The following is a 49,849-nucleotide window of genomic DNA, read 5'->3' as shown; positions in this document are numbered from 1 at the left end:
TGACAGCACGTGCGGCGAAGGTTTGTTCCTGCCATTGCTCATGCAGCGTGGGATCGCCGCCCGACTGCCAGCCCCCGAGACTTTGCAAAGGTCGCTTTCTGCGCATCTCTAACCTTCGAGCGGGGTGCAGCATCGTCCTGGCCAGCTGAGCTAGCCTGACGGTCCGCTCTCGGGAAGTCTGGCGGGATCCTTCGCGTCTGACCCAAACGCCCAATTAGAGAAGCGGACATTTAGACAAGATAGATCCGCAACAGAGGACACTCGCTCCACACGAGGCGAACTGTCCTTTTTCCTTTCAGTATGAGCGGCAGCTTGGTCTGGCACATCACGACGAGGGCCGTGATCACACCGATGATTGGAACGTGCTCGTCGGAAAGATCAACGTATGCCGGGTTCCGGTTTCATCACTTGAAGTTGCGATCTTACCGTTGAGTTCAGTCGTGAATGCAGCGGTCAGTTTCTGCCCTAGGCCGGAATCAACACGCGCGGCCGGGTCAATCCCGCTCCCGTTGTCGGAGATCATAAGACGACTTTCGCTACCGTCGATCTTCATAGTGACACGAAGCCGACCGTCACCCTTCTCATCGAAAGCATACTTCAGGCTATTGGTGATCAACTCATTCACAATCAGACCTAGCGGCACAGCGATCCGCGTGGAAATAGGCGCCTGATCGATATCTATTTCCAGATTTGGATAATCAATTTGCCCCGAGGACGTCACAAGGTCCTCAGCGAGAGCGGTCAGATACTGTCGCGTATCAACATGGTCCACGGCGCCAGAGCGGGACAAGGTTTTATACAGTCGGCCCACGGCGTCCAGGCGCGCGCGCATCCGTGAAAATGCAGCTTTTGCATCCACATCACTCACATTGCGCGCCTCCATTGAGATGATACCGCCAATCATCGCCAAGCTGTTCATGACACGGTGGTTCAACTCTTCGAGTAGGCGATTTGCATTCTCAAGCGCCTGCTGCCGCTCTGCCTCTAGCTGTCGCCTCTCCGTGATATCCTGGATCGTCAGCAATAGCATGTATGTATGGTTCCCTGCGCGGTAGATTTTACGCGCATTAAGAAGGACCGTGCGGCGGCCAATGCTCGGAAAGTCCTGACACATTTCGTAGTCATTGATGACGGAGCTTTCAGGAATAACATGCGTTAAAAGTTCTAGGAGTTCAGGTATGGCCCACTGCCCATTGCCAAGATCATCCAGACGGCGCCCGAGCGTTGCCTGTTCAGTGACTTGAAACTTGGTGTAAAAAGCTCTGCTCGCAGTGATCACTCCAAGACGCTCGTCAAGCACAAGCAAAGGCTCACTTATGGTGTCGACGATGCCGGTCGACAGCAGCCTCTCGCGTTCGAGCTCTGCCGCAGTATCACTCTTGACAGTCACATCTTCGATCACAAGCAATATGCGCCGGGAGCCATTTCCCGGACGCACCGTCTTCCGTGCGTTTAGCAGCATAACCCGGCGACCGATATTCTCGAACACATGGTCAACCTCGATATCGTGGACGGTTTGGCCATGGTCTAGAATTCCACCAAGCGCGTGAATCAACGACGGGATATTCCACTGGCCGTTCCCAAGCTCGGCAATCGCTGTACCAAAGGTCTCCTCTCTTGCGACCTCAAAGGTCTCAAAGAAGTGATCGTTGGCATATTCCACAAACAAATCTTCAGTAAGGACCAAAAGACTGTCTCGCAAGGTCGCGACAATTTCGGATGGGGCGATCTGCTGTAGCACGTCAGATGAAATTGGCTTGGGTTCCTGTAGGTGAGATCAATTGTGCTATCGTACCACTGATAAGTCTACAATCGAATTGTTGGATTTGGAAAAACACTCTGGTCGAGCAGAATAGCCAACTTTGCGCCTAAGCCCTGCACTAACCTCTGCAAAGCCCGCTTCCTGCGCTCCCCTGCCCCCTGTGCAACCCCGCAGCATCTCGTGAGGCAGCTTGGCCCTGCCAAGGGTCCGCTTCCGGGAAATTGACCATGGAATTTCGCACCAGCAGCATCTTCGGTTCGGCACCACTTATCCACGGCCGCTTTGGGCTGCCTGGCAGAAGCGTCTTGGTGAAGTTTCGCTGCAACCCTGCTGCCGCATCGCCGCAAGTCGGAAGTGAGCCCATTGAAACGGATGCTGCGGAGTGTTCGTGCGTCCGCTATGGTTCATCCTGCGTGTGCAAAGATCACTAGATTTCGTTCCGGAGCGACTATGAGGTAGCCTACTTGACGTCTGGAAATGAACGCCCCTTTAGCCTGTAAAACTTCATCAACTAGCTTCGTCTTGGAGGAGCTTAGCTTATCAAGAAAGCCATAACCCCTGAGGTACGCAGCAATTCCGGGGCACGAATGACCCGTATGTGATGCGAGCCACCAGTCACTCATTCCTGAAGCGCAGTTCGCGGCATTCGCCCAAGCATAAACTTCCCCGGTCAACGGTGTCGAATTCCATTCACCTGCCTGTACAGATCGTCGTAATTCAACCGAAGACTCCGCGTCTTGTAGCCAGACTTTTCCTTCAACGGCCATCAATGAGGCGACCTCTTCGGAAAGGTGAAAAAAGGCCAAAACAGCGTCATGCCCCCCAGGGCCAAATCCGGCAACTAGTGTGGTTTTGTCCTCTAGCTCGACATGTCCGTAAGCAGGCGGCAGGAAACCCTTCAAATGTCTGACTTCGGTAGCTTTGAACACAATAAAGCCGATAACGGGAAGGGCTAGAACTACGCCTAGAACGATCTTGAACGCTTTTCGCATTACTCAAACCCTGCTGTTGGCGCGAACCATTTGGAATTCTTAGTTTGTGATAACCGGCCATTCAGCTGGAAGCAACGAACGGCAGCAAAGTCCGCACCCCTTCCATTCGATGATGGTTGGCGGCTGCACTCGCGGCGAAGGTCAGCTCTTCCTCGTGCGGCTGTGGCATTGATCGCTCGTCATGGCACCAAAACCGCCGACTTTGCAAAGGTCACTAACTGCGCTTCGCTGATCTTGAAGCAAGGCACGGCGTTCCCAGGGCCAGCTGAGCAGACTTGAAGGTCCGCTTTCGGGAGACCTTTCGCGCTCGCAGCAGTGCCTTCGCCGCGACCTGCATGAATGTCGTATTTGGGCTGCCTGGTGCCGTCTGGTAGAAGCGTCCTGGTGAAGTTTCGCTGCAACCCTGTCGCCGCAGGTCAGCTCGGAGCCCAACCTGTACCTTGGATTTTCTCGCTGCGCGTGCTCGCAGCAGAAAAATCGCCGCGTGAGCAAGAAATTTGATGCCGCCAAGCAGCAGGAAGAGCGGTCACTCATGCGCGCCGCAGCGAGATCACTCACCCGAATTCACAGGTCGCCGGACAAAACTGACATTGGAAATTTGACAATTGCTGACGCAGCATCTGTTCTCGCACATAGCGCGTCCATCGTTGCGATGCAGCGCGTGTCGTTGCAGCGGTCGTTCGGGTTTAGAAGCTTTCCGCTAGCCCTCGACCACCCACGCTTACAAACCCAAGCCCATGACAAAAGCGACCGCCAGGGCTAGAAGAAACAGCGTCTCGGCCAGAAGGATAATTCCGTAGCTGGGTTTCACCTTGAGGATCGTGGAGAGGCTGGTCTTCACGCCAAGTGCCGAGATGGCGATAACCAGGCACCAGCGCGACAGGGCGCCTGCCGCTTCGGTAATTGCCTGCGGCACTGAAACGGTGTTTGCAAGAACCGCCAGGACAATGAACAGAACAAGGAACCACGGCAGCGACAGTTTTTGCGCTTGTGCGCCGCGGAAGCTGGCCATGACAAGAAGCATCACCACGGGCAGCAAAGCCACCCTGACCATTTTCACAAAGGTGGCAATGACCCCGGCCTCTTCGCTGATGGAATAGCCAGCCCCGACCACCTGGGCGACATCGTGAATGGTGGCGCCAATCAGGAAACCGCTTTCCAGGTCGCTCATTCCGACGGCCGCAAAGAGGACCGGATAGACAATCATGGCGATGGTCGAAAGGGCGGTAACGCCGATCACGACAAAGAGGGTGTCCTGCTCGCGGCCGCTGCGCGGCGGCAGAACGGAGGCAATGGCCAGCGCGGCGGAGGCCCCGCATATCGCCACGGCTCCACCTGCGAGAAGGCCGAAGGCAAGGCGGCGGCCGAACAGGAAGGACAGGGCCGCCCCCCAGGCGAGGGTGGCAATGACGAAACCGGCCACCGCGGCGACAGCGCCCAGCCCCACGCTCTCCACGTCGCCGATGCTCAGTCTCAGCCCCAGCAGAGCAACACCAACGCGCAGCAGGGTCTTTGCGGAAAAGTCCAGACCGGGTGAAAACGCCGGGTCGCTGTTCAGGAAATGGAAGGCCATCCCGATCAGCAGCGCAAACAGCATGGCAGGCGCGCCATAGTGTTCTGACAGAAAGGTTGCGGCGGCGGCGATCACGCAGACGAGCAGTATGCCGCCAAAGTGGCTGTCCCAGCGCGGTTTGATCGCCGAAATCATTGGCCTCTCCTCAATCGGAAGTGCAAATGCACGCACTGGCCCCGGTCATGGGCCAGGCATGGCATTCTACAGAGAATGTGCGGCCCTAAGAGGGCAGGCCGCACAGAAGAACGCGGATCAGGATGTCCAGCGGGCCTTATGGTCAAAGGCGGCATCATATCCGAACAGCGCCGCCGCGCCGCCGGTATGCAGGAATACCACCCGCTCACCTTTCTTGAAATGCCCCTTGCGGATCAGATCGATGAAGCCGGCCGCCCCCTTGGCGGAATAGACCGGATCCAGCAGGATCGCCTCCAGCTCGGCAAACATCCGGATCGCCTCCAGACCGCCTTCGGTCGGGATGCCATAACCCTCGCCGACATAATCCGTGTTGGCCACCACATCTTCGCGCTGCACGATGCCGCCGCAGCCCAGCTTCTCCGCCGCGGCGCAGGCCAGGTTATAGACGTTTTCTTCCTGTTTCGGCTTCGGTGCCCGGACACCGATACCCAGCAGCGGGATCTGCGCGTTCATCGCCTTCAGGCCGGTGATCAGCCCCGCCTGGGTTCCGGCAGAGCCGGTGGCATGAACGATATGGTCGATCTTCAGCCCGCCGGCATTGGCCTGCTGCAGGATCTCAAAGGCGCAGTTCACATAGCCCAGTGCGCCCGTGGCGTTGGAGCCGCCGCCGGGGATCGTATAGACCTTTCTGCCATCGGCGCGGAATTTCTCGGCCATGGCCTCCATTTCCGCATTCATGTCCAGACCACCCGAACGTTTTTCGGTGGTGGCGCCATGCAGGTGGTCCAGCAGCACGTTGCCGTTGTTGTTGTAATTCGCGTTATTCGAGCCGGTGCGGTCCTCCAGCAGGATATGGCAATCGAGGCCCAGCTTGGCCGCAAAGGCCGCAGTCTGGCGGGCATGGTTCGATTGGGTGGCACCCTGGGTCATCACCATATCGGCTCCCTGCAGCTCCGCCTCTGCCATCAGGAACTCCAGCTTGCGGGTTTTATTGCCGCCGGTGGACAGCCCGGTGCAATCGTCCCGCTTGATCCAGATCTCGGGCCCGCCCAGCTCCTTGCTCAGGCGGTCGAGCCGCTCAAGCGGCGTGGGCAGATGCGCGATGAAACGGCGGGGGAAGCGGGCAAGGTGCATGGGACTCTCCTAATGTGGATTTTCTGCAAGTTACCCAGCCTCAACACAGTAAACTAATGCAAAATCCGCAGCTAAAATTGCCGATCTTGCATGTTATGGCATTTTCCACCTAATCTGCCGCCATGCAGCTGGACTGGATCGACGACATACTTGCGGTGATTGACACCGGCTCCTTGGCACGCGCGGCAGAGCAGCGCCTGCTGACCCAGCCCGCCTTCACCCGGCGGGTGCGCGGCATCGAAACCCGCCTTGGCGCCCAACTGTTCGACCGCTCCCGCAAGCCGGTGACAATCCTGCCCGGCGTCATGGCGATGGAGCCCGAACTGCGCGAGCTCAGCGCCCGCCTGCGCCGCCTGGAGCACGACCTGAAGGTCTCAGCCGAGAGCGGCGGCCGCGGCGTTGCCTTTGCCTGCCAGCACGCGATCACGGCAACCATATCCCCCTGGATCGTGAAACTGCTAACCGCCGCGCAGGACCAGCCGGTGCGGGTGCGCTCCGGCAACCGCGATGCCTGCCTGATGCAGCTGCTGTCTGGCGATGCCGACTTCGCCGTCGCCTATGACTGGACCGGCGGCGGAAACCTTGCGCTGCCCGAGGCCTTCGGCACCCGGGCATTGGGCACCGACCATCTGGTGCCGGTTGCCGCGCCCGCCCTTATGGCCGCGATGGAGCAAACCGAAATCCCCGCGATCACCTACCCGTCCGATGTATTTCTTGGCCGGGTGGCAAGCCAGGCAATTCACCCCCGGCTGCCGGACGGCACCGTGCTGCTGCCCAAGGCCGAAACCGCGCTGACGCTGGCGGCTTGCGAATATGCGCTGGACGGGATCGGCGTTGCCTGGCTGCCGCTGAGCCTGGTCAAGCCGCATCTTGACGCCGCCCGCCTGCAGCAGGTGCCCGGCCTGCCCGCGGAAGAGCTGAACGTGGTGATGATCCGCCTCGCCGGGCGCGGCAGCCGTCAGCAGGAAGCGGTCTGGCGCCTGCTGGGCGATTCGGCGGATTGCCCTGGCCTGTCATAACGCATCCCAAACCTGCAGCCCGGTCTTGTCCAGGCGTTCAAGCGAGCAGAACAGCGACAGGGTCAGCTGTGCCTGCCAGACAGGGCCGCCAACCTGAACCACACGGCCTGCAGCCAGTTCCGCCGCCACCACGCTTTCGGGCAGCCAGGCGATGCCGCTGCCGGACAGCATCCGGCGTTTGATGGCTTCGGTCAGCGCATCCATATAGCGCAGCGACAACGGAGGCGTGCGGCTGCCGATGGTCTGGTCAACCACCGATCCCAGGAAACTGCTTGGATCATAACCGAGATAGGGAAACGGCCCGCGCCCGCCCCGGTCCAGATCCCACCCTCCGGCCCTGGCCGCGGCGGCCTCTGCCACCGGCAGCATCAGCTCGGTGCCGATGTCCTTGCGCGCGAATTGCGCCTCATCGAAGACCGGCTGGACGTCCTTGTGCCGGTAATACAGCAGGAAATCGCAGGTGCCTTCCGAGAGCAGCTGGCAGCAGGTGCGCAGGTTGTCGGAATAGATCCGCACCCGCAGGTTCGGAATGCTGTCCTCCAGTTCGGCAATACGCAGCGACAGGTAGTTGACCGAGATCGTATGCAGCACCGCGACGCGCTGAAACGCGGTGCTGCCCTGCTCCTGCGCCCGAAGGGTCTGACGGATGTCGGTGAGGTTCGCAATCAGCTCCAGCGCTACCGGCAGGAACTGCTGGCCCGCCTCGGACAGCTGAACCGGGTAGCTGGAGCGTTTTATCAGCGGCACCCCCATCCAGATCTCCAGCGACTTGATCCGCCGGCTGAAGGCCGACTGGGTGATATTCCGCTCTTCCGCGGCGCGGGTGAAATTCAGCGTCCGCGCTAGGCAGGTAAAGTCCCGCAGCCAGTTGATATCCAATTGCCCCTCCAGCCCAGCAGCAAGATACTGGAAACAAACATCTATGCGCTTTTCGAATAGTTTAATGTTTTTTTTGAGTTGGCCAACCCCGCACGGCAGCACCTAGCCTCCCCTACAGGCATCCCGGGCCTCAGGCCAAAATCACCAAAAGGGGGAGCCACGGGTCCGGCGTCCTTGAGAGCCGCCATGAAGCCCGAGTTTCAAGGGAGGAACGAATGATCAGAACGACAACATCCGCAGTTGCCCTGGCGGCTGCCCTGGCCGCAGGCGCGGCCTCCGCCGAGACCACGCTGCGCCTCAGCACCTATGTGAACGAATCCGACATCCGCTATCAGGGCTTCACCCATTTCGCGGACCTCGTCGCGGAAAAAACCGGCGGCTCCGTCAAGGTTGAGGTGTTCCCTTCGGCCACGCTGCACGGCTGGTCCGAGGGCGTCGATTCCGTTCAGGGCGGCGTCTCCGACATCAGCTGGATCAACGCCGACAACCGCCTGCCCTGCTACGCGGTCACGTCGCTGTATCCGGCCGAGGTCAGCCTGGAAGACCAGACCGGCCTCGATGCCGCCTATGCTGAGCTGATCCGCGATGAGGCCGCAAACGCCGGTCTGGTGCCGCTGTTCAACTCGAACTATTCCTACGATCAGGAATGGTGGTTCGAAGAGCCGATCAGCGACATCGGCAACCTGGACGGCAAGCTGGTGCGCTCCATCGGGCCGCTGGTCAGCATGATGATCGAGACCTGGGGCGGCGAGCCGGTGTTCGTGGCGCCCAAGGAAGTGTTCCAGTCAGCCGAACGCGGTGTCGTGGACGGCATCAACATGGGGGTTGCTACCTACAGCTCCTGGAAGCTGTGGACCGTGATGCCCTATATGGTCAACGCCAACCTGTTCTATGGCAACATCCAGTACATGATGAACAAGAACAAGTTCGACGCGCTGACCGCGGATGAGCAGGCGGCGCTGACGGCCGCGGCGGCCGAGACCGAGGAATGGCTGCAGCCGCGCTATGAGGCCTGGGTCGACCAGCAGGTCGGCAATGCGGTGATGCAGGGCGGCGGTGCGGCAGTGTCCATTTCCGATGACCAGCGCGAAGCCCTGATCGCCAGCGTCAAACCCAAATGGGACGAAACGGTGAACGAAGCCTGCGGCGCGGAAATGGCCGACAGCATCCGTTCGCTGCTGGCCAGCCACGCGCCCTAAGGCTCCCCCCGGCCCGGCGGTGCGGCCGATGCCCGCCGCCGGGAACTGAACACCTCCAACAAGGAGCCCTGTCATGGATGACGGTCTAGACCGCCTGATCCGGGCCGTGGAACGCGCAGTCGTCTGGCTGGCCGGAGCGGGCGCCGCTGTGGTTCTGGTTCAGATGCTGTGGATCTCCTACGGTGTCTTTGTGCGCTACGGCCTGGGAAAACCCGACCGGATGGTGACCGAAGCCACAGCCCTGCTGCTGTTCCCGGTCGCCTTTGCCGGCCTCGCCTATGCCCTGCGCGAAGACGCCTTTCCCAAGGTCACGATGATCACGGAGCTGCTCCGCCCCGGCGCCCGGCGGCTGCTGGATATCATCAATCACATCCTGATGCTGGGGGTCGGCAGCTTCTTTGCCTATGCCGGGGTCAGCGCCACGATCCGCTCGTTCAACTCCGGCGTTGCCTCCGAAATCCTGCACTGGCCCCGCTATGCGTTCTGGGCCCCCGGCGCCACGGCGCTGGTGCTGTTCTCACTTTATGCCGCATTGCGCCTGATCCGCCTGATCCGCACGCCGGCCCCGTCGGGAGACCTCTAATGGAATGGTATACTGTCGGCCTCGGCCTTCTGGGCCTGCTGATGATGTTCATCACCATCGGCCTGCCCATCCCCTTTGCCCTGGCGGCGGCCTCGCTGCCGTTCCTCTGGCAGATCCAGGGCTGGGAAACCTCCATCGTCTCGTCTGAGCTGAAGCTCTGGGGCGTCTGGATCGACTACATCCTGCTGGCAGTGCCGCTGTTTGTCTTCCTGGGTGAACTGATCGGACGCTCCAGCATCGGACCTAACCTCTACCAGTTCCTGCATCAGGGTGTCCGGATCAAGGGCTCTGCCGCCTATGGCTCCATCGGGGCCAGCGCCGGTTTCGGGGCGGTCTGCGGCTCCTCGATGGTGGGGGCGCTCACAATCGGCGGCGTCGCGCTGCCGGAAATGCTGCGGCTGGGTTACGGCAAGCGCCTGTCCAGCGGGGTGCTGGCGGCAGGCGGCACACTGTCGGTGCTGATCCCGCCCAGCCTGATCCTGCTCTTTTATGGCATCGTGACAGACCAAAGCATCGGTGATTTGTTCATCGCAGGCGTCATCCCCGGACTGATCCTGGTCTCCAGCTTTGTGGTGGTGGTGCTGATCTGGGGCATGATGAAGCCCGAGGACATCCCCGGCAGCGAGGACGCCGCGAAGATGCCGCTGAAGATGATCCTCAGCACCATCGGCCCCGTCATTCTGATTGGATTGGTTATCACTGTCGCGATCTACGCAGGCATTGCCACCCCGACCGAGGCCGCGGCCGTTGCCGCGCTCCTGACCGTGGTGCTGGCCTTCTCGGTCGGCGACCTCAACTGGCAGGGCTTCAAGGGCGCCATCTTTGCCACCATGCGCACCATGGGCTACCTTGGGCTGCTGTTGTCGGCCGGGGTGCTGTTCGGCTTCGTGCTGACCTACTACCGGGTGCCGCAGCAGTTCACCGATCTGTTCCTGTCGTTTGAGCTGTCGCCCTACACGGTCCTGGCCATCGTGCTGGTGTTCTACATCGTGCTTGGCATGTTCCTGGAACCGGTATCGATGACCTTCATCACGCTGCCGACCATCTACCCGCTGATGGATGCAGCCGGGTTCGATCTGATCTGGTTCGGCGTTGTTTACACCATCACCATGGAAATCGCGGTGCTGACGCCGCCAGTGGGACTGAACCTTTATGTGATCCAGGCCATTGGCCGCGAACAGGTGAGCATTGGCGACGTGATCATGGGCTGCCTGCCCTTCATCGCCGCCATGATCCTGCTCATCTCCATTCTCATCCTGTCGCCCGAAGTGGCGCTGTGGCTGCCGGAGCAGATGCGCTGATGCCAAACCTTCCCTATCTGCGTTCCGGCTCCGGTCCGGTTTTGGTGCTGGTGCATGGCTACCTGGGCGGCGCCGCCCAATGGCAAAGCGAAATCGATGCCTTCGGCGGCGGCTACGATGTCATCGCGCCCAACCTTCCGGGCTTTGGCACCGCCGCAGGCCTGCCGGGATGCAGCACCATCGCAGCAATGGCAGAGGCAGTGCTTGACCTGCTCGACAGCCTGAACGTTCCGGAGTTCATCCTCATGGGCCATTCCATGGGCGGCATGATTGCCCAGGAGATGGCCGCCACCCGGCCCGCGGCGGTGCAGAAGCTGATCCTCTACGGAACCGGCCCGCTGGGCCTGATGCCGGACCGGTTCGAACCCATCACGGTATCGCGTGAAAGGCTGCTGTCTGACGGTGTGGCAAAGACCATCGCGCGCATCGGGGCAACCTGGTTCAAGGCCGGGGACACCGCGCGCGGCTACCCGCCGCTGACGCAAATCGGCGCTCAGGCCAGCCCGCAGGCCGCCTTGGCCGCTCTGCAAGCGATGGCCGAATGGGACGGACGGCAGGCGCTGCCGCGGCTGACCATGCCGACGCTGGTTGTCTGGGGCGATTCCGACCGCTCTTACCGTTGGCCCCAGGTTGAATCGCTGTGGACCAACCTGCCCAACGTGCGCCTGTCCGTGGTGCCCGGTGCCGCCCATGCGGTGCATCTGGAAAAACCGGCTCTGTTCCAGTCCCTGATCCGTGACTTCCTGCAGGAAGGCTGCGGTGCCAACGAGTAACTATCGGATTTGCAGCGGCACTTGCTGTTCAGGGAGCACCCCGTTCTGTCTCTCCGCTTTCCGCAAGAGCAAAAGCTGGCAAAGGTCTGTTTAGTCCCGCTCCTGGTGAATTGACCGTTCCTGCCTCGCTGAACGCCGCACAAATGGCCGGTTTCATCGCCGCGTCACAGCGCTAGATTTCAAGCGCATGCAGCATTTCTTCAACTGAGAGCGCGCGCAAACACAACCCACAATGACCGGGTAGGGCTCTCTGCTGCCCAATGCGTCTGCGGCGTTCCCCGAAGAAGCGGCAAGCTGACAACAGCCATTCAAACCACCTGTAAACTGGGGCGTCAGCGCTGTGCTGATGTCTGGGTTTGGCGGGAGGATTGGAGGGCGTACAATGCCAAGAGTCCAACTTCCCGCTGTCACCCCGAAACGAAGAGCCTGGAACAAGGGCCGGATCATCGGCCAGAAACGGCCGCTATTGCCGAAACAGGTCTAGGCGATCCGCGCGCGGCTCGAACTGGCGGGCAACCTGCGCGATCTTGCGCTGTTCAACGTGGCAATTGATAGCAAGCTTCGCGGATGCGATCTGGTGAAACTGGCTGTCGCCGACCTGGTGAGGGATGATCGCGTTCGCGAACGGGTGTCTGTGGTCCAGAGCAAAACCAAGCGGCCCGTTCAGTTTGAACTCTCTGAAAACACGCGGAATACCATTGCCGCATGGATCAAGTCGCCAGAGATGCTCGGTTGCCGGTTTATGTTTCCCAGCAGGTTTCATGACCGCCCGCATATCTCGACACGCCAATATGGCCGGCTTGTGAGGGATTGGGTGGCCGCGATTGGGCTGGAGCCCAGCGGATACGGCACCCATTCGCTGCGCTGGACCAAAGCAGCGGAAATCTACCGCAAAACCGGGAATCTCCGGGCGGTTCAACTCCTGCTAGGACACACAAAGGTGGACGGCACTGTCAGATACCTTGGCGTCGAACTTGAAGATGCGCTGAGCATTGCCGAGCAAATCGACATTTGAACCACGTAGGCGGACGGCACTTGCCGTTCGCCAACCCTGAGCGCACCTACGTTCGGGTCGCAGCGGTGGGTCGGATCGAGCCCTTTCCGGAAGCGCTGAAATTCTGCTGCGGGCGCGAAAAGTACGTGAAACCGCTCCGCCGACGATCAATTCATGCTGCGTTGCAACGGCAGATTTGGTCATTCCGAAAAGCCCGGGAAGGAATCGACGACCAACGGCCGTTCGTCGAAGATATTCCTCTTCCACTGGCAACCCGCGTTAACCAGCCGAGGAGGACGGTTTTACGGTCAATACACCCCCAAAAAGAAAAAGCGGCCGCCCCTTCCGGTGCGGCCGCAGTGATGTGCGTTTTTGACTACGCCCGCGAAACGTCAGGAGTTTTCAGCACATGGGGAGTGTCGTACGCCTCAAGGTCAATTTGATCTTCGGACTTCGCAATGAGCACGGTGCAGGCTGCGTCGCCGGTGACATTGAGCGACGTGCGTGCCATGTCGAGAATACGATCGATGCCTGCAATGATGGCAACACCTTCCAAAGGCAGGCCGACAGAGGTCAGAACCAGCGACAGCATGACCAGCCCAGCCCCAGGAACACCGGCGGTACCGATGGAGGCCAGCGTCGACGTCAGAATGATTGTGACATATTCCGACATGCCCAGTTCTATACCAAAGGCCTGTGCAACAAAGAGAGCGGCAACGCCCTGGTACATGGCGGTTCCGTCCATGTTGATAGTTGCGCCGAGCGGCAGGGTAAAGCTTGCAACCGACCGGTTAACGCCAAGGTTCTGCTGTACGGCGGTCATTGTGACGGGCAGAGTGCCTGAGGAGGACGTGCTGGTGAAAGCCACGATCTGCGGTTCAATGATGCCTTGGAAGAAGCGAACCGGACTTAGGCGGGCGAAGACCGAAACGAGCCCGCCATAGACAAACAGCGCATGCAGGATGCAGCCGATATAGAGTGCGGCAATCACCGTCCCCAACGGAAGCAGAAGATCAAGCCCGTAGGTTCCGGCGACCCAAGCCATCAGTGCAAACACGCCGTAGGGGGCGAAACTGATCACTATCTCTGTCAGCTTGAGCACAACTGAATTCAGCGCTTCAAAGAACTCCCGCACCGGCTTGCCTGCGTCGCCAACCAGGTTGATGGCCAGGCCGAACATGATTGCGAAAAAGATGATCTGAAGAACGTTTCCGTCTGCTGCGGCGGCAACCGGATTCTTCGGGACGATCCCGATGAGCTGCTGAATGAAGGGCGGTGAGGTTTTGGGTTCCATGGCGGCGGCGGCGCTCAGGTCAATGCCCGCGCCGGGTTGCATCAGTAACCCCAATGCCAGGCCGATCGTGATCGCAAATGCAGTCGTGCCGAGATAGAACACAATCGCCTTCAGGCCAATACGACCCATGCGCGCCATGTCGCTGACGGATGTCATGCCGCATACGAGCGACACGAAGATCAGCGGGACAATCAGCATTTTAATGAGCGACAGGAACAAGGTTCCGATGTTCTTGATCATGCCGGCAATTGCCTGGTTGCCGGTCGCGTTCAGCAGAACGCCTGTAATCACTCCAAGGACAAGTGCGATTACGATTTGCTTCCACAGAAGCATGTTTCTCCAAGGTGCCAAAAACCCTATTTTTTGACTGGTATTCGCCATGAGGACCTCCCTTTCCAAGGCAGCCAACCGGATCGGGCTGCCAACAGTCGCAGCATGGTACCAGTTCGATGACAGTCAGCGTCGCGCAAACATGGAAAGGGCGTTGCAAACTTTGCAACGCCCTTTCAGCTCCCAAGGAGAAACCGCTTTCAGCTATGGGCAGGACCTTAGGCCTTTGCCAGTTGCACGCATTTACGGGCCAGCACATCGGTTGGATCAACGGCCAGCGCCCCCAGTTCGCCGGCGCCTGCCGTCACAAGGATAGGGAGTTCCGTGCAGCCGAGAATGACAGCCTCGGCGCCGCGCCCAACCAAATGGGAAAAAGCCCGGGTAATCAGCTCCTTGCAGAGACCTTCGGTGTGCCCAGCCTTGACGCCGGCCGGGCCGTATATGCACTCCATGACCAAGTTTTGATGCTGCTCATCGGGGACGATGTGGCAAAGACCAGCCTCCTCAAGCGCCTGCTGATACAGTCCGCTTCGGATTGTTCCATCGGTGCCGAGAACCCCGACCGTGCGCGTCCCGGGAAAGCTTTCCCTGATGTGGTCAGTGGCCGCTGCCAGAATACTAATGATCGGAATGCCGAGATGGCGCTGGATACGATCGACATAGGCGTGGGCGGTGTTGCAGGGAATGACCAGAATGTCAGCCCCACCGCGTTCCAATTTCTTGCAAGTGGAATAGAGGGCTACTGTCGGATCGGCTCCTGTTCCCACCAGGTTTTCAGTCCTGTCAGGGATTTGCGGATTTTGTTCGACCAATATCTTGATGTGATCCTGATCACGTGCGGCCTCAGTGCCCCTAACAAGTTTGGAGAGGAAATCCACGGTTGCGGCAGGCCCGACACCGCCAACAACCCCGACTTTGAATCGGCGGCGGTGGTCTGTTTGCGTCTCCTGTAGCGCGTGCTCTGCATAAATCGCCGCCGTGTCTATGGCTGTCATCCCGTCTGGCAGGTCAAGCTGATCGAGCAGCAGCGGCAACTCAGAAAGCCCGGGCACAAAAACCGTCGCCCCCTGCTCCGACAGGCTGGCAAGGGCTGCGTTGATAGGTTTCAGCACTTCTTCGCTACGGTTTCCGGCTTTGAAACCGTTGTTGCCATAGACCGCTTCCAGAACAACGCATTCCAGCTCCGCAGCGGGATAGACAACCTGTGCATCCACCCCGAACAGGTGCTCGAACAGCCCGTGTTCCCTGACAAAAGGTGTCGCGATGACACCAATTTTCTCTGGCTGCGGATCCAGCCTTGCAACCGCAGCTGAAATCGCCTCCGTCATGCTGACAAGTTTCAGCTCCAGTTCATCCCCCAGTTCCTGCAGGAAACTATGCGTGACAAAACATGGCAGAAGCGCCGCATCACATCCTTCCCGTTCCATGCGGGACAGCGTATCAAATACATAAAGTTTACGGTGTGTGGGTTTGTAGTCAGGTTCCTTGGGGGAGACTGGTTCGCGCAATGGCTTTTGATGGAAAACCAGCTCCCTGTGATCCTCCTCCGACCTGACCGGAGTGTTCTGAACAATTCTGTTCAGCAAGTCGGCCCCGGCAAGGGCGCCTAAGCCGCCGACAATTCCCAGACGCAGAGACTTGTTACTGTTCATTGGGCTTCCTCCCGCATCTTAGCCTGAAGATGTCTCAGGGCCGTCTCGGCCAATTCTTCCGGTAAGGCCGGCATTGCAGCGGATTGCAGGCTCAGCCCGTTTGCCTGCGCATATTTAGCAAGTTTGGTTGCGGCCTCATAACCGATCAGGGGGGCGAGCGCGGTCACATGCACAAGACTATTGCTCAGCAGCATCTGGCATCTTTCTTCATCTGCTGCGATGCCGTCCACGCAACGGGTTCGCAGCACATTCATTGCACTGGTTAGAGAGCCCATCGTTTCCAGCACCTTATGGATGATAACAGGCTCCATTGCGTTGAGCTGGAACTGGCCTGCTTCGGCGGCCATCGTCACGGTCAGATCGTTTCCGATCGCCTGGTAGCAGACCTGGTTCACCACTTCCGGGATAACCGGGTTTACTTTCCCGGGCATGATGGAGGACCCGGCCTGCACTGCAGGCAGAATGATCTCGCCGATTCCTGCGCGCGGGCCAGAGGACATGAGGCGCAAATCATTGCAAATCTTGGACAGCTTGATGCCAACCCGCTTAAGCGTGCTGGAAAACATCACAAATGCGCCCAGATCAGATGAGGCTTCGATCAGGTCCGGGGCCAGTTGTAGTGGTTCGCCCGTGATGTCCCGCAGGTGCGCAACGGCTGTTTCCCCGAAATGTTCGGGCGCATTGATGCCGGTGCCTATCGCCGTGCCTCCAAGGTTCACTTCGGTAAGAAGGCGGGAAAGGTCGCACAACCGATCGGCGTCCTCATTGATCGTTGTTGCAAACCCCCGGAATTCGGCGCCGAGCGGCATGGGTACAGCGTCCTGAAGCTGCGTACGGCCGACCTTCATAATATGCTGAAACTCGGTTGCCTTTTGGCCGAACGAATTGGTCAGCCAGTGCATAGCCTCGATAAGAGGGGGAATCCGGGAGAGGACAGCCAGACGGATTGCTGTGGGATAAACGTCGTTTGTGGATTGTGAGCGGTTCACGTCGTCATTCGGGTGAAGTCGGCTGTAGACGCCAAATTCCGCGCCAAGCTTTCTAAGCCCGAGGTTAGCAATGACTTCGTTAGCGTTCATATTGGTCGATGTGCCGGCGCCGCCCTGCATCACATCGACAACAAACTGATCGTGATGCTCCCCGGTGATAATCTCATCGCAGACGGCGGCAATGGCGGCCGCTTTATCAGCAGGCAAAGCGCCCAGATCCCGGTTTGCTAGTGCGCAGGCTTTCTTGACCGAGGCCAGTCCGGCGATCAATTCCGGATAGTGGCTGATAGATACGCCAGTTATTGGGAAGTTTATCAGTGCCCGCTGGGTCTGGCTGCCCCAAGCGGCTGCCAGGGGAATTTCCACAGGGCCGTGGCTGTCGGATTCCATTCTATGTTTGCTCATGATCTGGGGCCTTTCTGCGATCCGGTTGCACCCGCCTGAAGCGTGGGGCACAGAAACGGGGCTATCGTTCGGGCTAAACCTACTGCCGGGCCGTGCCCGCAACTATGACAACCAACGCAAGGGCGTTGCATTTTTTGCAACCAACTCCTAGCATTACTCATTTCTTCAAGCGGAGAAGACAGATGGAGATCGACTGGCTGGAAGATTTTTTGGCACTGTCCGCTGCAGGGGTATTCGCCCGGGCCGCCGATGCGCGCAACATTAGCCAATCCGCTTTCACGCGGCGGATTAAGAATCTGGAGAACTGGACCGGGACACCCCTGTTCGATAGGAGCGTGCATCCGGTGGAGCTCACTGCCGCAGGCAAGGCGTTCAAGCAAACCGCCATCGATACCGTTGCCGCGCTGAAGCAAACCAAAAGCGATATCCGCGGCCTGTCCCGCCGGGAAGCCTCAGTGCTGGACTTCGTTGCGCTACACACCCTGGCAATTTCTTTTTTTCCCACCTGGCTGACAGGTATGTCCAGCCATCTAGGCCCCATCAAGTCCAGGTTGGTCGCGGAAAACTTCTCAGGCTGCGCTGAAGCGATATTGAGCGGCAGTGCAGATTTCATGCTATGCTATTTTCACCCAGCGGTGCCTACTATTTCGGATGAAAACCGGTATCCGTCCTCAACGATCGCAAAAGACCAGATAATAGCCGTCAGCTGTGTTGGCGCCGATGGGCGTGTCAAATACAGCTTGGCCGCAGACAACCCGGTTCCGTTTCTGTCCTATCCGCCCGATACTTTTCTGGGTCGGGTCTCCCAAGTTTGCCTGGAACGGGGTAACCTGGGTGACGCAGTAGAGCCCGTTTACGAAAACTCCGTTGCCGAGGCGCTCAAATCCGCCTGCCTTGCCGGGCTTGGCGTGGCTTTTCTGCCAGAAAGAGCCGCAGAGCGGGAACTGCAAGACGGCACATTGCACAAGATCAGCAGGCCGGAATACGAATTGGCAATTGAAATTAAGCTTTACCGTTCAATCGAACGGTCAAGGGCAGAGCTGGAGCGGTTCTGGATGCTGGCCCAGAACCTCTGAATAACTTGCCGAAACAGCCCAGCAATGTGCTAGCGTGCCGGAACGCCAGCACTTTCTGCTAGCTTCCAGAAGCGCTCAACGGATGGGCGGCTTCTTTCAATCGAGCGGTACAGTTTGATGGACATACTGCGTTCAGAAGCATCGTCGCTGATTCGCACGAGTTTACCGTCATCTAACATCGGCAGTATTGTCATTTTGGGCAGCCAGGCCACTCCCAGTCCTTCCGCACAGGCTGCTTTCTGAGCCTCAGCCACCGAGTTTTCGCTGCGGATTTCCAGTTTTTCTGCCACCCCAGCCCGCTTGATTGAGATTTCGCTTAGCCGTCCAAGAAAGCTCTCTGGGGAATAGGCCAGGAAAGGCAGTTTACCTTGCTGGTCGAAACGGTAGAGCGCGTTGCCGGAATTGTCGGTGCCGGACACGGCTACAAGCCTGTCATCCGCGATCTTGACCGAAGGGTAACGATCGTCATTGGACATGGTCGCAATGGACGGATGATCATAGCACAGCATGAAATCTGTAGTTCCGGCCATTAGCGTTTCCACGCAGTTAGAGAAATTCTCAACCGCAAACCTGGTGTTGATCGGGCCTATTGCAGCCGAGATTGTTTTTAGCCACGCAGGGGTGAATGAAATGGCAAGTGTATGCAGAGCGGAAATGTTTATTACGTCACCCGCACGCCTTGTAAGCAGTTTCAGGTCTTCACGGGCAAGGCGAAGGGAACACACAGTCTCATAGGCTGTTGCTCGAAAGGCTTCTCCCGCTGGTGTCAGAACCACCGGATGCACGCTTCTGTCAAAAAGGTCCGCTCCCACCCAGTGCTCCAGGTTTCTGATTCTGCGCGTAAATGCAGACTGACTGATATTCCTGGCATAGGCGGCCTTAGCAAAGATTCCCGCCGAGGACAGCGCCAGGAAATCCTCCAGCCAATCAATTTCCATTCCAGTTCTCCCTAGGATGCAATGGAGTGTAGCGGCGAAGGAAGATAGATGGCATTGCAAACTTTGCATGGTGGTTGCAAAGTTCAGTCTGAGGTTTCGCCTTTTTCCCCTTGTGCGGACAAAGGGTACACCTCAAATCGCTTTCTCATTGCTGATGCATGATAGTCGGCTTCTCCAGGAGCAAGCGAGGATGACGGCTGCCGCTGGCGTTTCAAGCTCCAGTCAATCCAGGTCAGCAACTGATTTCCGGAAAAGTGCTCCGCGCGGATTGGACACATGGGTATAAAGAACGATATCCAGTGGCAGACGGCCGTACTCGGGGGAGAGAATGACAGCATCGCCGGAAATGATGTGGTTCTGAATGAGGGAGTGAGGCACCCAAGCGGCGCCAGTTCCTTCGAGAACCATCTGAGAAATCCCCACCGAAAACGCGCTTTCCACCGTCGACCTACCTATCCAAGCACGTTCAGCCTTGTTTTGATGCAGCGAAACAATCTGCCCGAAGAAACTACCGGAAGGATAATCAATGCAGGGAGCATCCGGCGGCAGTATCTGGCCTTCCAAGAGATCATGCCGCAGAGCGCCGCCGACGACGGGAAGCAGGGTGTCCCGCCGCCAGACACAACGGTCAACGGTATCGTCAAAAGGCACCTGCGGCAGTTCGCGGTACTCATAGCTCACAAGAACATCGGCTTCGTGGCGCAAAAACGTTGACATGGCCGATACCTGGTTTTGCGTCCGCAGCCGGATTTGCGGCGTCCGACCGCTGGTGCGGAACTTGCGGAGAATCTCTGGGACAACAGACACTGACAGCGAGTGCTGCGTCGCCAGCACCAGCGGCTCACCAGTGCCTTCCGAGTTCTTCAGGTGCCCATGCAATTGCCGCAGATGTGCCAGCAGAGCCCGGATCTGTGGCTCGCTTCGAAGCAAGGTGGGGGACAGTTCTACCCGGTTGGCCTCGCGGGTCAGCAAGTTTTTGCCAATCCAATGTTCCAAGGCCCGTATGCGCCTGGAAAAGGCCGGTTGTGTTACGTTCCTGCGGGCTGCCGCGGCAGTCAGGCTGCGTTCTTCCAGCAGGATCAGAGCATCTTCTAAAAGGCGTGTGTCCATACTCACCCATACAATTTGTATGAGCAGCCTGCAATATTTGCATTATTCAGCAGTTCCTGCAGCGGGTAGCCTTACAAAAGATACGCAAAAGGGATAAAATGCATGAACAGCGCAGTGACAGATGACACGACTGCAGCGGATGGCAACCTCATTCTGGTAAAGCGCGCACTTGAGAACTTCCCGCGCGTGCGGCTGGGCCATATGCTAACTCCGCTGGAGCCACTGGACAGACTGAGCGAAGAACTGGGCGGGCCGCGCATCTGGGTCAAACGCGACGATTGCACGGGTCTTGCATCGGGCGGCAACAAGACCCGCAAACTTGAATTCCTGATGGCCGAGGCACTGAAACAGGGTGCAGATACGGTAATCACCCAGGGCGCCACCCAATCCAACCATGCCCGCCAGACGGCAGCCGCAGCGGCAAAACTGGGCCTGGACTGCCATATCCTTCTGGAGGACCGCACAGGTTCCAATGAAGAGGCCTATAATTTCAATGGCAATGTGCTTTTGGACCAGCTGCATGGCGCAACCATCTCCAAGCGGGCTGGCGGCGCCGACATGAATACCGAGATGGAGACCCTGGCCCAAGCGCTGCAGGATCAGGGCCGCAAGACATACATCATCCCAGGCGGCGGTTCGAACCGCGTTGGCGCATTGGGCTATGTGAATTGCGCCGCCGAACTGGAGGAGCAGGCCGCGGCGATGGGGCTGAAGATCGGCGCGCTGGTCCATGCCACCGGCAGCTCCGGCACCCAGGCGGGCCTGGTGGCGGGCCTTGCAGGCCTGGCCAGCGATATTCACCTGCTTGGGATCGGCGTGCGCGCGCCGCAGGAGAAACAGGAAAGCATGGTCTTTGATCTGGCCTGCAAGACCATGGATTACCTTGGAATGGGGGTTGAAATCGACCGGGCCACGGTTCGGGCGAATTGCGATTATGTGGGGCCAGGCTACGGGCTGCCGACCGAGGGCATGCGCGAGGCCCTTCTGAAGCTGGCCCGGCTCGAAGGGCTTCTGTTTGATCCGGTCTATTCGGGCAAGGGGCTCGACGGCCTGATCGATCAGGTCCGCAGGGGGTATTTCGACGGCATGGAGAACATCGTTTTCCTGCACACCGGCGGCAGCGCAGCGCTGTTTGGATACCCCGGTATTTTCGGCCTGCCGGGTTATCAGGCCTGACGCAAGCAAAAGACAAATCAACAGGGAGAAAAACATGGAACTACTGAAACCAGCGGCCGCCTTGGCCTTTGCTTTGGCCCTGGCGGCTCCGGCCTCAGCCCAAGACCGCGCCGGAACTCTGGCCAAGATCGATGCCTCGGGCGAGATCGTCATCGGGCACCGCGAAAGCTCGGTTCCGTTTGCGTATCTGGATGAAAACCAGAAACCGGTCGGCTATTCGATCGACCTCTGCATGAAGGTGGTTGACGCGGTCTCTGCGGAACTGGGCAAGGAACTGTCGGTCAAATACGTGCCGGTGAACCCGAAGACCCGGATCGCGCTGATGGCCAATGGCACCATCGATCTGGAATGCGGCTCAACAACCAACAACCTGACCCGCCAGGAGCAGGTGGAATACCTGCCCACCACCTTCATCACCGGAACCAAGCTGATGGTGCGCAAGGACTCGGGTATCAGCTCGGTTGCGGACCTGGACGGCAAGGCCGTTGCCCTGGCGCAGGGCACCACCAATGAGCGCGCAGTCAAGGCGGCCATTGAAGAACTGGGCCTGGATGTGAAGGTGCTCCCGGTACGCGACCATGCCGAGGGCATGCTGTCGCTGGAAACCGACCGTGTGGACGTCTATGCCACCGATCACATCCTCCTGTTCGGGCTGATCGCCAAGTCGAAGACTCCAGACGCATTTGCGGTCGTCGGCGATTTCCTTTCCTTCGACCCTTATGCGCTGATGGTGCGCCGCGACGACAGCGCCTTTGAACTGATCGGCAAGAAGGCCCTGGCCGAAGTATTCCGCTCGGGTGAGATCAACGGGATCTATGCCAAGTGGTTCGATCCGCTGGACGTTGCCCAGACTGACCTGCTGAAGGCCGCATTCCAGCTGAACGCGCTGCCCGAGTAACGGTTTGCCGCACATGCCGGCCGGGTCATCGCAATTCGAGGGGCCCGGCGGCTTCATCAGGGTATTGAATCATGAATTACAACTGGAACTGGGGTGTCCTCTTTGAAGAGGAGTACCTGGGCTGGCTGATATCAGGGCTGGGCTGGACCTTTGCGGTCGCGCTTGCAGCCTGGGTGCTGGCTCTGGCCGTGGGCGTGCTTGTCGGCGTCGGTCGCACGCTGCCGTCACGGCCCGTTGCCGCCCTCTGCACCACCTATGTCGAGCTTTTCCGCAACGTGCCGCTTCTGGTGCAGCTGTTCCTGTGGTACTTCGTCATGCCCGAAATCGTCCCCGACGATCTGGGCCGCTGGATGAAGCGGGACATGCCCAACCCTGAGTATGTCACGGCTGTAATCGGCCTGGGTCTCTACACCGCCAGCCGCGTTGCGGAACAGGTCCGCGCCGGGATAAACGCCGTCGGCCCCGGCCTGACCAGCGCCGCCTACGCCAACGGCTTCTCCACCGCGCAGACCTACCGCTATGTGCTGCTGCCGATTTCCTTCCGGCTGATCGTACCGCCGATGACCTCCGAGTTCCTGACCATCTTCAAGAACTCTTCGCTGGCGCTGACCATCGGCCTGCTGGAACTGACCGCGCAAAGCCAGCAGATCGCAGAATACACCTTTCAGGGGTTTGAGGCCTTTACCGCCGCAACCGTCATCTATGTGGTGATTGCGCTTGGTGCGACCGTGATTGCGCAGACCCTGGAAAAATACACCCGGATCCCGGGTTTCGTCGGAAAGGGCTGAGCCATGGGTGATTTTGATCTTTCCGTCATCTGGAACAACCTTCCGTTCCTGTGGCAGGGGCTGCAGCTGTCGCTGTGGCTCACCCTTCTGGCCGTGATCGGCGGCATCATTCTGGGCACGGGCCTCGCCTTGATGCGGCTGTCAGGCATCGCCCCGCTTGCCCTTGCTGCCGCCGGCTATGTGAACCTGATCCGCTCCGTGCCGCTGATCCTGGTGATCTTCTGGTTCTACTTCCTGGTGCCGCTGGCACTGGGCCGTCCGATCGGCGGCTTCTACTCGGCGCTGATCGCCTTTGTCATGTTCGAGGCGGCTTACTACTCGGAGATCATCCGCGCGGGCATCCAGTCAGTCCGCAAGGGGCAGGTGCATGCGGGGCAGGCCACCGGCCTCAGCTACTGGCAAATCCAGCGCTATGTGGTGCTGCCGCAGGCGTTCCGCAACATGATCCCGATCCTGGTCACCCAGGGCATCATCCTGTTCCAGGACACCAGCCTGGTCTTCGTCGTCAGCCTGCGCGACTTCATGACCGCTTCCTCCATCGTCGCCCGCACCGAGGGCCGGCTGGCGGAGATGTATATCTTCGCCGCCCTTGTCTACTTCACCATTTGCTTCGCCGGCTCGCTCTTTGTCCGGCGCCTTCAGAAGGCCAAGACCGCATGATCAGCATCGAGAACATTTCCAAACGCTACGGCGACTTCCAGGTGCTGACCGATTGCACCACCCATGTCGCCAAGGGGGAGGTCGTGGTGGTCTGCGGCCCCTCCGGCTCCGGCAAGTCGACCCTGATCAAATGCGTGAACGGGCTGGAGCCGGTTCAGCAGGGCCGTATTCAGGTTGAGGATTTGGAGGTCACCGCCAAGGGGACAAATCTGACAAAACTGCGGGCGCGGATCGGCATGGTGTTCCAGCATTTTGAGCTCTACCCGCATATGAGCGTGCGTGAAAACCTGTGCCTGGGTCAGCAGAAGGTCCTGGGCCGCTCACGCGACGAAGCCAACGCCAAGGCCGAGGCCCTGATCGGCCGGGTCGGTTTGCTGCCGCATATCGAGAAGTTTCCCGGCCAGCTCTCTGGCGGCCAGCAGCAGCGGGTGGCGATCAGCCGGGCGCTGGCGATGGATCCGATTGCGATGCTGTTTGACGAGCCTACATCAGCCCTTGACCCGGAGATGATCAACGAGGTGCTGGATGTGATGGTCGAACTGGCGCAAGACGGCATGACGATGATGGTTGTGACCCACGAGATGGGCTTTGCCCGCAAGGTTGCGGACCGGGTGGTGTTCATGGACGCCGGCAAGGTTGTTGAGGACCGCGCTACTGAGGAGTTCTTCGGAGACCCTGAAAGCGAACGGGCACAAGATTTCCTGAGCAAGATCCTGAATCACTAAGCTTGCCCGGCGAGATTTTACCGGCAGGTGTCTTGAGTTTTTGGCGCAAGTTCGAACAGCAACTTTCCGAATATCGTCGTGAGGTTTCGTGCAGACAAGATTATTTCACCTCGTCATTGTATGGACCAGTCGCTGCGAAAAGGGCGGATATAAGTTGCACTTTAGGTGATTTTAGATGACCGCTTCAATGACAAGGGCTGCAATGCAGCGAGGAGTCCGCCGCGTGTGCAAAGCCATGCTGCGTCAGCGAACAGGAAGAACCCAAGGTCGGTTTTGTCCGCCCCCCTTCCATTCGATGATGGTTGGCGGCTGCACTCGCGGCGAAGGTCCGCTCTTCCTCGTGCGGCTGCGGCATTGATCGCTCGTCATGGCACCAGATCCGCCGACTTTGCAAATGGCGCTATCTGCGCATCTCTAACCTTCGAGCGGGGTGCAGCATCGTCCTGGCCAGCTGAGCTAGCCTGAAGGTCCGCTCTCGGGAATTGTCTGGCGGGGATCCTTCGCGTCTGCAGCGAGGGCGTCGCAGGCCTCGTGCGAATGTCCGAATTGGGCTGGATTGCGCCATCTGTCGGGAAGGGGCCGGTGAGGTTTCGCTGCAACCCTGCCGCCGCATCGCCGCAAGTCGGTAGTGAGCCCACAGCAGACATGCTGACCTGCCCCCCGATGGTCCCTTGCTCATGAGGAGAGTCTGCGGGTTTGGTTTTGGTAATCGTCGGTCTCGGGCTTGGCAAGCGCGGAGCCCTCAAATAGCTCAAGCGCCTGCCGCGCTTGCTTTGGCGTTCTGTTCCCCAGCGAAGAGTGCGGCCTGACGTTGTTGTAATCGTAGCGCCACAGCGCCAGCTTGCGGCGGGCATCGTCCAGGGTATCGAACAGTTCTTCATTGAGAAGCTCGTCCCGCAGGCTGCCGTTGAATGACTCGATGAATGCATTCTGCTGCGGTTTTCCGGGGTCGATGTAATGCCAATCCACGCCGTTCCTGTCGGCCCATTTCAGGATTGCCCGGCTGGTGAATTCCGTGCCGTTGTCGCTGACAATGCAAGCAGGTTTTCCGTAGATCCGGACGAGCGCGTCCAGCTCCCGGGCAACGCGCTCACCTGAAATGCTGGTGTCTGCCGCCAGGCACAGGTTTTCCCGGCAGCAGTCGTCATTCACGGCCAGGATGCGAAACTTCCGCGACGCGCCGAAGCTGTCTGCCAGGAAATCCAGGGACCAGCGCTGGTTGGGCTGTGTGGCTTCGGGCATCGGCGTTCTCGAGCCTCGGGCGCGTTTGCGGCCCCGCCGCCGTTTCACTGCAAGGCCCTCCTCCCGGTAGAGGCGGTAAAGCTTTTTGTGGTTCATGATCATGCCTTTTCGCTCAAGCAGCACGCCGATCCGCCGGTAGCCGAACCGGCGGCGTTTGCCAGCGATCTCTTTCATCTCCTGGCGGATCTCGGGATGGTCGGGCGGGCGTTCGCGCCGGACCGTCTTGGGGTCGACACCGACAAGCCGGCAGGCCCTGCGCTGCGAGATGCCGTGATCCCGCATTGCATTGAGCGCTGCCTCTCGCCGCTCTTTCGGTGTCGTCAGCTTTTTCCCAGCAGGTCTTTCAAAACCACGTTGTCGAGCATCGTGTCTGCCAGCAGCCGCTTCAGCTTGGCATTCTCATCTTCCAGCGCCTTCAGCCGCGCAGCCTCCGATAGCTCCATACCGCCATACTTGGACTTCAGCTTGTAAAAGGCCGCCGGGCTCAGGCCGTGCCGACGGCACACCTCCGCTGTCGGCATCCCGGCTTCCTGCTCTTTGATCATCCCGATGATTTGTGCCTCGGTGAAACGGCTCTTACGCATTCGTCTGCTCCTACATAGGTGGGGCAGACTCTACTTCATGGTGAGGGATTTTGCGGGGGGCAGGTCACAGGCTTATCGCTTTGACTCTCGCTTTCGCTCTGTATCGAGAGATGGAGCGGCCAGCTTCTCTGCGAAAGCGTCTATGGAAGGCCGTCGATGGCAGTAGCGAACTAAGCGCAAGGCTTAGCGAACTGATGAATCCGCCTGCCATGAGCGAGGCAGAAAAACGCTACAAGCGAAGCGAAAGTCACTGGAAGCGGCGCACTAAAGAACGAGAACGCAAGGATACTGAATACCATGAAAAGTGGCGCCTTGAAATTCAACGTTGCCTTGCGAACATCCGCGAAAAGGTGGTCCCGCCGGAAGGAAGGGTTTGGAATTCCCAGAGATACTTGTTCGACAGGATGCGCGCACTGGGCAAGGACAACAACCGCTGGGCCCAGGCCAACTGGCGGGCTTTGGAGGCTGAGGTTGGGGGGAAAGCCGCTGAAGCGATGCGCGACGGGCTTATGGCGATCTGGCGGAGGTATGATCCGACCTTGTCGTCCGAGGTAGGCGAATGCTCGAATTCGACGCCTGTCATTGAAACTATGGCACTGTCTGGCCTGGAGATAGAGGCTCGGTACGTAGAGGACTGGGCGGCGACCTTGGCGGACTGGGAGGCGAAGCGAGCGGCGCGGTATCCGCTGAGCGAATTGAACGGATTTCCTTCGTGGTTCAGAGTCTTTGAAGCGCAGCATGCGGACAAGACGCTTGATGTTGTGCTCAGAGAGACCATCTGGGACCTCTTCGAGAATCCCGGAGGCGATCAAGGCCACTACGTCATTGCTAAGATTTCGTCGCATGCCCCATGGTTCGGAGATCGGGTTGCGCCACACCTCGTGCCACTACTGATGGAGCGCGAGCCGAGGGATGCAAATACGCTATCGAGGGTGTTGTCCCTGATAGCGGCGTGCGATGCCGTGGATGATGTTGTGATGGCTCGGCTTTGCGAACTGAGAATCCATGGCACGGGCGCAGCTTCGGAACAAATGCCGCTTTGGTATGCAGCGTGGGTCTCTGTTGACCCGCTCCCAGCCATCGATAGTTTGACGCAGAAGTTAGCTCTTATCGATGCGGAGGCAGCGCTGAACCTGGCCGTGGGCTTCATCAACGCTTTATACGGGACGCGGCATCATTCTGAAATTGGTCTTCGCAACGCGCACAAAACACCCGGACATCTGCGGGCGCTATATTTTCTGATGCATCAGTATATTCGGCCCGAAGACGACATAGACCGCTCCGGAGGTGGCGTGTACAGCCCGACGAGTCGAGACCATGCGCAGGATGCGCGCGGGCGAATTTACGAAAACCTGGTCGATATTCCTGGCAAAGAGGCATTCGATGCCTTGGTAGCGATTGCGAAAAATCAGACGTCGGAGATCGCGAAGAGCTGGCTGCTTTCGCGGGCTGTTGCGCAGGCACAGGCGGACGCCGACGCAGCGTGGACTGTAGAGGACATCAATGAATTTGAAATTGACCTTGAGCGCACTCCAAAGACACCGCTTGAACTTTTCGAAGTCGCTCGCAATCGGTTGAATGACCTGAAAACGTCTTATGAGGACGGCGACACCAGTCCATGGAAAGTGCTCATCTCTATCAAGCTGGAGGAAGTACTGCGAAACTATCTGGCAGATGAACTGATCAAGAGCGCGCACGCTCGTTACTCGATTTCGCAAGAAGATGAAATGCCGAATGATCAGCGAACCGACATCCGGTTCGTCAGGGCTGGCATACCGGGAATGGTTCCTGTCGAAGTCAAGATTGCAGATAAGTGGAGTGGCACAGCGCTATTCGAGAAGCTCAAGGACCAGTTGTGCGGGGATTATCTGAGAGATGCGGACTCCATGAACGGGATTTATCTTCTTGTGAACGAGCAGGAGGGGAGGCATTGGGATTGCCCGATTACCAAGAAGCGGCTGAGCTTCAGCTCTTTGGTTGTTGCGCTTCAAGAGTATGCTCAGAAGCTGATAGCTGATGAACCGGGGATCTCGAATATCCAAGTTATAGGGATCGATCTAACGAAGCGAAAGCAATCAATGCAAAAGGTGAAGTCCGTATCCTGACTTGGCTGCTAAGTTATCTAAGGCACAGAGTCATTGCGGCGTTGGGTGGATTGGGCTGGCTCTGGTCATTCGCTGCGCCCGGCACGAACGGCAGCAACGGGCCGTCCTCAACGCCTAGCCGGAACCTTATCGGCTGAGTGCTGCGCTGCCTCCGATGACTTTGAAGAGCCCCATAATGTCGAATGCTGCACATGGTGCTAACGGTTCGGAAGCGCAGAGTACGGACTTTGAGTCAGGAAGAGGCTATTCCAATGAACGCCTTTACCAACCGCAGTTTTGCTCGATCCTTAGGAGCCACAACTGCGGTTTCGTGCTGCTGGGTCAGTTCAGCAATCGGAACTTCGGCCAGACCTCTCGAAATCAACCCACTCTCACTAAGGAAAATCGCTATTCCAGCCCCTTGCAACACTGCCTCACACATCAAAGGGAACGTGCTCATCGTTATTGTTCGTTGTAGGCGTACTCCGCTTTTAAGTTGTGCTTCGCGCACAACGCGTTCTGTCAAGGACCCGGTTTCCGGCAGGATGACGGTTTCCGCCTGCAGGTCCTTGAAGCTCAGAATGTCACGTTTGGCGAGCGGAGACGTCGGCAAAAGGTATGCCGTGTATTGGTTTTTTTGCACCATTACCCGCTCCCAGTCATCAGAGTGCGGGGGATCCGTGATCAGGCCGACATCCGCCCGCCGCTCCCGCAACAGGTTGATTGCAGCTGTCCAGCCATAAAGGGCAAAGTCGATTTCGACTTCGGGATATGCTTGCCTGAACCGACTGATCGCTTTGAGCGCGGGAAGGGGGGCGTTGGCGATAATCTTGATGTGGCCGAGGGTCATAGCCTCATACCCTTCGAGCCGCTCGCTGATTTCGGAATCCAGTGCAACCATACGGTCGGCCAGGCCATAGAACTCCTGCCCTGTCCGGGTAAGGGAAATGCCATCTCGACCGCGCACCAGCAGCTGCGAGCCGACTTGTTTCTCCAGTTTGGCGATATGCTGGGTCACGGCTGACTGCGTCACCCCCAGCCGTACGGCAGCGGCTGAGAAGCTGCCCTCGCGAACAACATAGGCAAAAGCAACAAACTGGTGATGGTTGGCGCGCATGTTTGGTCTCCTTTTGAGCGAGGCCATAGCTGCCATTAGTATCACTAATATGACGTCACAAAAGTGAAGGCTCTACTGCTTAGACAACCCCTGTCAGATGGAGGAATCAGATGGCAGGGCTGAGCATTGAAAATGTAACCAAGCGCTTTGGCAAAACAGAGGTGCTCAAAGGGGTCTCCCTTGAAATTGCCGACGGTGAATTTGTCTCGCTGGTTGGGCCGTCCGGCTGCGGCAAGTCCACGCTGCTTCGGATTATCGCTGGGCTGGAAGAACAGTGCTCCGGAGACATCCAGATCGGCGGGCATTCCGTTGCAGGCCAGCGCGCGGCGGACCGTAATCTGTCGATGGTATTCCAGTCCTATGCCCTCTATCCGCATCTGACCGTTGGCGACAACATCGCGGTGCCGCTCAGGATGCGGCGCTTGAAAGGACTTCAGCGGCTGCCGCTTATCGGCAATTTAATGCCCGGCGCACGCACCGTGGCTGGCGGTGTAAGCCGAGATGTCACCCATGCTGCTGAGATGCTCGAGATAGGGCATCTTTTGGACCGCAAACCAGGGCAGCTATCCGGCGGTCAGCGCCAGCGGGTGGCATTGGGGCGGGCCTTGGTACGGGAGCCTGCCGCGTTTTTGTTGGATGAACCGCTTTCTAATCTAGACGCGAAGCTACGGGTCCAGACACGGTCTGAGATCGCACAGCTGCACCGCCGTCTTGCAGCGACATTTATCTATGTGACGCATGACCAGGTCGAAGCGATGACCATGTCAGACCGCATCGCGGTAATGATGGGCGGGCGCATCCTGCAATGTGCCGCACCTGATGTGGTCTATGAAGATCCAGACCGGATCGAAGTCGCCGAATTCATCGGCTCTCCAAAAATCAACATCCTCCCGCTTGAAATCATGTCCAACGGCCGATTGAGCCTGCTCGATCATTCTTTGGATCTTGCCGTCATAGAAGGAAGAAGAGGCGTCGCGTCGCTTGGCATCAGACCTGAAGCGCTTCGATTGACGAACGATGACAGTCCGATCCGCGGCCGCGTTGCTCATAGCGAAAACCTCGGGTCAGAGATGTTCGTTCAAATCGAAGTGGCGGGCCTTGAAGAGCGTGTTACGCTGCGCGCAGAGCCAGAGCAACGCAAAGCGCTGTCGTTGGGAAGGTCTGTGGCTCTGACTTTTGACACTGACAAAGCACTGGTCTTCGACGCGGATGGCGCACGCTTGCGCAGGCTTCGTCATTTGAACGCTGCAACCTCCGAGGTGGCCTGAGATGTCGGCGGCTGACCCTTCGGTAACTGGCGCAGCGCCAAGGAATTTTGTTCGTCACGCGACCAAGGAACGCCACGCCGGATGGGTATTAACCGCGCCAGCCTTGGTCCTGATGGTGGTCGTACTGCTGGCACCGGTTATCATTGCCGGGCTTTTGTCCTTCACCAACTATTCGCTTGGAAACAGCGGTTTCGATTGGGTTGGTGCCCAAAATTATGAAAAGCTGTTTACGCGTTCGACCTACAAAAAGATGTTTTTGGCCACATTGACCTATGTCGTGACTGTGGTGCCGGTCTCGGTGGGTCTCGGATTGGGGGCTGCGCTGCTGATCAACTCACTGGGCCGCTTCCGCGAGATCTATAAGACAATCTACTTCCTGCCGGTTATGGCGACGCTTCTTGCGATGGCTATTGCCTGGGAGTTCATGCTACACCCGTCGATCGGCATGGTTAACCAGACGCTGGAGATGGGCTGCGGCACGTTTCTGGAGCGGATCTGGCCTTTCATGGCTGAAGGTTGCGTCGGCCGGTTCCCGGTCTGGCTGGGGGATAAGCGGTATGCGATCTGGGTGGTCTGCTTTATCGGCATCTGGCAAGGGTTCGGCTTTAACATGGTGCTGTATCTGGCCGGACTCACCAGCGTCCACCGCGAGCTATATCACGCTGCGGAAATGGACGGAGCAAAGTCCGCCTGGGAGCGGTTTCGGCTGGTGACTTGGCCCGCATTAGGGCCGACCACAGTCTTTGTTGTCACCATAACCTGTATCCGCGCCTTTCAGGTTTTTGACACGATTGAAGCATTCTGGCCGCAGGGCGGCGGGCCGAACAAGTCCACCTATGTGATGATGTTTGCCATCTTTGAGAAGGGCATCCAGCAGAACCTGATCGGGATCGGCTCAGCCATAACCATGCTGTTTCTCGCTTTCGTCATGTTCCTCACCCTGATCCAGCGCTGGCTGGTGGAACGAAAGGTCCATTACAAATGACCCGCGATTGGTGGAAACATTTGATCCTGATCCTGGGCGTGATCGTTGTTCTGGCGCCGTTCTACATGATGGTCAGCTATTCCTTTAAGTCTCCCGGAGAGATTGACCGGGGGGAAGGAGGCTTGTTCGGGCGGCAGGAGATGATGGTGGATGAGCGTTGCGTAAAGCTGCGCGATCCCAGCCGGGACGATATTGCCGCGGCGGCGGACCGCTTCGCTGGCCACAGCGACAGTGCGATCCGTGATGCGCTGGTGGCCGAAGCCGTGACAGACTGTTCCATGCAGCCGATCGTTTTCAACTACACCAAGGCCTTCACCGAGGCGCCGCTGCTGCGCTACCTTCTGAATGGGGTCATCGTGACAGCATCGATCTTTCTGATCCAGGTGGTGGTCGCGCTGCCCGCTGCCTATGCTCTGGCCAAACTCAAGTTCTGGGGCCGGGAGGCGGTGTTCGGACTGGTGCTGTTTTGCCTTCTGATCCCTGTCCACGCCATTGCACTGCCGCTCTACATCATTCTGGCCAAACTGGGGTTGACCAATACCTATGCGGCGCTTGTTGTGCCATGGACCATCAGTGTGTTTGGCATCTTCCTGATGCGCCAGTTTTTTATGACGGTGCCGGATGACCTCATTGATGCTGCGCGCATGGATGGAATGAGAGAGTTTGCCATCGTCTGGCGGGTCATGCTGCCGACGGCAGTCCCCGCACTGCTGGCCTTTGCGATCTTCTCAATCGTGGCCCATTGGAACGACTACTTCTGGCCCCGCATCGTAGTGACCGGAAACCGCGACCTATTCACGCCGCCGCTGGGCTTGCGGGAATTCAAAGGCGACGGCGACGGGTCGTTCTTTGGTCCAATGATGGCCACCGCAACCGTGATCGTTACCCCGCTGATCGTTGCGTTTCTGCTGGCACAGAAACGTTTCATCGAAGGCATCACATTGAACGGCATGAAATGATTTTCGGGTGCGGGTTGCCCCGCACCCTCCCGAAATCCCGTCAGGGATCAACCCGGAGCGTGCATCGCCAAACACAAGCGCTCCACGTCAGGAATGAGAGGAAGATTTCCATGAAAACCGCCCTGTCTGCAATGGCTTTGGCGCTGACTGCCACCGCCGTGATGGCCGAAGACACCGTGACCATCGAATTCGCCTACCCCTACAGCCACCTGTTCGACGTAACCTACGAAGCCATGATGCCCGCTTTCAAAGAAGCGCATCCGAATATCGATGTGAAGTTCCGCGCCACCTATGAATCCTACGAGGACGGCACAAACACCATCCTGCGCGAGGCGGTATCCGGCAACCTGCCAGACGTCACCATGCAGGGTCTGAACCGACAGCAGATTCTGGTCGACAAGGGTATCGCCCAGTCACTGGAGCCCTTCATCGCCAAGGAAACTGACTTTGCCAAAGACGGCTATCATGACGCCATGCTGTCGCTGTCGACCTTTGGCGAAAACGTTCACGGCCTGCCGTTCTCGGTCTCGCTGCCAGTTGGCTATTACAACATGGACCTCCTGAAAGAAGCCGGAGTTGAAACCCTGCCCACCACCTGGGGCGAGGTGATCGGCATGTGCGAAACCATGAAGGCCAATGGAATTGACAACCCGGTCTTCTGGGGTTGGAACATCACCGGCAACTGGTTCATGCAGGCCCTGATGTGGTCGCAAGACAAAGCGATTGTCGACAACGGCCGTGTGACCCTAGACAGCCCCGAGGCACTGGCCGCCATGGAGCAGATGCAGGAGATTTTCACCAAGTGTGAGATGCAGAATCTCGAGTGGAAAGCGGCGCTGTCCTCCTTTTCGGCCGGTGAGATCGGCATGATGTTCTGGTCGACTTCGGCCCTGGGCGCAGTCGAGCGTTCTCAAGGTGAATTCGAGCTGAAAACCGGCCCGTTCCCCGGTATGGGTGAGACCCCCAAAGGTCTGCCTGCAGGTGGCAACGCAGCCATGCTGACCTCAACCTCTGATGACCCGAAGGTGCAGGAAGCCGCCTGGACCTGGCTGAAGTTCATCACCAGCGGCGAAGGCGCAGCTGAAGTGGCCAAAACCACCGGCTATATGCCGCCGAACAAGGCCGCAAACGAAGTGATCCTAGCCGACTTCTATGACCAGAACCCGAACAAACAAACCGCCGTGGACCAGCTGCCGCTGCTGCGTGATTGGTTGGCCTATCCGGGGGACAATGGTCTGGCGATCACCCAGGTGATTTATGACGGAATCGAGCGAATTGTCACCGGCGACGCCATCGACATGAAAGAGCTGCAGCAGGAAATGGTCGAAGAAGTCGCTGACCTGCTTCCCAATGGCTAACGCCTCCTTTCCGGCTGCGCGCGCATCTGTGCGCGGCCGGTTCTTCTTCGGGCGAGTAAGAAAATGAAAATCATCCATATTTCAGACATTCACCTGACAGTCCCGGGCGAGGAAATGGGTGGGCTGAACCCCCATGCCCGTTTCGCGCGCGCCCTGGCACATGTGATGGAAGATCATGCCGATGCCGCACGCATCATCATTACTGGAGATCTGGCCCACTGGGGGGAACGCGCAGCCTATGAAGCGCTGCAAGCTGCCGTCGCCGATCTGCCTGTTCCGGTGCGGCTGATGATTGGCAACCACGACGACCGGGCAACCTTCCGGTCCGTTTTCGCGGATCATCCCGTGGATGAAAACGGCTTCGTCAATCATGCTGAAACAGTCGAAGGTGCGCGTTTCATTTATCTCGACAGCGTGGGAGAGCGCACCCATGCGGGGCATTTCTGCGCAGTCCGGCGTACTTGGCTGCAGGCCGAGCTGGAAAATTGCGAACACGCACGCATATTCCTGCATCACAACCCGATGCTGGTGGGGTTGGCCGCTGAAGACAAGATCGCCCTGAACAAAGATGACCGCGGTCCGTTCCAGGACCTGATCAGGGATCATGCCGAAAAAATCGACTATATCCATTTCGGCCATGTCCACGCGCCGATCCACGGGCGGCTGGCAGGCGTCTCTTTTGCAAGCGTGCCGTCAACCGTCAACCAGTCAATACCAGACATGAGTGAAACAGAACTGCTGAAAGGTGCCCCGATGGATCCGGCCTACTTTGTGCTTCAGATCAACGGGCGCGACACTACCATCCATCAAATCCCCTTTGCTTGGGAAGGTCCAGTTATGACAGCTGGAACAGGGTGGGAAGATTGGGCAAAACCGGTCGAAGCAGCGGAATGAAGACTCTCGTGGCGCAGGTCCGCGACGGGCTGTCTTCCCTCATTGCTTCCGGCGAAGGGAACGGTGGATTTGTCCCGTAGACCGTGAGTTCGATCATTTCCAGATTTTTGCTCGCGCGGCGAATGACCGGAAAGCGCGCTGCGCCTGCAGCAATGTGAAGGTAGGGCGAAGGTCCGTAATGGGCCGCCAGTGAAGGCGACCCGCAGTTGTTAGATTTCAATGGCTTCGGCTATGGCCAGGGCGTCCTCAAGTTCGACGCCGAGGTATCTGACCGTACTGTCCATCTTGGTGTGGCCTAGAAGGAGCTGCACAGCGCGTAGATTGCCCGTCTTCTTGTATATCTGAGTAACTTTGGTCCGTCGCATCGAATTCGTCCCATAGGCGCTTGCCTCCAGTCCGATCGATGTGACCCAATCCCGGACGATCCGCGCATACTGGCGTGTTGAGATGTGCAACCGCTCGTGGAAGCGGCCGGGCCAAAGATACTCGGATCCAACCATCAGCTCGTCTTTCATCCACTTCTCTACCGAAGCGCGGGTACCTTCCGAAATCTCGAAGCGTACCGGTTTCTGGGTTTTGCTTTGCAGAACGGACGCGCGCTCTTTAATTTGACCCGAAGCCATCACGTCTACGACCTTCATCTTGACCAGGTCGCAGCCTCGGAGTTTGCTGTCGATTGCCATATTGAATAGCGCCAGATCGCGATGGTTCTCCGCGAGTTCAAGCCTCACTCGGATCGCCCAGACATGCTTCGGTTTGAGCGGGCGTTTCTGACCAACTATGCGGCCCTTGTTCCAGGCAGGGCGAAGCGCGCGAATGGCAGGTAAGTTTGGTGTTTCCATGACTGATCCTCCGATCCGCCATGCCCTCCCAAAACGACAACCCGACGTTGACTCGGCCAGCATATCACAGAATGCTGCGCCGCCTTCGACGTCCGGAACGAGCCCGAATTACTTGATGCTGTTCACGGCATGAGTGTCTGCTTTCGGAATGTAGCCTTGAAAGTCACTGCTGGAGCGGTCAGTAGGCATGAAGTAATCTGCCGGAAAGGGAACTGTTTTGCGATGCGGGCTTGAAGTGTTCGAGCAGGGTGACGGGCCTGTACTGGTGCTGCTACATGGTGCAGGCGTTGACGCCGCGCTATGGAAGCCACAGATAGATCTGTTCTCCAAGCAGTATCACGTGATTGCGCCCAACCTCCCGGGCCATGGGCGGAGCGCTCCCGTCCAAAGCGTCGAAGAAATGGCTGATGTCGTACGGGCCGTGCTGCAAGAGAAAGGTATCGCGCAGTATGCAATTGTCGGGCTGTCTCTGGGGGGCATGGTCGCTATTGAAATGGCAGGGCGCTGGCCTGACGAAGTTTCGCATTTGGTGACGGTTGAATCTGTTGCGACTGTGTTCGAAGGCGCTTTTGGGAAAGAATTAGCAGGTTGGGCGATGTTGCTCTTCAAAGTTTTACCACCCTCACTATTCACGGCACTTCCAGCAAATGCGATGGGCGCAAAATCGCAGGATGCAGGCAAATACGTTCAGGACGCGATTGCCAAAATGACAGCAAAGAACAGCTACACTGTAATGCACGCGGCTTCCCAATATGATGGACGCGAACGCCTTCCCAACATTACTGCGAAAACGCTGATCATGGTTGGGGCTCTAAATAGAAAAACACATCAGCGAGCTCGGAAGATGGCTAACGCAATTTCAAAGAGTGAGTTTTTGGTCATTCCTGCAGCCAGCCACATTGCCAACCGTGATGCGCCGGATTTTTTCAATGCATCCGTACTCTCATTTCTCAGTTAGGCACAGATTGAACCGGTAATTGGAGCAAACGCGGCCAACGGCTTTTTTGTCCCACGACTGCGAATTTTCTGACGCCCTGTCTTCTGCCTTGCAGCGAATGTCTCCTTCGACGGGCCGCGCCGCAGCATCTTGAACTGTCGGTGAAGGTCGGTTTTGGGCCGCTACCGTCGTCCAAGTCGACCCAGTCTCGCCAGCTGCGCCAGCATTTTTGACCCCGAGTCTGCGGATCCTGTGTCGCCTGCGGAACCCGTCTGCCCCATCCCCTGCCGCACCGGCATCTGCTGCACACCGAAGAATTGCCGCGCCCGGAGAGCTGCGTATTCTGCGCCGCTTGCGCCTCCGATCAGGTAGCGGTTGTATGCCTGCTGGCTGCCCATGGCGGCGCGGGCGAAGCTGTAACCGCCGCCAAGGCCACCGGAGAGGGCGGGCATCATGATGTTGCCTGACATCGCGCGAACGATGAACGGCGTGGCGATAATGAAGCCCTTGGCCATAAGGACCATCATGAAGAAGGGGATAAGCGCGCCTATGTTTGAAGCCCCTTCCGGGTCGCCAAGCTCACCGATCAGAGCGGAAGAGACGCCAGTGATCGTTGCGAACACCCCTGCGACGACGATTGGGTAGAGTGCGAAGGAAACCAGTGCCGACAGCCAGCGTGCGAAGTATTCCTTGGTCACCTCGAAGAGGGTGAGGAAGATCATCACCGGCGCGATCCCGATTAGAAGTGCGATCATCAGGCGGGATGCCACAAGGATGAAGGCGGCCAGCCCGCCGAGTATCGAAAGCAAGAGGACCCCGACAATGTCGAGCATGGCGCCGGCCATCCAGTTCAGCTCTGATCCGGCTGCATTGAGGTAGTCGCCGAGTTCCGCGATCAGCCGGTCAAACTCTTCGGCAAAGGTCCCAGAGGGACCCGGGGTTCCACCGCCAACCGAGGCCACGAGGGCCCCCGCAATGCTGTCGATTCCGGCAAGGATAGCGGCAGAAAGCGCGTTGAACTGCACCCAGTTGGTCGCAAATATCCCGATGAGCCCGACCTTGACCGCGAGCCAGAATGCCGTTCGCCCGTCCATCGCCTTGTACTGATAAATCATGTTCAGGAAGACGAGGATCACCACGAGCGTTGTTCCCAGCACTAGAAGAGTGCCGACCGTTGCCGCAACGGACCCGAACTGGGTTTCCGCGGCGGTGTCGAGATAGCCCTGCGAGGTTTCAACGAAGTAGGTGACGACGCTCATCGGGGACCAGCCTTACCAATTGCCCGCAGCGTCACAGATGGCCTTGGCGGCAGGGCGGGCGGCGGTGGCGCGACGATTGTAGGCGTCCGAGGCTTGCAGCATTTCCCATCGTTCGTCGCTCGCGTAGCTCTCACTAAACACGGCCTCGGCTGCGTCCCAAGAGGGGAACCGGGTCGCGCAGGGGCAGCTGCCGGTCTCGACGACCCGTTCAAGATTTTGGGCGCGGTAGATGTCCTGAACCAACACGCGTTGATAGGCTTGGCGCACGGGGATCTCCTGCATCCACATGGGCTCAGCGGGCCGGCCTGGACAGGCGTTGAAGCTGCGTTCGAGGGTCGGCACCAGATTGCGCTCGGCGAAGGCGGGGACAGCCAGTAGGCTCAGGGCCAGGGCGATCAGCGCAAGAGTTGGCCGCGTCGGCTTCATTCCGTGGCTCCGATGGATGTAGTTTCACGTTTCAGGAAGACCGTGTGCCCAGCATTCGCAAATTCTGAGGCGCTGATCGAGACGACCTCCCAACCTTCGGCACCCTTCGTATTCAGGCTGGCTTGCATGTCGGCAAGGCTGGTTTTGCGGGTCATGGGGAAATTGAGAATGTCATATTCAAAGGTCTTCATTTTGAAGCTCCGATCTCGGTTGCGCCTGGAAGATAGAATTCGGTAATGCCGCGCCGGCCGTCGTGGCGACCGGCCTGGATGACTACGTCGATGGAATTCTCGATGTATTGGATCATGTCGACGTAGGTCATCGGGATCTCGGTCTTGAGCGCGGCGATGGCCAGGCGTTGCACGGCAAGTTGCGGCGTTTCTGCGTGCAGCGTGGTCATTGACCCGCCATGGCCGGTGTTGATCGCCTCGAGGAAAGTCATGGCCTCCTTGCCGCGCACCTCGCCGAGGATGATCCGGTCGGGGCGCATACGCAGCGTTGCGGTGAGCAGCACGTCGGCCGTCTGGAACTCCGCGTCGCGATTGGCAATCAGCGTTACGGCATTGGGCTGGGTCGGCAGAAGCTCGGCGGCTTCCTCGATGGTGACAATACGTTCCTCAGTAGGCACGTGAGAGAGGATCTTCCGCGCGGCAACCGTCTTGCCGGTAGAGGTGCCGCCCGAGACGATCATGTTGAGCTTGTTCTCGACGCAGAAGGCCAGGGCATCGTCGATGACACCCGCGGCCACCACCTCGCGCAGTTCCCGGGATCTCTCGAGACGGAGCTCTTCCAGTTTGCGCTCCTTGCCATAGAGGAAATCAAGTGCGATCCCGTCGAGAGGCAGGCTAGAAAAGAACCGCAGGCTGATCGACATGGCGGAGAGCACGGCGGGCGGGGTGATGACTTGAGCCCTGATCGGTCGCCCCTTGTAGGTGATCGAGACCGAAACGATCGGGCGGTCTTTGCTCATCGTGGTGCTGGCGGAAGAGGCGATCTGGTTGCCGAGGTCTTTGACTTCTGTTGCAGTCAACCCCTGGTCCAGTTTTCGCATGAAGTGATCGCCCTGGAATTCTCCCCAACAGGTGCCGTCGGGGTTGATGCAGATCTCGATGACATCGTCGCGGGCGGCGGCGTCGATCCGGTCGAGCGAGGTCTGGAGATAACTCAGCGACATGGGTTCAGAAGATCTCCAGATCGCGGTCGACCATCACCGTGACGCGGGCGCCCTGGTCGACATAGATGACCGGACCGATGGAGAGGTAGTCGCCGATCACACTATCCGTGGCATCGGCAAGATCATCGCCCACGTCTTCGAGCACGTCCGCGGTGGTCTCGTCCTGTACGTTTGCCGCGGCGGCGCTCGGGGCGGCGGATATCAGGGAAATCAGCGCTGCCGAGCCAAAGCGTTCATCAAACCGGGTGTCGACAAAGCCAGTCACGCCGGAGCGGCCAAGTTCATCGCCACCGAAGGAGCTGATCTGGATGGTTTGATTGTCAGGCAGGATGATTCGGTCCCAGGCGATGGTGACCCGGCGCTGCGCGATATCGACGCCCGAACGATAGCGCCCGATCAGTCGAGACCCGCGCGGGATCAGCAGCCGCGAGCCGTCGAAGCTGTAGACATCTTCGGAAACAACGGCCCGGGTTTGGCCGGGCAGGGAACTGTCGAGGGCGGTTTCCATGACGGCCTGGATCATCGTGCCCTGAATGATGGTGTTGGACGGGTTGGCGATGACTTCTGCCTGTGTCACCGACGTGGGCAGCGCACCGTTCAGCACGAAATCCGTCACTTCGCCAAAAGTCCGTTCGGTTAGCGCGGTTTCATTCGCACCTGAGGTGCCACCAAAGGCGATGGTGGGCGAGGTGATGCGGCGTTCCTGAAACGCGCGCTCCTCAGCAGCGCGGCGTTCAAGTTCCGCGAGCCGTCGTCCTTCTTCCTCGCGGCGCAGCCGTTCTTCTTCCCGCGCGCGCAACTCGTCCTCGGTGGGCCCGATGGGTGCGGGGAGGGGGCGGTTGGCCTCGAGTTGGGCCAGTTCCAGATCCATGCGGAGTTGCTCAAGGCTGCGATCCCGCGCCGTCAGTTCGTCCTGGAATCGTTGCTGTGCGGCTTCCGAGGCGGCTTGGAGCGCAGCGATCTGAGCGGTCAGCGCGTCCATCGCCTTTGCGGCGGCGGTGTCTTCCTCGACGACCGGTTCAGGGGCGTTGCGCAATTCCTCGATCTGAGTCTGCAGGGCGGTGATCTGCGCCAGAAGCTCAGCATTGGGCTCGACCGGATCGGGTGCGACGAACACAACCTCGGGCTCGGGCGGGGGCAAGGTCTCGATAGCGCCGAAGCCGTCGCCTTCGTTCTGGAAGACATCCGGCGTGGCCGTGGGCAGGGCTTCCTCTTCCTCGGGTTGGGACAGGAGATAGAGCAATGCACCGCCCGCGCCGATCACGAGGACGACGACCAAAGCGAGTAGCGGTGAGCGCCGTGAGGCAGGGGGCGAACCAGCGCTCTTGCCTTGTTCGAGGGCGGCGAGACGTTTCTCGAGGTCTGCGTTTTCGGTGTCGCTCATGAGCCTATCCCCGCAGGTGGCGTTACCTCTATGCAGACCACTTCTTCACCGATCCGCAGCACCCATTGCCTGTTCACCCCTGAAACCCGAATCACGCCGTCCTCGGTGGCTTGTGTGTTGACCGTCCGTTCTCGGCCATTCGCGTAGCGGAAGATCGCAGGCACCGGCGCGTTCCGCGGAAATTCGAAATACGTAAACGTCCCGTCATCCCAGACACGGGTCGGGGTGAATTCGGTGCGCGCGCTGGCACCGTAATTGTAGTTTGGCGCTTGAGCCGCGATGGCACGCGTGGGATGTGCATTGTCTTCGGGGTAGCGGAACTGGACCACGTAGAAGGTCGGGCTGCGGGTCTCCTGGACGTTGAAGTAGTAGCTGCGGCGGTTGGTATAGACCGTGACATTGGTATGGACGCCGCGTGCGACGGGCTTGAGGGCGAAGGCCTGGCCGCCGGGCACGCCGTCGATCTCGAAGCCTTCCGTGTCGCCCGCAATGATCGAGCGGATGCTTTCGCCCTCGCCAAACTCGATGGTGGTCACATGGGTCAGCGACACGCTGAGGCGATAGACCTGGCCCTCCTGATAGGTGGCCAGCCGAACCCTATTATCATTGGGGCCGCCGCGCGGGATGGCTTCGGCAGAGGCAAGGGCGGGCAACAAGGCAATGACAAAAACAAGCGATCTTGTGAACAAAACGTCAGTTCTCCAATCTGTCGGAGCGGATGGAATATTCGAGGACCGTGAAGCCGAAGGGGTTGGTCCAGACCTCGTCGATGGAGCGGCGGGTCTCGGGGCGGAACTCGAAGAGGAGGGTGGCAGTGAAAAGCCCGGTTTGGACGCCGTTGATGGATGTCAGGCGCTTGCGCAGGCGGACCGTCGCGCGGTTGGTTCCGATCCGGTTGATGCTGAGGATCTCCACGTCGAGCCGCGCATTGGGGCCATAGACCGTCGGCGGGTAGTTCTCATTGGCGCTGTTCCAGATCTGGCGCAGCCCGCTCTCGGCAACTCCGTCCGTGCGGCGCAGGACGTTGCGGATGCGCAGATCGTTGTCGAGCTGGTTATAGACCTCCCGGTCGGTCACATAGCGGAACACCTCCGCCTCGATGATCGCCTGGTTGGCGGTCACCGAGGAGGCGCCGACCGAGGCTTCGGGGAGTGCAAAGCCGGTGGCGGGATCATAGGGGACAACGACGGGGGGCGGGTCGACATCGAGGATCGAGACAGCCGCGGCGCTCAGACAGCCGGTGACACCGAAGACAAGGCCCATCAGGCCAAGGCGTTGCCAGAGCCGTTCGCGGCGCAAGGCACCGTAGACCAGTTCTTCCTCGATGATTTCTTGTTCACTCGCCACCATTCATGCCCCCACGATCAGTCTGCCCGCAGGTCCGGCAAGGTGAAGTCCATGAAGCGCTGTTCTTCGGCGATTGTGGCGGCATCGATCACGCCGCCGGTGCCATCGCCCACGGTTTGCACGGCCTCAAGCTGCCACATGGCGACGAGGGCAATTGCCAGTTCCGCCGTCACCCGCGTGTTGAGGTCGATGCTTTCCTTCAGTTCGTCCATGTCATCGATCAGGCCGACCAGCCGGTCAACGCGTTCCAGCGATTGGCCCGCGTCCTCGTAGCTGTTCTGGGCCGCCGCCGAGACGAGCGCGCCGGTTGTGGCCTGCGTCGCCACGCGGTTGGCCCCGGGATTGCCGCTGGCGGCCATTTCCGAGAGTGTGTCATCGTCAAAGCCGAGATCGGCCAGGACCCGGTCCATCTGGGTTTCGATCTCGCCCGCGCCGGAGCCGGACAGGCCCGAGAAATCGCCCGTCTTGATAGCCTCAATCGTGGCGATGATGTCCCCGAACTCTTGGTCGAGCAAGCCGTTCAACTCGTCTTCCATCTCGGTGCGGATGATTTCCGGCAGATCGGCGAGACGGGTGAGCGCCTCATAGGTTCTTTGCAGCTCCGCGAGTTGGTCCGTGAGTGTGGCAAGTTGTTCGCGGAGCTGCGTCAGCTGCTCGTTTTGCAGGATCTCGTCTTCGATCATCTGCCGGAGCTGCTGGATGTTTTGCGCGATGTTCTGGGTGTCGACGACGGGTACGCCCTGCGCTGCGGCAGGGGAGAGGGTGCCGAGATGCAGGCAAGCCCCAAGCGTTGTGGCCAAGGCCGTTCTCACGAGCAAATTTCTCATCAGTCTATCTCCCTGATTGTGAATTCCATGAATGCGCCCTCGGCCATGCGGGCGCTGGCCTGCGCCAATTCTTCTGCGCTCAGGACACGGGTCCGCGCCGCCTGAAGCCGGATGCGGGCGGCGACGAGGCGCACCAGTTCGGCGCGGGCATAAGTGTTGAGCGCGATGCTTTCCTGCACATCCTTGGTTTCGGAAATCCGCTCGACGATGTCGGAAATGCGCAGCGCAGCCTGGCGGATCGCGACAGGCGAGCTGCTGCCGTAGAAGGCCGCGCCATGACCCGTGAGGGAGAGGTTTGCATTGGCCAGAAGCGCGGGGTCGATCGTACCGAGCGCTTCGATCCCGCGGATGCGGCTGAGGTAGAGATTGTAGCGTTCGGGGATGACCTGGACGTAGTGCTGGGTCTCGCGGAAGGGTGGCACGCCCCCATATTCGAACACGCGACCGGGTCCGGCGTTGTAGGCCGCGAGCGCGTTGATGATATTGCCACCGAAGGTGTTGAGCTGGGCCGCCAGATACCGCGCGCCGCCATGCACCTGCAGATAGGGGCTGTTGTAGTATTCCGGGTTAATACCGAGATCGCTGGCGGTCCCGGGCATGATCTGGGTGAGGCCGAAGGCCCCAACGGGCGAGCGCGCGCCGATGGTGAACCGGCTTTCCTGCCAGATCAACGCTTGCAGCAGCGCGCGCCACTGGACGGGTGAGAGACCTGCGCGTCCAACACCGGCAAAGCCGCTGGTTTCCTGGGCGACGCGGATGATGAGTTGCTCGATGATTTCGGCGGCATCGCCAAACATCTGTGCGCCGCCGGGATTGGGATCGATCTCGCCCGTGCCATAGACGGCCTCGACGGAACGGTCCGGGTCGCCGCTGCCGCTCTCCAGCCCCGAGACCATGGCCGGTAGGCCCTGACCGCCGAAGCTGGTCTGGGCATCGAGGATGCGCTGCAGGGTTTCCAGTTGCTCCCGCTTGATCTCGGCGATGAGTTCGCGCACGGACAGCTTGTCGGCCTGAATGGCCAAGTCAGCTTCGCGGTCGCCGGTCTCGACGATATCGCGCGCGGTCAGCCCGCTGTCATTGGTCGGCACACCTTGGGCGAAGCCAAGACCGGGCAGCAGGCAAAACGCCAGGATATGAGGCAGGCTAGACTTCAATGTCGCGCTCCGGGGCGCCAAGGGGTGTGAAGTCGCAATCAGGCGCAACTGGGGCCGTCGCGGCGAGGAAGGTAAAGCAATTGGCCTGCGGTTCCTGGTATTGGGCGCAGGAAGCCAAGGCGCCGAGCGCGGCGAGAAACAACAAAATGCGTGTCATGAAAGTCTCCAGAAGTCCGGGCGGTTGCGGTAGTCAGCGCCGACAAGCGCCTCGCCTTTTTCCATGCCGCCGAAGATGGTGAGATTGGGCCCGAGGGCGCTCAGATCGGCGTCGACCACGATAGAACCTTGGTCATCGCGGATGAGCGCGAGGCGGCTGTCGCTGCCGGTGTTGAGCAGCACATCGAGTTCCTTCTCATAGAGGTTCAGCATCGCGTAGTCGGCGGCATGGGCGCGGATATTCGGCAGCAGGATCTGCGTCGGCACCGCCTCTACGATGGTCTTGCCGGTGCGGGTGCGCTCAAGCTGACTGGCGTATTGCGTCATCATCACTGCGACGGTGTTCTGCTTGCGCGCTGTCACCAGCCAGTTCGACAACCGTTCGGCGAAATATGCGTTGTCGAGCGCCTTCCAGGCCTCGTCGATCACGATGATCGTTGGGCGGCGATCCTCGATCTCGCGCTCGACCCGGCGGAAGAGATAGGAGAGGACGGCCATGCGCTCCTTCTCGGCCTCGCTGTCGAGAATTCCGGTGAGATCGAAACCCACCACATCGCCTTCCAGCGAGAAGGTGTCTTCCAGCGTCTGCCCGAAGATCCATCCGTAGCGGCCCTCTTCGGTCCATTCGAGAAGGCGCTGGTGCAGATCGCCCCCATCATCAGTGGAGACAAAAAGCGATGCAAAGTCTTGCCAGTTTCGTAGTGCAGGGTTTGTAGCTTGCGCGTTTTGGCGCACGACTTCTTGGATGCGGTTGGTCTGTGCCGGAGTGAGCGGCTTGTCGGCGCGATACAGAAGCGTGGCGAGCCAATCCGAGAGCCATGCCGTGCCGCGCGCATCTGTCTCCGTCCAAAGAGGATTGAGGCCTGTGGGCTGGCCGGCTTTTAAAGACGCGTAGCGCCCGCCATTGGCGCGGACCGCCATCTCCATACCGAGGCGGTAGTCGAAGACGAAGATCCGCGCCCCTGCTCGACGGGCCTGTGTCATGAGGAAAGCGGAAAGCACTGATTTGCCCGATCCCGGTCGTCCCATGATCAGCGTATGACCGCTGGTGGGTTCTATATTGGGGCTGCCTTGCTCGTGATAGGAAAACCGGTAGGCGCTCTGCTCAGGCGTGGGCAGATAGGTGATGACCTTGCCCCAGGGGGTTTTCGCGGCGGGTTTGCCAAGCTGCGTCCGATGAAAGGCTGCGAAATCCGCGAAGTTGCGATTGGTGATGGCGCTTGCGCGCACGCGTTTGGGTTGGTTGCCGGGGTGCTGGCTGAGGTAATGCGCCTTGGCCGCGACCCGCTCACCGATCATCTTCACGCCTTCGGCGGCAGCGGCGTTGACGATCTCGGCGCTGAGGGTCTGCAACTCGTCAAGCGTGTCGCAGAAGATCGTCACCACCATGTGGTGCTCTCCAAAGCTCTGACGCTTGGCTTCGAGATCATCGGCGGCGATGTCGAGCGCTTCCATCAGCGAGAGCGCCGCATCCTGGCTGGCTTGCATCTGCCGCTTCTGCCGCTTGATCCGACCCGCCATGAGGTTGGAATTGATCGGCGTGAAAGAATGCGTAACGATCATGTCGACTGGCAGGTTCAGCATGTCGAACATGGTGCAGGAGGTCGCCTCGGAGTACTCGCCGATGGTGAAGCTCTTGCCGTAGCGATGCCCCGCGACGCCTTCGGAAAGCTCGAAGTGGTCCCCCTGGAACGTCACCCGGGTATTGGCGACGTTGAAGGACAGGAAGCCATAGGTGTTGGCCGGATAGAGCGGCAGTTCCTGGCCAGTGTTGAGCGCCCCTAGAAAGCCGATCAACTCGCCGCTTTTGGCTGTTAGCATGCGCGGATTCAGCTCCGTCAGGCCGGAGAGGAACACGCTCACGGCCTCGCCCAGACGACGCAAACGCCTCTCGGTGGCATCCTTGAGTCGATCCGGCGCGCTGCGGTTCAGGAAGGGCAGGACGCTTTTGGGGGGCGGGCGGTGGACGACCGTGAGGGTTAGTGTCTTGTCGCGCAGGCCGCTGCTCTCGAGTTTCGCGCGCCAGAGCCGGTCGACTTCTCCTGCAAAACTGTCCTCGCGCATGGGCTCGAGGTCCGGCGTGATCGCCTTGGAGACCTTGTGGACGTAGTAGCTGAATTCCGGCCCCAATTGCGCGATGATGCGCGCGAAGAGCGCGGTCACCTTGTCGAGATAGGCATCATCCGTCGTGTAGCTGTTGATCCCGTCGAGGCGGATGCATTGAAAAAGCTCGTTCACCCGCGTCCGCACGGTGCGGTCATCGACCAGGCTCACATAAGGAAGCATGTGCGCGAGTCGGGTTTCGCGCGCATACCAATTCGGGGTCATCGTGCGGAGATCGAGGGCTTCATCCAACGCATTATCAGGGCGCATAGCTGTCCCCGCCATGGATCGAGCGGTTCCGCGTCGGCGGCGTCTCCTGCAGTGCCGTCATCATCACGTCGATGAAGCGCGGATCCCAATCGGCCGCCTTCCAGAGCACGGGATAGAGCAGGGCGGCCACGCCCAGCACGGCGATGTGCTGAATCCAGACGAAGAGCAGTACCGAGCCAAAGAGCCAGACCATCGCATACATAATGGGCAGGCCCAAGAGCTTCGGCGGCCGCACGAGACCCAGAAAGAGGGGTGAGCGCTCAGCCACCGGCGAAGACCGCGGCAACGATGGTGGGGGCAGCGGCGACACCGGCGATGCCAACAAGCACCCAGAGCGCCTGGCGTAGATCGATGATGTTGAAAAACCAGCTCAGGAAAACGCCCAGAACGGCGAGCGTTGCGATGACGACGCCAAGCGGGCCGGTCAGCGCATCGACGATGCCCTGCAACAGGCTCTGGATCGGGGAGAGATCGATGCTTTGCGCAAGCGCAGGCTCTGCGACGAGCAGGAAGAGCGCCAGTGAGGCGACAAAGAGGTTTGAAAATTGTCTCATGAATTTGATCCTTCCAATCGGGCCACGACGGCCATGACACGGGCCACGTGGTTCTGGGTTTCTCGGTAGGGGGGAATGCCGCCATACTGGCGGACCGCATCCGGTCCGGCGTTGTAGGCTGCGAGGGCAAGACGCGGATCGCCGAACGTCTCCAGCATCATCGCAAGGTAGCGGGCGGAGCCGTCGAGGTTTTGCAGCGGATCACGTGGGTCGACGCCCAGATCCCGCGCCGTCGCAGGCATCAATTGACCAAGACCAATAGCACCAGCGCTCGAGACCGCATCCTGCCGGTAGGCGCTCTCGACCTCGATATTTGCTCGGTAGAGGGTCAGCCAATCACGAACCGAGAGGTCTGCGCGGCGCAGCGCAGGATGCCCGGCATAGCGAAGGGCGGTGGCCTCGATGGCCGTGAGGACGTCGGCGCGGGGTAGGGGAGCAGGCCGCGAGAGGGCCGCCATCTGGATTTCGTCTGGCCCAAGGTCAGTCTCACCAAGGATCGCCAGCTCATCTGCAGCGGACCCCTGTCCAATGCCGTCATGGTAATTGCGGGCAAAGCTGTCCTGGGAGCGAGACGGGGTCAGAGAGCCATCGCTCTCCATGACCAGCACCATCTGCGCAGTTGCGGGACCCGCGAGATACCAGAAAAGGAGAACGCTACTTGCTGCCGCCCTTGTCGGTCGCAGCCAGCTTGTGCGTTGTCCGCTGGCCCTCCTCGAGCGGCACATCGGCATGAGAGAAACCGATGCCGATGAGGAAAGACACCACGCCCGTGATGGTCTTGAACTCGCGGATCTTAATGTCGTTGTAAGTCGTCCGGGTGCGGGCAGTGACCAGAAGCTTCTCCACGCCGTCGTCAGAGACGACGCGCATGATCCAGACCCCGTAATAACTCGGGCCTTTCTTGTGTGCCGATTCCTGGCACAGGATCTCAGCGCTGTAGCCGCTTTCCACGAGTTCGCGGAAACGTGCTTCCGTAACCACATTTGGTGCTTCGATGTCCCAGTTCATGGCCCGGCTCACGCTTTCTTCAAACGCGCAACGTCCGGGCATTCCCACTTGAAGCCCAGAGTTACGATAGTATATTATTAACCGCAAGATATAATGCGGCAGATACGGCTGTATCTCGGTTACTCAAACTCTAGGCACGGCCATTGGCGTCTATCAAGGAAAATAGGGCTTTCAGAAACTTAAGGTTGAGCCGATGGGTGGCAATGCAGGCTGCGGCCTTGCTGATGCTCGTTCCGGCTGCAAGCCAAGCGGAATCCTGTCTCGCCCCCGTCCGGCCATTCGTCCCAAGCGAATCGCAAGCGGCCAGGGACTATACCGACATCATCCGGCGGGACTTCGAGGTCTACATCACAGACATTCAGGACTACTTCCGCTGCCTCGAGCAGGAGCGAGCGCGCGCTTTCGAAGAAGCCCGTGAAGTCAGTCAAGACTACGGTCGGTTTTTGGAACTGGTGGGGGATTGATGGGCCACTGGGCATGCACCAGACTTGCATCCCGTGGAAACCAGACGCCGATAATACCCTCAAATATCTACTTTTTAGATAACGGATTTCATCCGTTAGCGACGTCACAAAAGGTATGTGACGCGTGGCGAAAACAATCAGAACAAATGGCCAGTTGGCGCTCGTCCGTGCGTTGGTTGATGCACGCCAGAATGCGGGTCTCAGCCAGCAGCAGTTGGCGGCGAAGCTCAAACGCCACCAGTCGTTTGTGGCACGTCTCGAAAGCGGCGAGCGTCGTATCGACGTTGTGGAGTTTACAGTTCTGGCGAGGATCATTGGCTTTGACAAAAATGAAGTCTTGTCGATTGTCGAAGCCGCCACGGAGCCCGACCACAAAATTTAACCCATTGAATTATCTATGTCCTGTCTTGGACATCCCAACCCGAGATCGGCTCCCTCGAGGAAGAGCAGTTGGCCAACATCCACCGCGTGCGGCAGCGGCGCAAACCAGCGCCTTTTGGCACCATGCCGCAAATTCAGCGCCATAGTGCAGGAAGTCCGTAAACAGTGAACGATGATAAAGGTGAGGGCGTCGCGATCGCCAATCTGATTGGGACCGATGGGTACAGCATTGTTGGTTGGGTATATCGCTGGACTACAGGCGCGCATGCGGTGATGTGGGACGTTCACGGGCCCCAGCCGGTGTCGGAAATCTGGCCGGATCTCACTGCAGAACAAAAGCAGGAAATCGACTTCGATGACTTGAAGCGGATCGGAAGCGGCGAAGGCGGATAGGCTCCTCAGCTAGCCGCCAGTTCATATTTGATGGTTGGGGTCGGCCGGCATACCGGACATTGAAGTCGCACGCGGCGAATGCGGACTCGAGCCCACACCGGACCTTAGGCACCAAGCTAGCCTTCGCTGCCGCAGCATGTCGTGAACCAGCCCGAAGCGGTCATAGACTTGGTGTGACGCGGCAAGGATGCTGCCGGTGCAAAATTTTCGGGCCATCTCACCGAAAGCGGCCACTCACCGAACCCGGCGAGCTACTGCCAATGCTGCGGACCGCTTCAGGGGGCGCGATGCGCA

Annotated in this window: 50 protein-coding genes; 22 read left to right on the top strand and 28 right to left on the bottom strand. The window is 59.2% G+C overall.

All coding sequences use genetic code 11. The features are described 5' to 3' along the window. Positions 1–343 precede the first annotated feature (343 nt). From VWY34_RS19745 to VWY34_RS19730, 4 genes are all read right to left on the bottom strand, one after another. Entirely contained in the window at positions 344–1,741 is a 1,398-nt protein-coding gene (locus VWY34_RS19745) for a sensor histidine kinase (RefSeq protein ID WP_416558599.1), read from the bottom strand. A 425-nt stretch (positions 1,742–2,166) separates the two neighbouring features. After that, positions 2,167–2,754, bottom strand: coding sequence for a hypothetical protein (locus VWY34_RS19740; RefSeq protein ID WP_416534245.1), 588 nt, complete (start codon positions 2,752–2,754; stop codon positions 2,167–2,169). A gap of 721 nt (positions 2,755–3,475) precedes the next feature. After that, positions 3,476–4,462, bottom strand: coding sequence for a YeiH family protein (locus tag VWY34_RS19735; protein ID WP_102855925.1), 987 nt, complete (start codon positions 4,460–4,462; stop codon positions 3,476–3,478). A 117-nt stretch (positions 4,463–4,579) separates the two neighbouring features. Next, positions 4,580–5,596: a D-cysteine desulfhydrase gene (locus VWY34_RS19730; protein ID WP_416549138.1), complete on the bottom strand. Its 1,017-nt coding sequence runs from the start codon at positions 5,594–5,596 to the stop codon at positions 4,580–4,582. Between the two features lie 122 nt (positions 5,597–5,718). On the opposite strand from VWY34_RS19730, the gene VWY34_RS19725 reads away from it, so the two are divergent. Next, positions 5,719–6,615 carry a LysR family transcriptional regulator gene (locus tag VWY34_RS19725; RefSeq protein ID WP_416549137.1) on the top strand — a complete coding sequence of 299 codons (897 nt, stop codon included), beginning with the start codon at positions 5,719–5,721 and terminating at the stop codon, positions 6,613–6,615. On the opposite strand, the gene VWY34_RS19720 is transcribed toward VWY34_RS19725, so the two are convergent. Beyond that, positions 6,610–7,494, bottom strand: coding sequence for a LysR family transcriptional regulator (locus VWY34_RS19720; protein ID WP_102855928.1), 885 nt, complete (start codon positions 7,492–7,494; stop codon positions 6,610–6,612). The two genes, VWY34_RS19725 and VWY34_RS19720, sit on opposite strands and share 6 nt — an antisense overlap. A 215-nt stretch (positions 7,495–7,709) precedes the next feature. On the opposite strand from VWY34_RS19720, the gene dctP reads away from it, so the two are divergent. From dctP to VWY34_RS19695, 5 genes are all read left to right on the top strand, one after another. Beyond that, positions 7,710–8,693 (top strand): TRAP transporter substrate-binding protein DctP, encoded by a 984-nt coding sequence (gene dctP, locus VWY34_RS19715; protein WP_102884518.1) that lies wholly within the window; start codon positions 7,710–7,712, stop codon positions 8,691–8,693. A 73-nt stretch (positions 8,694–8,766) separates the two neighbouring features. Continuing rightward, the gene (locus VWY34_RS19710; protein WP_260016073.1) at positions 8,767–9,276 is read left to right on the top strand and encodes a TRAP transporter small permease; all 510 of its coding nucleotides are present in this window, start codon (positions 8,767–8,769) and stop codon (positions 9,274–9,276) included. Then, the gene (locus VWY34_RS19705; protein ID WP_102855931.1) at positions 9,276–10,577 is read left to right on the top strand and encodes a TRAP transporter large permease; all 1,302 of its coding nucleotides are present in this window, start codon (positions 9,276–9,278) and stop codon (positions 10,575–10,577) included. Before VWY34_RS19710 ends, VWY34_RS19705 begins: the two co-directional genes overlap by 1 nt. After that, positions 10,577–11,350 (top strand): alpha/beta fold hydrolase, encoded by a 774-nt coding sequence (locus VWY34_RS19700; RefSeq protein WP_416549136.1) that lies wholly within the window; start codon positions 10,577–10,579, stop codon positions 11,348–11,350. Before VWY34_RS19705 ends, VWY34_RS19700 begins: the two co-directional genes overlap by 1 nt. 487 nt (positions 11,351–11,837) lie before the next feature. Further along, on the top strand, positions 11,838–12,365 hold the full coding sequence (locus VWY34_RS19695) for a tyrosine-type recombinase/integrase (protein WP_254696724.1): 528 nt from the start codon (positions 11,838–11,840) through the stop codon (positions 12,363–12,365). A gap of 355 nt (positions 12,366–12,720) precedes the next feature. On the opposite strand, the gene VWY34_RS19690 is transcribed toward VWY34_RS19695, so the two are convergent. The 3 genes from VWY34_RS19690 to VWY34_RS19680 all read right to left on the bottom strand — a co-directional run bounded on the left by VWY34_RS19690 (position 12,721) and on the right by VWY34_RS19680 (position 16,999). Further along, positions 12,721–14,019: a dicarboxylate/amino acid:cation symporter gene (locus VWY34_RS19690; protein WP_340545763.1), complete on the bottom strand. Its 1,299-nt coding sequence runs from the start codon at positions 14,017–14,019 to the stop codon at positions 12,721–12,723. A gap of 167 nt (positions 14,020–14,186) precedes the next feature. Further along, on the bottom strand, positions 14,187–15,620 hold the full coding sequence (locus tag VWY34_RS19685) for an amino acid racemase (protein ID WP_416549135.1): 1,434 nt from the start codon (positions 15,618–15,620) through the stop codon (positions 14,187–14,189). Beyond that, complete coding sequence (locus VWY34_RS19680) at positions 15,617–16,999, bottom strand: aspartate ammonia-lyase (RefSeq protein WP_338091676.1); 1,383 nt, start codon at positions 16,997–16,999, stop codon at positions 15,617–15,619. The genes VWY34_RS19685 and VWY34_RS19680 overlap by 4 nt, the downstream gene beginning before the upstream one ends. A 197-nt stretch (positions 17,000–17,196) precedes the next feature. Between VWY34_RS19680 and VWY34_RS19675 the strand changes: the two genes are divergently transcribed. Further along, complete coding sequence (locus VWY34_RS19675; RefSeq protein WP_158525095.1) at positions 17,197–18,090, top strand: LysR family transcriptional regulator; 894 nt, start codon at positions 17,197–17,199, stop codon at positions 18,088–18,090. 29 nt (positions 18,091–18,119) lie between these two features. Here VWY34_RS19675 and VWY34_RS19670 read toward each other — a convergent pair whose 3' ends face one another. Both VWY34_RS19670 and VWY34_RS19665 read right to left on the bottom strand, forming a co-directional pair. Next, positions 18,120–19,028, bottom strand: coding sequence for a LysR substrate-binding domain-containing protein (locus VWY34_RS19670; protein ID WP_416549134.1), 909 nt, complete (start codon positions 19,026–19,028; stop codon positions 18,120–18,122). 222 nt (positions 19,029–19,250) lie between these two features. Further along, positions 19,251–20,138 carry a LysR family transcriptional regulator gene (locus VWY34_RS19665; protein ID WP_102855938.1) on the bottom strand — a complete coding sequence of 296 codons (888 nt, stop codon included), beginning with the start codon at positions 20,136–20,138 and terminating at the stop codon, positions 19,251–19,253. Positions 20,139–20,240: 102 nt separating this feature from the next. On the opposite strand from VWY34_RS19665, the gene VWY34_RS19660 reads away from it, so the two are divergent. The 5 genes from VWY34_RS19660 (at position 20,241) to VWY34_RS19640 (ending at position 24,385) form a co-directional block, all read left to right on the top strand. Beyond that, on the top strand, positions 20,241–21,314 hold the full coding sequence (locus VWY34_RS19660; RefSeq protein ID WP_102855939.1) for a D-cysteine desulfhydrase: 1,074 nt from the start codon (positions 20,241–20,243) through the stop codon (positions 21,312–21,314). Between the two features lie 34 nt (positions 21,315–21,348). Next, positions 21,349–22,212 (top strand): amino acid ABC transporter substrate-binding protein, encoded by an 864-nt coding sequence (locus VWY34_RS19655; protein ID WP_416549133.1) that lies wholly within the window; start codon positions 21,349–21,351, stop codon positions 22,210–22,212. Between the two features lie 71 nt (positions 22,213–22,283). Further along, positions 22,284–23,000 (top strand): amino acid ABC transporter permease, encoded by a 717-nt coding sequence (locus tag VWY34_RS19650; RefSeq protein ID WP_102855941.1) that lies wholly within the window; start codon positions 22,284–22,286, stop codon positions 22,998–23,000. Between the two features lie 3 nt (positions 23,001–23,003). After that, positions 23,004–23,660, top strand: a complete 657-nt coding sequence (locus VWY34_RS19645) for an amino acid ABC transporter permease (protein WP_102855942.1) — start codon at positions 23,004–23,006, stop codon at positions 23,658–23,660. Beyond that, positions 23,657–24,385, top strand: a complete 729-nt coding sequence (locus tag VWY34_RS19640; protein WP_102855943.1) for an amino acid ABC transporter ATP-binding protein — start codon at positions 23,657–23,659, stop codon at positions 24,383–24,385. Before VWY34_RS19645 ends, VWY34_RS19640 begins: the two co-directional genes overlap by 4 nt. 675 nt (positions 24,386–25,060) lie before the next feature. On the opposite strand, the gene VWY34_RS19635 is transcribed toward VWY34_RS19640, so the two are convergent. Further along, positions 25,061–26,211, bottom strand: a protein-coding gene (locus tag VWY34_RS19635) for an IS3 family transposase (RefSeq protein WP_102855946.1) whose coding sequence is annotated in 2 segments (ribosomal slippage) — positions 25,061–25,953 and positions 25,953–26,211 — 1,152 coding nt in all. Because the reading frame shifts where the segments join, the coding sequence is not laid out codon by codon here. A 209-nt stretch (positions 26,212–26,420) separates the two neighbouring features. Between VWY34_RS19635 and VWY34_RS19630 the strand changes: the two genes are divergently transcribed. Further along, on the top strand, positions 26,421–28,316 hold the full coding sequence (locus VWY34_RS19630; RefSeq protein ID WP_416549132.1) for a hypothetical protein: 1,896 nt from the start codon (positions 26,421–26,423) through the stop codon (positions 28,314–28,316). 232 nt (positions 28,317–28,548) lie between these two features. Here VWY34_RS19630 and VWY34_RS19625 read toward each other — a convergent pair whose 3' ends face one another. Next, positions 28,549–29,412 (bottom strand): LysR family transcriptional regulator, encoded by an 864-nt coding sequence (locus VWY34_RS19625; protein WP_102855947.1) that lies wholly within the window; start codon positions 29,410–29,412, stop codon positions 28,549–28,551. Positions 29,413–29,522: 110 nt separating this feature from the next. Between VWY34_RS19625 and VWY34_RS19620 the strand changes: the two genes are divergently transcribed. The 5 genes from VWY34_RS19620 to VWY34_RS19600 all read left to right on the top strand — a co-directional run bounded on the left by VWY34_RS19620 (position 29,523) and on the right by VWY34_RS19600 (position 34,876). Further along, the gene (locus VWY34_RS19620; protein WP_102855948.1) at positions 29,523–30,680 is read left to right on the top strand and encodes an ABC transporter ATP-binding protein; all 1,158 of its coding nucleotides are present in this window, start codon (positions 29,523–29,525) and stop codon (positions 30,678–30,680) included. 1 nt (position 30,681) lies between these two features. Further along, positions 30,682–31,665 (top strand): carbohydrate ABC transporter permease, encoded by a 984-nt coding sequence (locus tag VWY34_RS19615; protein WP_416549131.1) that lies wholly within the window; start codon positions 30,682–30,684, stop codon positions 31,663–31,665. Then, complete coding sequence (locus tag VWY34_RS19610) at positions 31,662–32,624, top strand: carbohydrate ABC transporter permease (RefSeq protein ID WP_102855950.1); 963 nt, start codon at positions 31,662–31,664, stop codon at positions 32,622–32,624. The genes VWY34_RS19615 and VWY34_RS19610 overlap by 4 nt, the downstream gene beginning before the upstream one ends. Before the next feature lie 110 nt (positions 32,625–32,734). Beyond that, the gene (locus tag VWY34_RS19605; protein ID WP_102855951.1) at positions 32,735–33,982 is read left to right on the top strand and encodes an ABC transporter substrate-binding protein; all 1,248 of its coding nucleotides are present in this window, start codon (positions 32,735–32,737) and stop codon (positions 33,980–33,982) included. A 63-nt stretch (positions 33,983–34,045) separates the two neighbouring features. After that, positions 34,046–34,876, top strand: coding sequence for a metallophosphoesterase (locus VWY34_RS19600; RefSeq protein WP_416549130.1), 831 nt, complete (start codon positions 34,046–34,048; stop codon positions 34,874–34,876). A 209-nt stretch (positions 34,877–35,085) separates the two neighbouring features. On the opposite strand, the gene VWY34_RS19595 is transcribed toward VWY34_RS19600, so the two are convergent. Continuing rightward, positions 35,086–35,718, bottom strand: coding sequence for a tyrosine-type recombinase/integrase (locus tag VWY34_RS19595; RefSeq protein WP_416549129.1), 633 nt, complete (start codon positions 35,716–35,718; stop codon positions 35,086–35,088). A 235-nt stretch (positions 35,719–35,953) separates the two neighbouring features. Here VWY34_RS19595 and VWY34_RS19590 point away from each other — a divergent pair, with 235 nt between their 5' ends. Continuing rightward, entirely contained in the window at positions 35,954–36,676 is a 723-nt protein-coding gene (locus tag VWY34_RS19590) for an alpha/beta fold hydrolase (protein ID WP_158525097.1), read from the top strand. Between the two features lie 161 nt (positions 36,677–36,837). On the opposite strand, the gene VWY34_RS19585 is transcribed toward VWY34_RS19590, so the two are convergent. Genes VWY34_RS19585 through VWY34_RS19515 form a run of 15 tightly spaced genes read right to left on the bottom strand, consistent with a single transcriptional unit; the run spans position 36,838 to position 48,317 of the window. Further along, a complete protein-coding gene (locus VWY34_RS19585; RefSeq protein WP_416549128.1) occupies positions 36,838–37,914 on the bottom strand; it encodes a type IV secretion system protein in 1,077 nt (358 codons plus the stop codon). Between the two features lie 12 nt (positions 37,915–37,926). Beyond that, on the bottom strand, positions 37,927–38,340 hold the full coding sequence (locus VWY34_RS19580) for a hypothetical protein (RefSeq protein ID WP_416549127.1): 414 nt from the start codon (positions 38,338–38,340) through the stop codon (positions 37,927–37,929). Next, the gene (locus VWY34_RS19575; RefSeq protein ID WP_416549126.1) at positions 38,337–38,531 is read right to left on the bottom strand and encodes a hypothetical protein; all 195 of its coding nucleotides are present in this window, start codon (positions 38,529–38,531) and stop codon (positions 38,337–38,339) included. Before VWY34_RS19575 ends, VWY34_RS19580 begins: the two co-directional genes overlap by 4 nt. Next, positions 38,528–39,514, bottom strand: coding sequence for an ATPase, T2SS/T4P/T4SS family (locus VWY34_RS19570; RefSeq protein WP_416549125.1), 987 nt, complete (start codon positions 39,512–39,514; stop codon positions 38,528–38,530). The genes VWY34_RS19575 and VWY34_RS19570 overlap by 4 nt, the downstream gene beginning before the upstream one ends. Before the next feature lie 4 nt (positions 39,515–39,518). Next, positions 39,519–40,898 carry a TrbI/VirB10 family protein gene (locus tag VWY34_RS19565; protein ID WP_416549124.1) on the bottom strand — a complete coding sequence of 460 codons (1,380 nt, stop codon included), beginning with the start codon at positions 40,896–40,898 and terminating at the stop codon, positions 39,519–39,521. Next, entirely contained in the window at positions 40,895–41,587 is a 693-nt protein-coding gene (locus VWY34_RS19560; RefSeq protein WP_416549123.1) for a TrbG/VirB9 family P-type conjugative transfer protein, read from the bottom strand. Before VWY34_RS19560 ends, VWY34_RS19565 begins: the two co-directional genes overlap by 4 nt. Positions 41,588–41,591: 4 nt before the next feature. Next, positions 41,592–42,248 (bottom strand): virB8 family protein, encoded by a 657-nt coding sequence (locus tag VWY34_RS19555; protein ID WP_260085012.1) that lies wholly within the window; start codon positions 42,246–42,248, stop codon positions 41,592–41,594. Between the two features lie 14 nt (positions 42,249–42,262). Further along, positions 42,263–43,072 (bottom strand): type IV secretion system protein, encoded by an 810-nt coding sequence (locus VWY34_RS19550; RefSeq protein WP_102884502.1) that lies wholly within the window; start codon positions 43,070–43,072, stop codon positions 42,263–42,265. Then, positions 43,072–44,226, bottom strand: a complete 1,155-nt coding sequence (locus tag VWY34_RS19545; RefSeq protein ID WP_416549122.1) for a lytic transglycosylase domain-containing protein — start codon at positions 44,224–44,226, stop codon at positions 43,072–43,074. Before VWY34_RS19545 ends, VWY34_RS19550 begins: the two co-directional genes overlap by 1 nt. Then, positions 44,216–44,383, bottom strand: a complete 168-nt coding sequence (locus tag VWY34_RS19540; RefSeq protein WP_416549121.1) for a hypothetical protein — start codon at positions 44,381–44,383, stop codon at positions 44,216–44,218. Before VWY34_RS19540 ends, VWY34_RS19545 begins: the two co-directional genes overlap by 11 nt. Continuing rightward, positions 44,380–46,755: a type IV secretion system protein B4 gene (locus VWY34_RS19535; protein ID WP_416549120.1), complete on the bottom strand. Its 2,376-nt coding sequence runs from the start codon at positions 46,753–46,755 to the stop codon at positions 44,380–44,382. Before VWY34_RS19535 ends, VWY34_RS19540 begins: the two co-directional genes overlap by 4 nt. Then, complete coding sequence (locus tag VWY34_RS19530) at positions 46,745–47,023, bottom strand: type IV secretion system protein VirB3 (protein ID WP_035252740.1); 279 nt, start codon at positions 47,021–47,023, stop codon at positions 46,745–46,747. The genes VWY34_RS19535 and VWY34_RS19530 overlap by 11 nt, the downstream gene beginning before the upstream one ends. Beyond that, positions 47,016–47,309: a TrbC/VirB2 family protein gene (locus VWY34_RS19525; RefSeq protein WP_416549119.1), complete on the bottom strand. Its 294-nt coding sequence runs from the start codon at positions 47,307–47,309 to the stop codon at positions 47,016–47,018. The genes VWY34_RS19530 and VWY34_RS19525 overlap by 8 nt, the downstream gene beginning before the upstream one ends. Continuing rightward, positions 47,306–47,920: a lytic transglycosylase domain-containing protein gene (locus VWY34_RS19520; protein WP_416549118.1), complete on the bottom strand. Its 615-nt coding sequence runs from the start codon at positions 47,918–47,920 to the stop codon at positions 47,306–47,308. The genes VWY34_RS19525 and VWY34_RS19520 overlap by 4 nt, the downstream gene beginning before the upstream one ends. 43 nt (positions 47,921–47,963) lie before the next feature. Continuing rightward, positions 47,964–48,317, bottom strand: a complete 354-nt coding sequence (locus tag VWY34_RS19515) for a hypothetical protein (protein ID WP_067927679.1) — start codon at positions 48,315–48,317, stop codon at positions 47,964–47,966. A 203-nt stretch (positions 48,318–48,520) separates the two neighbouring features. Here VWY34_RS19515 and VWY34_RS19510 point away from each other — a divergent pair, with 203 nt between their 5' ends. The 3 genes from VWY34_RS19510 (at position 48,521) to VWY34_RS19500 (ending at position 49,555) form a co-directional block, all read left to right on the top strand. Continuing rightward, positions 48,521–48,781: a hypothetical protein gene (locus VWY34_RS19510; RefSeq protein ID WP_102859907.1), complete on the top strand. Its 261-nt coding sequence runs from the start codon at positions 48,521–48,523 to the stop codon at positions 48,779–48,781. A gap of 124 nt (positions 48,782–48,905) precedes the next feature. After that, positions 48,906–49,163 (top strand): helix-turn-helix domain-containing protein, encoded by a 258-nt coding sequence (locus VWY34_RS19505; protein WP_102855967.1) that lies wholly within the window; start codon positions 48,906–48,908, stop codon positions 49,161–49,163. A 164-nt stretch (positions 49,164–49,327) separates the two neighbouring features. Beyond that, the gene (locus tag VWY34_RS19500; protein ID WP_102855968.1) at positions 49,328–49,555 is read left to right on the top strand and encodes a hypothetical protein; all 228 of its coding nucleotides are present in this window, start codon (positions 49,328–49,330) and stop codon (positions 49,553–49,555) included. Positions 49,556–49,849: the final 294 nt, after the last annotated feature.

Origin of the sequence: Phaeobacter sp. JH20_02 (assembly GCF_048056915.1) — a bacterium.
GTDB lineage: Bacteria > Pseudomonadota > Alphaproteobacteria > Rhodobacterales > Rhodobacteraceae > Phaeobacter > Phaeobacter bryozoorum.
This window is presented reverse-complemented; position numbering and strand designations above follow the sequence as displayed.

What these genes read in the sequence shown, in the direction of transcription:
- VWY34_RS19740 (WP_416534245.1), bottom strand. Translation starts at nt 2,754, where the DNA reads ATGCGAAAAGCGTTCAAGATCGTTCTAGGCGTAGTTCTAGCCCTTCCC.
- VWY34_RS19735 (WP_102855925.1), bottom strand. Translation starts at nt 4,462, where the DNA reads ATGATTTCGGCGATCAAACCGCGCTGGGACAGCCACTTTGGCGGCATA.
- VWY34_RS19730 (WP_416549138.1), bottom strand. Translation starts at nt 5,596, where the DNA reads ATGCACCTTGCCCGCTTCCCCCGCCGTTTCATCGCGCATCTGCCCACG.
- VWY34_RS19725 (WP_416549137.1), top strand. Translation starts at nt 5,719, where the DNA reads ATGCAGCTGGACTGGATCGACGACATACTTGCGGTGATTGACACCGGC.
- dctP (WP_102884518.1), top strand. Translation starts at nt 7,710, where the DNA reads ATGATCAGAACGACAACATCCGCAGTTGCCCTGGCGGCTGCCCTGGCC.
- VWY34_RS19710 (WP_260016073.1), top strand. Translation starts at nt 8,767, where the DNA reads ATGGATGACGGTCTAGACCGCCTGATCCGGGCCGTGGAACGCGCAGTC.
- VWY34_RS19705 (WP_102855931.1), top strand. Translation starts at nt 9,276, where the DNA reads ATGGAATGGTATACTGTCGGCCTCGGCCTTCTGGGCCTGCTGATGATG.
- VWY34_RS19700 (WP_416549136.1), top strand. Translation starts at nt 10,577, where the DNA reads ATGCCAAACCTTCCCTATCTGCGTTCCGGCTCCGGTCCGGTTTTGGTG.
- VWY34_RS19690 (WP_340545763.1), bottom strand. Translation starts at nt 14,019, where the DNA reads ATGGCGAATACCAGTCAAAAAATAGGGTTTTTGGCACCTTGGAGAAAC.
- VWY34_RS19685 (WP_416549135.1), bottom strand. Translation starts at nt 15,620, where the DNA reads ATGAACAGTAACAAGTCTCTGCGTCTGGGAATTGTCGGCGGCTTAGGC.
- VWY34_RS19680 (WP_338091676.1), bottom strand. Translation starts at nt 16,999, where the DNA reads ATGGAATCCGACAGCCACGGCCCTGTGGAAATTCCCCTGGCAGCCGCT.
- VWY34_RS19675 (WP_158525095.1), top strand. Translation starts at nt 17,197, where the DNA reads ATGGAGATCGACTGGCTGGAAGATTTTTTGGCACTGTCCGCTGCAGGG.
- VWY34_RS19670 (WP_416549134.1), bottom strand. Translation starts at nt 19,028, where the DNA reads ATGGAAATTGATTGGCTGGAGGATTTCCTGGCGCTGTCCTCGGCGGGA.
- VWY34_RS19665 (WP_102855938.1), bottom strand. Translation starts at nt 20,138, where the DNA reads ATGGACACACGCCTTTTAGAAGATGCTCTGATCCTGCTGGAAGAACGC.
- VWY34_RS19660 (WP_102855939.1), top strand. Translation starts at nt 20,241, where the DNA reads ATGAACAGCGCAGTGACAGATGACACGACTGCAGCGGATGGCAACCTC.
- VWY34_RS19655 (WP_416549133.1), top strand. Translation starts at nt 21,349, where the DNA reads ATGGAACTACTGAAACCAGCGGCCGCCTTGGCCTTTGCTTTGGCCCTG.
- VWY34_RS19650 (WP_102855941.1), top strand. Translation starts at nt 22,284, where the DNA reads ATGAATTACAACTGGAACTGGGGTGTCCTCTTTGAAGAGGAGTACCTG.
- VWY34_RS19645 (WP_102855942.1), top strand. Translation starts at nt 23,004, where the DNA reads ATGGGTGATTTTGATCTTTCCGTCATCTGGAACAACCTTCCGTTCCTG.
- VWY34_RS19640 (WP_102855943.1), top strand. Translation starts at nt 23,657, where the DNA reads ATGATCAGCATCGAGAACATTTCCAAACGCTACGGCGACTTCCAGGTG.
- VWY34_RS19630 (WP_416549132.1), top strand. Translation starts at nt 26,421, where the DNA reads ATGAGCGAGGCAGAAAAACGCTACAAGCGAAGCGAAAGTCACTGGAAG.
- VWY34_RS19625 (WP_102855947.1), bottom strand. Translation starts at nt 29,412, where the DNA reads ATGCGCGCCAACCATCACCAGTTTGTTGCTTTTGCCTATGTTGTTCGC.
- VWY34_RS19620 (WP_102855948.1), top strand. Translation starts at nt 29,523, where the DNA reads ATGGCAGGGCTGAGCATTGAAAATGTAACCAAGCGCTTTGGCAAAACA.
- VWY34_RS19615 (WP_416549131.1), top strand. Translation starts at nt 30,682, where the DNA reads ATGTCGGCGGCTGACCCTTCGGTAACTGGCGCAGCGCCAAGGAATTTT.
- VWY34_RS19610 (WP_102855950.1), top strand. Translation starts at nt 31,662, where the DNA reads ATGACCCGCGATTGGTGGAAACATTTGATCCTGATCCTGGGCGTGATC.
- VWY34_RS19605 (WP_102855951.1), top strand. Translation starts at nt 32,735, where the DNA reads ATGAAAACCGCCCTGTCTGCAATGGCTTTGGCGCTGACTGCCACCGCC.
- VWY34_RS19600 (WP_416549130.1), top strand. Translation starts at nt 34,046, where the DNA reads ATGAAAATCATCCATATTTCAGACATTCACCTGACAGTCCCGGGCGAG.
- VWY34_RS19595 (WP_416549129.1), bottom strand. Translation starts at nt 35,718, where the DNA reads ATGGAAACACCAAACTTACCTGCCATTCGCGCGCTTCGCCCTGCCTGG.
- VWY34_RS19585 (WP_416549128.1), bottom strand. Translation starts at nt 37,914, where the DNA reads ATGAGCGTCGTCACCTACTTCGTTGAAACCTCGCAGGGCTATCTCGAC.
- VWY34_RS19580 (WP_416549127.1), bottom strand. Translation starts at nt 38,340, where the DNA reads ATGAAGCCGACGCGGCCAACTCTTGCGCTGATCGCCCTGGCCCTGAGC.
- VWY34_RS19575 (WP_416549126.1), bottom strand. Translation starts at nt 38,531, where the DNA reads ATGAAGACCTTTGAATATGACATTCTCAATTTCCCCATGACCCGCAAA.
- VWY34_RS19570 (WP_416549125.1), bottom strand. Translation starts at nt 39,514, where the DNA reads ATGTCGCTGAGTTATCTCCAGACCTCGCTCGACCGGATCGACGCCGCC.
- VWY34_RS19565 (WP_416549124.1), bottom strand. Translation starts at nt 40,898, where the DNA reads ATGAGCGACACCGAAAACGCAGACCTCGAGAAACGTCTCGCCGCCCTC.
- VWY34_RS19555 (WP_260085012.1), bottom strand. Translation starts at nt 42,248, where the DNA reads ATGGTGGCGAGTGAACAAGAAATCATCGAGGAAGAACTGGTCTACGGT.
- VWY34_RS19550 (WP_102884502.1), bottom strand. Translation starts at nt 43,072, where the DNA reads ATGAGAAATTTGCTCGTGAGAACGGCCTTGGCCACAACGCTTGGGGCT.
- VWY34_RS19540 (WP_416549121.1), bottom strand. Translation starts at nt 44,383, where the DNA reads ATGACACGCATTTTGTTGTTTCTCGCCGCGCTCGGCGCCTTGGCTTCC.
- VWY34_RS19535 (WP_416549120.1), bottom strand. Translation starts at nt 46,755, where the DNA reads ATGCGCCCTGATAATGCGTTGGATGAAGCCCTCGATCTCCGCACGATG.
- VWY34_RS19525 (WP_416549119.1), bottom strand. Translation starts at nt 47,309, where the DNA reads ATGAGACAATTTTCAAACCTCTTTGTCGCCTCACTGGCGCTCTTCCTG.
- VWY34_RS19520 (WP_416549118.1), bottom strand. Translation starts at nt 47,920, where the DNA reads ATGGTGCTGGTCATGGAGAGCGATGGCTCTCTGACCCCGTCTCGCTCC.
- VWY34_RS19515 (WP_067927679.1), bottom strand. Translation starts at nt 48,317, where the DNA reads ATGAACTGGGACATCGAAGCACCAAATGTGGTTACGGAAGCACGTTTC.
- VWY34_RS19510 (WP_102859907.1), top strand. Translation starts at nt 48,521, where the DNA reads ATGCAGGCTGCGGCCTTGCTGATGCTCGTTCCGGCTGCAAGCCAAGCG.